Source organism: Pseudomonas sp. H3_E07 (assembly GCF_054668895.1).
The window spans coordinates 1175606-1231790 of record NZ_CP162795.1 but is presented as its reverse complement, the minus strand read 5'-3'; the positions used below and the strand labels follow the sequence as shown (position 1 = coordinate 1231790).

51 protein-coding genes and 1 tRNA gene (2 of these 52 cut by a window edge) are annotated in these 56185 nt (G+C 60.0%); 24 read left to right on the top strand and 28 right to left on the bottom strand.

Annotated features, from left to right (window positions below; all coding sequences use genetic code 11):
* Positions 1-776 carry the 3' portion of a class I SAM-dependent methyltransferase gene (locus AB4O08_RS05605; RefSeq protein WP_010212281.1) on the top strand. 442 nt of this gene lie to the left of the window's left edge, so only the last 776 of its 1218 coding nucleotides appear in the window; its start codon lies off the left edge, out of view; the stop codon is at positions 774-776.
* A 13-nt stretch (positions 777-789) separates the two neighbouring features.
* Here AB4O08_RS05605 and AB4O08_RS05600 read toward each other — a convergent pair whose 3' ends face one another.
* The 6 genes from AB4O08_RS05600 to AB4O08_RS05575 all read right to left on the bottom strand — a co-directional run bounded on the left by AB4O08_RS05600 (position 790) and on the right by AB4O08_RS05575 (position 7988).
* On the bottom strand, positions 790-1689 hold the full coding sequence (locus AB4O08_RS05600) for a DMT family transporter (RefSeq protein WP_042570696.1): 900 nt from the start codon (positions 1687-1689) through the stop codon (positions 790-792).
* Positions 1690-1909: 220 nt separating this feature from the next.
* Positions 1910-4468 carry a TonB-dependent receptor gene (locus AB4O08_RS05595; protein WP_010212279.1) on the bottom strand — a complete coding sequence of 853 codons (2559 nt, stop codon included), beginning with the start codon at positions 4466-4468 and terminating at the stop codon, positions 1910-1912.
* 128 nt (positions 4469-4596) lie between these two features.
* Entirely contained in the window at positions 4597-5568 is a 972-nt protein-coding gene (locus AB4O08_RS05590; RefSeq protein WP_010212278.1) for a FecR family protein, read from the bottom strand.
* Positions 5565-6104, bottom strand: a complete 540-nt coding sequence (locus AB4O08_RS05585) for an RNA polymerase sigma factor (protein WP_021492365.1) — start codon at positions 6102-6104, stop codon at positions 5565-5567. Before AB4O08_RS05585 ends, AB4O08_RS05590 begins: the two co-directional genes overlap by 4 nt.
* Positions 6105-6304: 200 nt before the next feature.
* Positions 6305-7177, bottom strand: coding sequence for a dihydrodipicolinate synthase family protein (locus AB4O08_RS05580; protein ID WP_460114749.1), 873 nt, complete (start codon positions 7175-7177; stop codon positions 6305-6307).
* A 28-nt stretch (positions 7178-7205) separates the two neighbouring features.
* Positions 7206-7988: an aldolase gene (locus tag AB4O08_RS05575; protein ID WP_010212275.1), complete on the bottom strand. Its 783-nt coding sequence runs from the start codon at positions 7986-7988 to the stop codon at positions 7206-7208.
* Positions 7989-8093: 105 nt separating this feature from the next.
* On the opposite strand from AB4O08_RS05575, the gene AB4O08_RS05570 reads away from it, so the two are divergent.
* Entirely contained in the window at positions 8094-8621 is a 528-nt protein-coding gene (locus AB4O08_RS05570; RefSeq protein WP_010212274.1) for a helix-turn-helix domain-containing protein, read from the top strand.
* Positions 8622-8760: 139 nt separating this feature from the next.
* On the opposite strand, the gene AB4O08_RS05565 is transcribed toward AB4O08_RS05570, so the two are convergent.
* On the bottom strand, positions 8761-9777 hold the full coding sequence (locus AB4O08_RS05565) for a DUF4917 family protein (RefSeq protein ID WP_010212273.1): 1017 nt from the start codon (positions 9775-9777) through the stop codon (positions 8761-8763).
* Between the two features lie 123 nt (positions 9778-9900).
* On the opposite strand from AB4O08_RS05565, the gene yiaY reads away from it, so the two are divergent.
* The 6 genes from yiaY (at position 9901) to AB4O08_RS05535 (ending at position 16335) form a co-directional block, all read left to right on the top strand.
* Complete coding sequence (gene yiaY / locus AB4O08_RS05560) at positions 9901-11049, top strand: L-threonine dehydrogenase (RefSeq protein ID WP_010212271.1); 1149 nt, start codon at positions 9901-9903, stop codon at positions 11047-11049.
* A 91-nt stretch (positions 11050-11140) separates the two neighbouring features.
* A complete protein-coding gene (locus AB4O08_RS05555) occupies positions 11141-11815 on the top strand; it encodes an NAD(P)H-binding protein (RefSeq protein WP_137206110.1) in 675 nt (224 codons plus the stop codon).
* Positions 11815-12723: a LysR family transcriptional regulator gene (locus tag AB4O08_RS05550; protein WP_010212267.1), complete on the top strand. Its 909-nt coding sequence runs from the start codon at positions 11815-11817 to the stop codon at positions 12721-12723. The genes AB4O08_RS05555 and AB4O08_RS05550 overlap by 1 nt, the downstream gene beginning before the upstream one ends.
* Positions 12724-12812: 89 nt before the next feature.
* On the top strand, positions 12813-14006 hold the full coding sequence (locus tag AB4O08_RS05545) for a CaiB/BaiF CoA transferase family protein (RefSeq protein ID WP_010212266.1): 1194 nt from the start codon (positions 12813-12815) through the stop codon (positions 14004-14006).
* Positions 14003-14944, top strand: coding sequence for a hydroxymethylglutaryl-CoA lyase (locus AB4O08_RS05540; RefSeq protein WP_021492358.1), 942 nt, complete (start codon positions 14003-14005; stop codon positions 14942-14944). Before AB4O08_RS05545 ends, AB4O08_RS05540 begins: the two co-directional genes overlap by 4 nt.
* A 59-nt stretch (positions 14945-15003) precedes the next feature.
* Complete coding sequence (locus tag AB4O08_RS05535; RefSeq protein ID WP_010212262.1) at positions 15004-16335, top strand: MFS transporter; 1332 nt, start codon at positions 15004-15006, stop codon at positions 16333-16335.
* On the opposite strand, the gene AB4O08_RS05530 is transcribed toward AB4O08_RS05535, so the two are convergent.
* Positions 16336-16824 carry a DMT family transporter gene (locus tag AB4O08_RS05530; RefSeq protein ID WP_038842331.1) on the bottom strand — a complete coding sequence of 163 codons (489 nt, stop codon included), beginning with the start codon at positions 16822-16824 and terminating at the stop codon, positions 16336-16338.
* Positions 16825-16901: 77 nt separating this feature from the next.
* On the opposite strand from AB4O08_RS05530, the gene AB4O08_RS05525 reads away from it, so the two are divergent.
* Together AB4O08_RS05525 and AB4O08_RS05520 are read left to right on the top strand one after the other, a co-directional pair.
* Positions 16902-17819: a LysR substrate-binding domain-containing protein gene (locus tag AB4O08_RS05525; RefSeq protein WP_460114748.1), complete on the top strand. Its 918-nt coding sequence runs from the start codon at positions 16902-16904 to the stop codon at positions 17817-17819.
* Between the two features lie 204 nt (positions 17820-18023).
* Positions 18024-18551 (top strand): DUF4142 domain-containing protein, encoded by a 528-nt coding sequence (locus AB4O08_RS05520; protein ID WP_005785958.1) that lies wholly within the window; start codon positions 18024-18026, stop codon positions 18549-18551.
* 56 nt (positions 18552-18607) lie between these two features.
* Here AB4O08_RS05520 and AB4O08_RS05515 read toward each other — a convergent pair whose 3' ends face one another.
* The 3 genes from AB4O08_RS05515 to AB4O08_RS05505 all read right to left on the bottom strand — a co-directional run bounded on the left by AB4O08_RS05515 (position 18608) and on the right by AB4O08_RS05505 (position 20719).
* Complete coding sequence (locus tag AB4O08_RS05515; protein ID WP_010212258.1) at positions 18608-19033, bottom strand: low affinity iron permease family protein; 426 nt, start codon at positions 19031-19033, stop codon at positions 18608-18610.
* 84 nt (positions 19034-19117) lie between these two features.
* Complete coding sequence (locus AB4O08_RS05510; protein ID WP_010212257.1) at positions 19118-19618, bottom strand: methylated-DNA--[protein]-cysteine S-methyltransferase; 501 nt, start codon at positions 19616-19618, stop codon at positions 19118-19120.
* 207 nt (positions 19619-19825) lie between these two features.
* Positions 19826-20719 (bottom strand): LysR family transcriptional regulator, encoded by an 894-nt coding sequence (locus tag AB4O08_RS05505; protein ID WP_010212255.1) that lies wholly within the window; start codon positions 20717-20719, stop codon positions 19826-19828.
* Between the two features lie 95 nt (positions 20720-20814).
* Here AB4O08_RS05505 and AB4O08_RS05500 point away from each other — a divergent pair, with 95 nt between their 5' ends.
* Together AB4O08_RS05500 and AB4O08_RS05495 are read left to right on the top strand one after the other, a co-directional pair.
* Positions 20815-21978 carry an MFS transporter gene (locus tag AB4O08_RS05500; RefSeq protein WP_042570703.1) on the top strand — a complete coding sequence of 388 codons (1164 nt, stop codon included), beginning with the start codon at positions 20815-20817 and terminating at the stop codon, positions 21976-21978.
* Positions 21975-23159, top strand: a complete 1185-nt coding sequence (locus AB4O08_RS05495; RefSeq protein WP_460114747.1) for an MFS transporter — start codon at positions 21975-21977, stop codon at positions 23157-23159. The genes AB4O08_RS05500 and AB4O08_RS05495 overlap by 4 nt, the downstream gene beginning before the upstream one ends.
* 75 nt (positions 23160-23234) lie before the next feature.
* Here the strand turns inward: AB4O08_RS05495 and AB4O08_RS05490 are convergent, their stop codons facing one another.
* The 7 genes from AB4O08_RS05490 to AB4O08_RS05460 form a co-directional block, all read right to left on the bottom strand.
* On the bottom strand, positions 23235-23540 hold the full coding sequence (locus AB4O08_RS05490; protein WP_021491044.1) for a DUF6482 family protein: 306 nt from the start codon (positions 23538-23540) through the stop codon (positions 23235-23237).
* 23 nt (positions 23541-23563) lie between these two features.
* Entirely contained in the window at positions 23564-24088 is a 525-nt protein-coding gene (locus tag AB4O08_RS05485) for a DUF3833 domain-containing protein (RefSeq protein ID WP_198832130.1), read from the bottom strand.
* Positions 24089-24276: 188 nt separating this feature from the next.
* Positions 24277-24350: transfer RNA gene (locus AB4O08_RS05480), tRNA-Gly, on the bottom strand.
* Positions 24351-24559: 209 nt separating this feature from the next.
* A complete protein-coding gene (locus AB4O08_RS05475) occupies positions 24560-25444 on the bottom strand; it encodes an alpha/beta fold hydrolase (RefSeq protein WP_021491042.1) in 885 nt (294 codons plus the stop codon).
* A 304-nt stretch (positions 25445-25748) separates the two neighbouring features.
* Entirely contained in the window at positions 25749-26441 is a 693-nt protein-coding gene (locus AB4O08_RS05470; protein WP_460114746.1) for a pseudouridine synthase, read from the bottom strand.
* Complete coding sequence (locus AB4O08_RS05465) at positions 26441-26653, bottom strand: cysteine-rich CWC family protein (protein ID WP_045791214.1); 213 nt, start codon at positions 26651-26653, stop codon at positions 26441-26443. Before AB4O08_RS05465 ends, AB4O08_RS05470 begins: the two co-directional genes overlap by 1 nt.
* A gap of 84 nt (positions 26654-26737) precedes the next feature.
* Positions 26738-28360 carry a methyl-accepting chemotaxis protein gene (locus AB4O08_RS05460; protein WP_010212243.1) on the bottom strand — a complete coding sequence of 541 codons (1623 nt, stop codon included), beginning with the start codon at positions 28358-28360 and terminating at the stop codon, positions 26738-26740.
* A gap of 262 nt (positions 28361-28622) precedes the next feature.
* Here AB4O08_RS05460 and AB4O08_RS05455 point away from each other — a divergent pair, with 262 nt between their 5' ends.
* Positions 28623-28988, top strand: coding sequence for a hypothetical protein (locus tag AB4O08_RS05455; RefSeq protein WP_010212242.1), 366 nt, complete (start codon positions 28623-28625; stop codon positions 28986-28988).
* A 52-nt stretch (positions 28989-29040) separates the two neighbouring features.
* On the opposite strand, the gene AB4O08_RS05450 is transcribed toward AB4O08_RS05455, so the two are convergent.
* The gene (locus tag AB4O08_RS05450) at positions 29041-30153 is read right to left on the bottom strand and encodes an enoyl-CoA hydratase/isomerase family protein (RefSeq protein ID WP_460114745.1); all 1113 of its coding nucleotides are present in this window, start codon (positions 30151-30153) and stop codon (positions 29041-29043) included.
* A gap of 136 nt (positions 30154-30289) precedes the next feature.
* On the opposite strand from AB4O08_RS05450, the gene ung reads away from it, so the two are divergent.
* From ung to AB4O08_RS05430, 4 genes are all read left to right on the top strand, one after another.
* Positions 30290-30982 carry a uracil-DNA glycosylase gene (gene ung / locus AB4O08_RS05445; protein ID WP_010212240.1) on the top strand — a complete coding sequence of 231 codons (693 nt, stop codon included), beginning with the start codon at positions 30290-30292 and terminating at the stop codon, positions 30980-30982.
* Between the two features lie 212 nt (positions 30983-31194).
* Positions 31195-33216 (top strand): hypothetical protein, encoded by a 2022-nt coding sequence (locus tag AB4O08_RS05440; RefSeq protein ID WP_460114744.1) that lies wholly within the window; start codon positions 31195-31197, stop codon positions 33214-33216.
* Between the two features lie 193 nt (positions 33217-33409).
* Positions 33410-35371 carry a hypothetical protein gene (locus AB4O08_RS05435; protein ID WP_010212238.1) on the top strand — a complete coding sequence of 654 codons (1962 nt, stop codon included), beginning with the start codon at positions 33410-33412 and terminating at the stop codon, positions 35369-35371.
* Between the two features lie 198 nt (positions 35372-35569).
* Positions 35570-37861 (top strand): autotransporter outer membrane beta-barrel domain-containing protein, encoded by a 2292-nt coding sequence (locus AB4O08_RS05430; protein ID WP_460114743.1) that lies wholly within the window; start codon positions 35570-35572, stop codon positions 37859-37861.
* 525 nt (positions 37862-38386) lie between these two features.
* Here AB4O08_RS05430 and AB4O08_RS05425 read toward each other — a convergent pair.
* From AB4O08_RS05425 to AB4O08_RS05400, 6 genes are all read right to left on the bottom strand, one after another.
* Positions 38387-41548: a hypothetical protein gene (locus AB4O08_RS05425; protein WP_044286762.1), complete on the bottom strand. Its 3162-nt coding sequence runs from the start codon at positions 41546-41548 to the stop codon at positions 38387-38389.
* 169 nt (positions 41549-41717) lie between these two features.
* Positions 41718-42746, bottom strand: a complete 1029-nt coding sequence (locus tag AB4O08_RS05420) for an AbrB family transcriptional regulator (protein WP_010212230.1) — start codon at positions 42744-42746, stop codon at positions 41718-41720.
* On the bottom strand, positions 42739-44253 hold the full coding sequence (locus tag AB4O08_RS05415) for a tripartite tricarboxylate transporter permease (RefSeq protein ID WP_010212228.1): 1515 nt from the start codon (positions 44251-44253) through the stop codon (positions 42739-42741). Before AB4O08_RS05415 ends, AB4O08_RS05420 begins: the two co-directional genes overlap by 8 nt.
* Position 44254: 1 nt before the next feature.
* Positions 44255-44713 (bottom strand): tripartite tricarboxylate transporter TctB family protein, encoded by a 459-nt coding sequence (locus tag AB4O08_RS05410; RefSeq protein ID WP_010212226.1) that lies wholly within the window; start codon positions 44711-44713, stop codon positions 44255-44257.
* Between the two features lie 164 nt (positions 44714-44877).
* A complete protein-coding gene (locus tag AB4O08_RS05405) occupies positions 44878-45861 on the bottom strand; it encodes a Bug family tripartite tricarboxylate transporter substrate binding protein (protein WP_010212225.1) in 984 nt (327 codons plus the stop codon).
* A gap of 33 nt (positions 45862-45894) precedes the next feature.
* Entirely contained in the window at positions 45895-47187 is a 1293-nt protein-coding gene (locus AB4O08_RS05400) for an OprD family porin (protein WP_045791212.1), read from the bottom strand.
* Positions 47188-47421: 234 nt separating this feature from the next.
* On the opposite strand from AB4O08_RS05400, the gene AB4O08_RS05395 reads away from it, so the two are divergent.
* Positions 47422-48093, top strand: coding sequence for a response regulator (locus AB4O08_RS05395; RefSeq protein ID WP_010212220.1), 672 nt, complete (start codon positions 47422-47424; stop codon positions 48091-48093).
* Positions 48086-49471: a sensor histidine kinase gene (locus tag AB4O08_RS05390; protein WP_010212218.1), complete on the top strand. Its 1386-nt coding sequence runs from the start codon at positions 48086-48088 to the stop codon at positions 49469-49471. The genes AB4O08_RS05395 and AB4O08_RS05390 overlap by 8 nt, the downstream gene beginning before the upstream one ends.
* On the opposite strand, the gene AB4O08_RS05385 is transcribed toward AB4O08_RS05390, so the two are convergent.
* Together AB4O08_RS05385 and ygfZ are read right to left on the bottom strand one after the other, a co-directional pair.
* A complete protein-coding gene (locus AB4O08_RS05385; protein WP_021491036.1) occupies positions 49472-50293 on the bottom strand; it encodes an HDOD domain-containing protein in 822 nt (273 codons plus the stop codon).
* A gap of 36 nt (positions 50294-50329) precedes the next feature.
* On the bottom strand, positions 50330-51271 hold the full coding sequence (gene ygfZ, locus AB4O08_RS05380) for a CAF17-like 4Fe-4S cluster assembly/insertion protein YgfZ (protein WP_042570709.1): 942 nt from the start codon (positions 51269-51271) through the stop codon (positions 50330-50332).
* Between the two features lie 140 nt (positions 51272-51411).
* Here ygfZ and AB4O08_RS05375 point away from each other — a divergent pair, with 140 nt between their 5' ends.
* Both AB4O08_RS05375 and AB4O08_RS05370 read left to right on the top strand, forming a co-directional pair.
* Positions 51412-51666 (top strand): FAD assembly factor SdhE, encoded by a 255-nt coding sequence (locus AB4O08_RS05375; RefSeq protein WP_010212215.1) that lies wholly within the window; start codon positions 51412-51414, stop codon positions 51664-51666.
* On the top strand, positions 51650-52096 hold the full coding sequence (locus AB4O08_RS05370; RefSeq protein WP_042570710.1) for a protein YgfX: 447 nt from the start codon (positions 51650-51652) through the stop codon (positions 52094-52096). The genes AB4O08_RS05375 and AB4O08_RS05370 overlap by 17 nt, the downstream gene beginning before the upstream one ends.
* On the opposite strand, the gene nadB is transcribed toward AB4O08_RS05370, so the two are convergent.
* Positions 52065-53681 carry an L-aspartate oxidase gene (gene nadB / locus AB4O08_RS05365; protein ID WP_460114741.1) on the bottom strand — a complete coding sequence of 539 codons (1617 nt, stop codon included), beginning with the start codon at positions 53679-53681 and terminating at the stop codon, positions 52065-52067. The genes AB4O08_RS05370 and nadB overlap by 32 nt on opposite strands.
* A 462-nt stretch (positions 53682-54143) precedes the next feature.
* Between nadB and rpoE the strand changes: the two genes are divergently transcribed.
* The 3 genes in view from rpoE to AB4O08_RS05350 are tightly spaced (at most 32 nt apart) and all read left to right on the top strand, a layout consistent with a single transcriptional unit that may run on beyond the window.
* A complete protein-coding gene (rpoE, locus tag AB4O08_RS05360) occupies positions 54144-54725 on the top strand; it encodes an RNA polymerase sigma factor RpoE (RefSeq protein WP_003172477.1) in 582 nt (193 codons plus the stop codon).
* Positions 54726-54757: 32 nt separating this feature from the next.
* Positions 54758-55345, top strand: coding sequence for a sigma-E factor negative regulatory protein (locus AB4O08_RS05355; RefSeq protein ID WP_003172479.1), 588 nt, complete (start codon positions 54758-54760; stop codon positions 55343-55345).
* Between the two features lie 15 nt (positions 55346-55360).
* Positions 55361-56185, top strand: partial view of a MucB/RseB C-terminal domain-containing protein gene (locus AB4O08_RS05350; protein WP_460114740.1) — the 5' portion only. 138 nt of this gene lie beyond the right edge of the window; only the first 825 of its 963 coding nucleotides appear in the window; its start codon is at positions 55361-55363; its stop codon lies off the right edge, out of view.

Below are 56185 nucleotides of genomic sequence, written 5' to 3'. Positions count from 1 at the left end.
TTCTCGCCGACCTGGGCGTGACCGACGCCAAGCAGGCGCTGATCCCGTCGATGTCGCGCAAGTGGAAGCAGATCAACAAGTTCATCGAAGTGTTCAGCCATGCGCTCACCTCGTCACCCTTGAAGCTGGACCAGCCGGTGCGCGTCGCCGACTTCGGCTCGGGCAAGGGCTACCTGACCTTTGCCATTCACGACTACCTGCGCAACACCCTCAAGGCCGAAGGCGAAGTGACCGGCGTCGAGCTGCGCGAAGACATGGTGACCCTCTGCAACACCGCCGCCGCCCGCCTGGAGCATCCGGGGCTGGTGTTCAAATGCGGTGATGTGCGCAGCGTGGCGCCCAGCGAGCTGGACGTGATGATCGCCCTGCATGCCTGCGACATTGCCACGGACTACGCGATCCACACCGGCATCCGTTCCGGCGCGTCGATCATCATGTGCTCGCCGTGCTGCCACAAGCAGATCCGCCTGCAGATCCAGAGCCCGGCGCTGCTCAAGCCGATGCTGCAATACGGCCTGCATCTGGGCCAGCAGGCGGAAATGGTCACCGACAGCTTGCGTGCGTTGTTCCTCGAAGCCTGTGGTTATGAGACCAAGGTGTTCGAGTTCATCTCACTGGAGCACACCAACAAGAACAAGATGATTCTTGCGGTCAAACGCGCCGAGCCTGTGGACAACGCGCAGTTGCTGGAGAAGATCCAGGAGCTGAAGGCCTTCTACCACATCACCGAACACTGCCTGGAAACCCTGCTGCGCGCGGATGGCTACCTGGCCTGAAGCACGATGCGATTTAAAGAGTGGCAGCCTTGGGGGCTGGCGCAGGCTGCACCGCCGTCTTGCGCCCCAGCATCACCGTCACGATCACCCCACACGCAAACAGCCAGGTAATCGGCTCGATGTGTTCACCAAAGAACAGCGCCGAAAACGCGATGGTGAAGAAGATCTGCAACAGCTGGATCTGGCTGACTCGCGCAATCCCGCCCATGGCCAACCCGGCGTACCAGGCGAAGAACCCGAGGAATTGCGAAAACAGCGACACGTAGCCGAATGCCCACCAGGCGCGCATGGAAATCGCGCCTTGATGCTGCGCCGCCAGGTACCACACCGGCCCGATCAGCACGGGCGTCGACAGCACCAGCGCCCAGCAGATCACCTGCCAGCCGCCCATTTCCTTGGCCAGTCGGCCGCCTTCTGCGTAACCCAGGCCACCCACGGCAATCGCGCCCAGCATCAGCAAATCACCCGCCTGGATACTGCCGGCGCCGGTGATCAACGCATAACTCAATACCAACCCACTGCCCAGTGCCGCACAGGCCCAAAAGGCTTTCGACGGTCGTTCATGGGACAGCCACGCCGCGTACAGCGCCACGCACAGCGGTTGCAGGCCGTTGACCAGTGCGCCATGGGATGCCGGCAAGGTCTGCATGGCCCAGGCTGACAGCACCGGGAAACCCAGGATCACGCCCGCGATCACCAGGCACAGCCCACGCACCTGACGCCAGGTCGGCCAGCGTTCGCGACGCCACAGCAACAGCGCCGCCGCCGGGATCGCCGCGAACAACGCACGGCCCAGGCCGTTGAGTAACGGATGGATTTCCTGCACCACGATGCGGGTGAAGGGCAGGGTCAGGCTGAAGATGATGACGCCCAGCAGGCCGAGGGCCATGCCGGTGTTTTCGCGCGAGCTCATGGAGAAGAACCGAATCTAGAGGGCTTCAAGGGAAGCCCATCTAGCCACATCCCTCACCGATCAAGGGTCTACAGCTGCGTGCGGATTTATCCGTACAGTTGCTGTCGGGTGGGAGCTGTCGAGCGTTCGCGAGGCTGCGATGGGCGCACCGCAGTTTTACGCAAAAAACGCGTCGCCTCCCTCGCGGGCACGCCCGGCTCCCACAACGGCCGTGCCCGTTTTAGAAGAAGCGCGTGACGCTGATCTTCGCGTCGCGGCCTTTGGTGTAGGCGCGGTCGCCACTCAGGGCCGGGCGGAAGTTGTTGTTGAACACGTTGTCCACGGTGAAGTTCACCTCAGTGCCTTTCAGGTAGGCCTGTTGTGGTTTCCATTTGGCGAACAGGCCCTGAGTGTTGTAGCGCTTGTTGCCGTACTGGTCGTAGAACAGGTCGCCCACGCCGCTGCCCGGGCCGCCGGAATAGTTGTCGCTGGGCAAACGGGAGGTCGCGCCGATGAACTGGCCGGTCCAGCCGACCTGGGCATCCCAGGCGGGAATATGGGTGCCAAGCACCAGTACCCATTTGGTCGGCGGGATATCCCGTGCCGCCACATCCGGACCCCAGGGGTTGGTGTAGGCGCCTTCATGATCACCCTTGGCATAGGCGAACGACACCGAGCCAAACAGGTAGGTGGAATTGTAGAAAGATTCGAGCTCGAAGCCCTTGATGGTCAGGCCACCGATGTTGCGATAGTTGGACAGGGCGCCCGGCGGGCAAGCCGTGGAGATGCTGCCGCCGTTAATGGCCTGGTTCTGGCAGCCGACGCCTGTAGCCTTGAAGATTTCGTCTTCGACTTTGTTGTGGAAGAAGGTGGTGCGCAGTTGCAGGTTGTCGTCGTGGGCGATCAGGTTGTCGAAGCTGCTGACGCTGCCCACGCTGATCGAGGTGATGCGTTCCGGGTCGAGGTCGACACTGGTGGCGGTGCGGCTGCCCAGGCCTTGGACTTCGTACTGTTCGTCGATCACTGGCGCGCGCCAGGTCTTGCTCCAGTTGGCGAACAGCCCGAGGTTCGGGTTGACGGTCCAGAACACTGCCAGGCGCGGCGACCAGCCGGTGTAGGTGCGGTCGCTGTAGTCGTGGCCAATGGACGGATCGGGGTTGCTGTAGTACGGCGCATCGTTGGCTTCGCCGCGGTTGCGGACGTGGTCGTAGCGCATCGATGGCGTGATGGTGACGTCGCCCAGGGTCACCGCATCCTGCACGAAGAAACTGTTGGTATCGACTTTGCCGTGGGGCATGAAGCCCGGCTGGAAATGCCCGTAGTTGTAACGCGGGGTGTTGTAGGTGGTACCCGGCATCCACATCTCGGTCTCGCGGATGTGCTTGCGGATCTGCCCGCCCACGGTGACGGCATGTTGCAACGGGCCGGTGTCAAACAAGCTGACGTTGCGCACGTCGAGGTTTTTGTCGGTGTAGGCGGTGTCCATTTTGCGCCCGCCGGTGGCCAGTTGAAAAAATGCCGTGGCGTCGCGTTCGTCGGTCTGGTCGGTGTTGGACTGGGAGTATTTGACGGTCAGGTCCACCAGCGGGTTATCCACGGGTGTGTATTCGTATTTGCCCGACCAAGTGGTGTCGACCGTGTCGCGATGGGCCAGAAAACGCTTCAGCGCTGCTTCGTAGCCATAGCGGTCAATGTTGGCCTGGGTGGGCGGCGTCGGGTAGCTGGCCGCTGAGAACGGCGTCCAGCGGTTGCTGTGTGACCGCGAGTAGGACAAGCCAACGGCGTGCTCTTCGGTGAAGTGGGCGTTGACCTTGAACAGCTTGCCGTCGACATTCTGGGCGGAGTTCGGCAGGCGCTGAGGGTTGATTGGGTACTGATTGTTTTCGTTGGGCAGTTTGGCGGCGACCTTCATGTCGTCGCCGTCGCGTTGGGTCAGGTAGGCCAATGCGTCGAAACGACCATCGTCGGTACGTCCGAACACGGCGCTGCTGTAGACCTGCTCATGGTCGTTGCTGGAGTAACCGTATTTGAGCATCGCGCCACTGTTGCGACCGTCCTTGAGCAGGTCGGGGGCATCCTTGGTGGTCATGTTGACCGTACCGCCAAACCCGCCGTTGCCGGTGAAGGGGGAGTTGGGGCCTTTCTCCACCTCGATGCTTTTGATCAGCTCGGGCTCGATGAAGACTGTGCCTTGCTGATAGCGCTCAAAGCCGCTCTTGGTGGCCCCATCGACGGTCAGAGGTACGTCTTCGGCATCACCGAACCCGCGAATATTGATGGTCTGGCCGCCAGGTTTCAGCGAGCCGCCCTGGCTAACGCCCGGCAGGGTCTGCAGCAGGCTGGGGATGTTATTGGACTGGTAACGGTCGATGTCTTCCTGGCTCAGGGTGGAGCGGCCGACGGTGCTGGAATTGACCTCGGTACCTGTGCCGATCACGCTCAGAGCGTCCAATTGGATCACGCCGCTCTGGGTGGTGGTGCCTTCATCGGGGCGCACGACGTAGGTGCTGCCGACCTTGATCAAGGTGAGCTCACCGTTTTTCAGCAGGGTGCGAATCGCCACTTCCGGCGTGAAGTTGCCGTTGAGTGCCGGCGCCTGCACGTTCTTGAGCAGTTCTTCATCGAACAACAGCTGGATTTTCGCCTGCTGCGCCACCTGGCTCAAGGATGTCGCCAGCGGCTGCGCCGGCAGTTGCAGCGTGAGCGACTCGGCCTGTGCATTGAGGCTGAATACCAGGCAGCTAGCGATGAGCGTCGGTCGAAAGAACAGGTGCGAAGCGTGGCAAGGCGCGCGAAACATGAAATCCCCCGGTGTGGCCAAATGGCCGAAAAGGTGTACGTATCGAACTCAGACCGGAGGAAGACGGGGCTGGCGGAAAAATCCACACCCGCGAATGCAAAATATTCTCAAATAAGAATTCTGTCGGGTTATTTGCTCGGTTCGATGCGTACGATGCCATCTGCCGACGTCACGGTTTTGACCGGCAACAGCGCAGGCAGGGCGTTGAGCAGGGCGTCGGGATCATTCACATCCAGATTGCCCGAGACCTTCAGGTGCGCCACGGCGTTGCTGACCTGCAACGGTGCCTGGGGGCGGTACAGGCTCAGCTCATCGATCAGGCTGGCGAGGTCGCGGTTGCGAAACGACAGGTGACCGCTGCGCCAGTCGGCAACCTCTCCGGCGGTGAGCGTTTGCTGCTGTACCGTGCCCTTGGCGTAACTGAAGATCGCGCGTTGCTGGGCGCCCAGCAGGGTGACCGGGATTTTTGCATCAGGCTCGAACGCGACCTGGCCATGGGCGACGCTGACCACCAGTTGCTGTTGGCTGCGCCGCACATCGAAGCCGGTGCCGACCACGCGGATATTGGCCTCGCCCGCTTGCACGAACAGCGGCCGTTCCTTGTCGGCGGCCACTTCGAGGTACAGCTGGCCCTTGTCCAGGTGCACGATGCGCTGGTGCGCGGTGAAATCCACGCGCACGCGGGTGTTGGCATTTACATACACGCTGCTGCCATCGGGCAGGTTGAGCGTGCGCATGCCTTTGGCGTGGGCTGCGACCTGGGTGTGATACAGCTCACGGGGCGCGCCGAGGTGGGTGGCCATCACCGCGCACAACAACGCGGCCGCCACGGCCAGGGCTGGGCGCCACACCGACGGTTTGCGTTTGGGCAGTGCCGTGGGCTTGTTCAGTTGCTGCAGCTGGGCCAGGTCTGACCACAGTTGCTCGAATTCGGCATAGGCGCGGGCATGGGCGGGCTCGGCTTGCCAGGCGGCAAAGGCCTTGCGGTCGGCACGCCCCACGTCATTATTGCGGTTGCGGGCAAACCAGCTGGCGGCTTGGGCATCGATGGAGTCACTGTCCTTGATGTCCAGCAAGTCGGTGTCGCTCAGGCGGTTCATTCTGGCTGCTCCGTGCCGGGTTCGTGTTGAAGGCGTCGCTTGCAATGCAGCAGGGCAAAAGCGATGTGCTTTTCCACCATGCTGGTCGATATGCCCATGCGCTCGGCGATCTGCGCCTGGCTCAAGCCTTCGAAGCGGTGCAGCATAAGGGCTTCTCGCCGGCGGGGCGAGAGTTCGGCGAGGACTTCTTTCAACTGTTCCAGGCGTTGCAGGCGTTGCACGGCGGCCATGGGATCGTTTTGCTCGTCGGTGGCAGGCTCGGCGTCCATGTCGGCCTGATCAGAGTGGACGGTGTGCCGTACCTTCTGTTTGCGCCAGTGATCACGCAGCAGGTTGCGCGCCATCTGGAACAGAAACGCCCGTGGCTGCTCGACCTTGGCGCGGTCGCGGTAGTCCAGCCACTGAGTGAAGACATCCTGGGTCATGTCCGCGGCGTCGCTGGCGTTGTCTGTGCGCTTGCGCAGGAAATACAGAATATCTGTATAGAACCCGCGAAAGGCATCGGCCGACAGCGGGTCGGGCTTGGGACGAGACATGGATATCCTTCTTGACGAAGCACGACTTGGAGAAAGTCGCGAATGGTATCGAGAACCATTGTCATTTGTCTCTATTTTACGGATGTACCCAGTAAAAAATGTGGGAGCGGGCTTGCTCGCGAAAGCGGTGTGTCAGTCGATTTATCCATTGACTGGCGCACTGCATTCGCGAGCAAGCCCGCTCCCACAGGGAGTCGTGGTTAGCGCAGTAATGTTTTCAGTTGTTCGATCCCCACTTCACCCAGCGGGAACACCGGCAACCGAGGATCACCGGCTTCCAATCCGGTCAACCGCAGCCCGGCTTTGATTGTGGCTGGCAATCCACCCTTGAGGATGAAGTCCAGCAACGGCAACTGGCGGTAAAACACTTCCCGCGCCTGGGTCAGGTCATTCGCCAATACCGCCTCATATAACGCCAGATTGAGCTCTGGGATCAGGTTCGGCGCCGCCGTGCACCAACCCTTGGCGCCCGCCGCGAAGGCTTCCAGCGCCAAGGGGTTGCAGCCGTTGTAGAACGGCACGTCGCTCTGGCGATGCAGGTGGTGCATGCGCTGGATATCCCCGGTGCTCTCCTTGACCATGGTCACGTTGGGGACCTGCTTGATGATGCGCAGGATCAGGTCCACCGACATGTCCGTGCCACTGGTGGCCGGGTTGTTGTAGAGCATGATCGGTACGCCGATGCTGTCGCCGATCGCGGCGTAGTGGGCGAGGATTTCCGCTTCGCTGAGTTTCCAGTAAGACGTCGGCAGCACCATCACCACATCGGCGCCATTGGCTTCGGCGTAGCGGGCGCGGCGTACGGCTTTGGCGGTGGTGGGGTCGGATACGCTGACGATGGTCGGCACGCGACGGGCGATTTTTGCCAGGCTGTAGGCGCTGACTTCGTCCCACTCGGCGTCGCTCAAGTACGCACCTTCACCGGTGCTGCCCAGTGGCGCAATGGCGTGCACACCCCCCTCGATCAGGCGGTCGATGGAGTGACCCAGTGTGTTGAGGTCAATGCGTTGGCCGTCGGTGCTGAACGGGGTGATGGTGTAGCCGATGATGCCGTGAATGTTAGGGCTGGACATGGAAAATCTCCGGTCGGAAAAGGGCAATTCAGTTCAGGCAATCGGCGTGTTGACGCAGGTTCTGCCGGGCGTAGTAGTTGAACGCGGCGCCATGGCGCTTGGGTCGGGAGATCCAGTCGTGGGCCTCGCGTCCCAGCTCCGGCAGGATCGGCTTGATGGTGCCGGCCGACATCGCCAGCAACTGCAATTTGGCCGCGCGCTCGATCAACTGCGCGATCACGCAGGCCTCCTCAATGCTCGCCCCGGTGGACAACTGACCGTGGTGCGAAAGCAGGATCGCGCGTTTGTCACCCAGTGCCGTGGTAATGATTTCGCCTTCTTCATTGCCCACCGGTACGCCCGGCCAAGCCTCCAGGAAGGCGCAGTCTTCGTACAGCGGGCAAAGGTCCATATGGGACACCTGCAGCGGCACTTCCAGCATCGACAGCGCGGCGATATGGGTGGGATGAGTGTGGATGATGCAGTTTACGTCCGGCCGCCCACGGTAGACCCAGCTGTGAAAACGGTTGGCGGGGTTGGGGATGCCGTGGCCTTCCAGTACTTCAAGATCCTCGTTTACCAGCAACAGGTTGCTGGCGGTGATCTCATCAAAACCCAGGCCCAATTGCTGAGTGTAATAGGTGCCCTGTTCCGGCCCGCGCGCGGTGATCTGCCCGGCGAGGCCAGAGTCGTGGCCGTTCTCGAACAGGATGCGGCAAGTGAGCGCCAGCTTTTGCCGGTCAGTCCACGTATTATCTGCCAGGGTGTTTTGCATCTGGACGAGTGCTTGCTTGACCAGTTGGTCTTTTGGGAGTGCTAATGTCTTGGCCATATCGGGTGTCCTGGGTGGCTGCTAATGACACTAATGATGCTATATGACACTTTGTGTCATTAGCAAGCACAGCTCATCGCTTACTGCATGGATAAATCGCAGCGCATGTCTATCCGTTTGAAATTATTGAGAAAAAAACTTGGTGTTACTTTGGAAGCCCTGGCTGAAAAGTCCGGGATGACCAAGAGTTACCTGTCCAAGGTGGAGCGCGGGCTCAACACGCCTTCGATTGCCGCCGCGCTGAAGCTGGCCAAGGCGCTGAACGTGAAGGTCGAAGAGCTGTTCAGCGAAGACAGCGTCAGCCTCGACAGCTACAGCCTGGTGCGCAGCCATGAACGGCCTGACACGTCACCCGGTTATGCGGTGCTGGCCCATCAGGTCAGTGAACGCAGCCTGCTGCCGTTCATCATCTATCCGCCGGCGGAGTTCACCGACAAGACCTTCAAGGAGCATCTGGGGGAAGAGTTTCTGTTTGTGCACGAAGGCCAGGTGGAGGTGGATTTCATGAACGAACGGGTGATCCTGGAGCGTGGCGATGCGCTGCACTTCAATGCGCAGAAGCCCCATCGGCTGCGTTCGGTGGGGGATGTGCAGGCGCAATTGCTGGTGGTGGTGCACAGCGCGGAAGACTGACGTCGCGCTGGCCTTGTGAACGCGGTCAATGTGGGAGTGGGCTTGCCTGCGATAGCATCACCTCGATTCAGCTGACAGACGGAGGTGCCTGTATCGCAGGCAAGCCAGCTCCCACAATGGATCGAAGTCGCACAAAAAATCAGCGTTCGACAGGCACTGACAGCGCAGGATGACCCAATGGATGCGTCCGCGCCGCAAAGAACTTCAGTGCCACGCCAGTCCCATCGAACAATTCCGAATACCGCCGCTTCTGCTGGCGGATGAACCCATCACTGCGCCCCGACACCGAGATCGCCAGCGTCGTCACGTTGGCCTGGCGAATCGCATCCACCAGGTGTTTATCCTGTGGGCCCAACTCATGCCCGAAGATGCACAGCGCCCCTTCGTGGCTCAGCAACTGCTCATAGCAGAACGACAAATAATCCGAACTGCGGATGGTCTTGAGCTTCTCTTCCACCTTGCCCTCACTGACGAACAGCGGCACATCATCAAGGGTCTTGATCGTGTTGTTGATCGCAAAACTGCTGAGCAAGGTGCTGTCGGTGGTCGGCAATTTGCGTGCGGTGCCATCGAGGTTGCGCACCAGGTGCAGGCCGCCGTGCAGGTAGAGGATGCGCGTGGTATCGGTGCGGGTATTGCGCAGGTCGAAGCTGGCGTCGGCGCTGCGAAACAGGTCGTCGATGCCTGGTGTGTGCAGGATCGCCCAATAGTTGAGCAAGTCGTAGTTGCTGGTGAACACGGTGGCGTAATGCTTCAACTCATCGTTGATCGTCGCCAGCGTCGACGGCTGCACCAGGCGCCACGGGATATGCACCGCGTGGATGGTATTGATCAAGGCTTCCTTGATCGCGTAATAACGATTGCGCGGCGCCGCTGAGCTGACGGCCAGGGCTTTGTTGACCCGGCTGGTGGTCTTCAACGCGCCCAGGGCTTGCTCGAAGCTGCGGGTTTGCAGGGCGTCGAACACGCTGAGTTCGGATTGGCTGAGGGGTTTTTCTTCGACTGTACGGGCGTTTTCGAACAGCGAGTCGTAGGCAAAGTCTTCCCAAATCGTACGGCTCGCGCCATTGCCGATCAGAATCCCGCTGAAGTCGGTGCTGCTGCGCACTGCGCTCCAGTCTTCAAGGTGGGCGTCAATATCCTGGAAATCCTTCATTGCGGCGGGTCTACTCGAAATCGGCTGAGCGGTGACTTTATCACGGGTCGACGTTGATCCTGATCAAGATGCCGCAGAGGGCGCAGGTTGATGCTGTAGGTATAAAGCCTCTGAGGATTCGCCATGAGCAGCACCTTCTTCATCCCCGCCGTCAACATCATGGGCACCGACTGCCTCGACGAAGCCATGATCGCCATCCGCAACTATGGTTTTCGCAAGGCGCTGATCGTCACTGACGCCGGCCTGGCCAAGGCGGGCGTTGCGAGCATGATCGCCGAGAAACTGGCGATGCAGGACATCGACTCGGTGATCTACGATGGCGCCAAGCCCAACCCCAACGTTGAAAACGTCGAAAAAGGCCTGACCCTGTTGCAGGAAAGCGCCTGTGATTTCGTGGTGTCCCTGGGCGGCGGCTCACCCCATGACTGCGCCAAGGGGATCGCCCTGTGCGCGACCAACGGCGGGCATATCGGCGACTACGAAGGCGTCGACCAGTCCAGCAAACCGCAACTGCCCCTGGTGGCCATCAACACCACCGCCGGCACCGCCAGCGAGATGACCCGTTTCTGCATCATTACCGACGAAACCCGCCATGTGAAAATGGCCATCGTCGACCGCAACGTCACGCCGCTGCTGTCGGTCAACGACCCAAGCCTGATGGTCGGCATGCCCAAGGGCCTCACCGCCGCCACCGGCATGGACGCGCTGACTCATGCCATCGAAGCCTACGTGTCCACCGCCGCCAATCCGATCACCGACGCTTGCGCGATCAAGGCCATCGAACTGATCAGCGCCAACCTGCGCCTGGCGGTACGCGATGGCAGCGACAAAGCCGCGCGGGAGAATATGGCCTATGCGCAATTCCTCGCCGGCATGGCCTTCAACAACGCGTCCCTGGGTTTTGTGCACGCCATGGCGCACCAGTTGGGCGGTTTCTACGACCTGCCGCACGGCGTGTGCAACGCGGTGTTGCTGCCCCACGTGCAAAGCTTCAACGCCAGCGTCAGCGCCAAACGCCTGAGCGACGTAGGCCGCGCTTTGGGCGCCGACGTCAAGGGTTTCAGCGACGAAGAGGGCGCCCAGGCCGCCATCGCCGCGATTCGTAGCCTGGCCCATGACGTTGAGATTCCCGCCGGATTGCGCGAGCTGGGTGCCAAGTTGCAGGACATTCCATTGCTGGCGACCAACGCACTGAAGGATGCCTGCGGGCTGACCAACCCTCGGCGGGCGGATCAACGTCAGATTGAGGAGATCTTCCGCAGCGCGTTTTGATAGGGGCAGCCTTAAGCTGCAGGCGTTAAGCTACAAGCCGAATGCATTCAACTTGAGCTTGATGCTTGCGGCTTGCCGCTGAGGTCCCTTTATGAGAGTTCTGTTATTCGGTGCCACCGGCATGGTCGGCCAGGGCGTGCTACGCGAGTGCCTGTTGGCCGCCGACGTGCAGGAAGTCGTCGCCGTCGCCCGCACGCCCTTGACCCAGGAGCACGGTAAGCTGCATCAGGTGTTGCACAGCGACATGCTGGATTTCCAGCCCCTGGAAAATCTGCTGCAAGGCTTTGATGCGTGTTTCTTCTGCCTCGGCGTTTCGTCGGCGGGGATGAATGAAACCCAGTACACCCAACTCACCTATGACCTCACCCTGGTCGCCGCCAGTACGCTGGCGCGGCTCAATCCGCAGATGACGTTTATCTATGTGTCCGGCGCCGGTACGGATAGCTCCGAGGCGGGCAAGTCGATGTGGGCGCGGATCAAGGGCAAGACCGAGAACGCGTTGCTGCGCCTGCCGTTCAAGGCCGTGTATCTGTTTCGGCCGGGGGTGATCCAGCCGTTGCATGGCGTGCGTTCAAAGACGCCGTTGTACCAGACCTTCTACTCAGTGCTTGGGCCGTTGTTGTCGTTGGTGCGGCGGCTGAAGCCGGGTTGGGTCGTGAGCACCGAGACGGTGGGCCGGGCGATGTTGCAGGCGGCAAGCCAAGGTGCGCCGCAGCCGGTGGTGGAGCAGGCCGAGATCAATCGGCTGGCCAGCGAGCGTCGCTGATGTTGCACAAGAGCCTGGTGCGTCGGCTGGACTTGATCACGCTGCAACTGTTCGTTGCGGTGTTTGAGGAAGGTACGCTGACCCGCGCCGCCAACCGTGAAGCCATCGCCGTGTCGGCCGCCAGCAAGCGGCTGATGGAGCTTGAGCAGGTGCTGGGCGTCAGTCTGTTCGTGCGACGGGCCAAGGGCATGGACCTGACGGCGGCCGGCGAAACGCTGTTGCACCATGCGCGGCAGATGCTGTTCAACGTCGAGAAGATGGGCCTGGAGCTGGGCGAGCACAGCCATGGCGTGCGCGGTTATGTGCGGATGCTGGCCAACCTGTCGGCAATCATTCAGTTTCTTCCGGAAGACCTGCGGGATTTTTCCGAACGGCATCCCGAAGTGAAAACCGACCTGGAGGAACGCCCCAGCAATGGCGTGGTGCAAGGCGTGCTGGATGGCGTGGCGGACCTGGGCATCTGCTCCAGTGACACCGATACCAAAGGCCTGCCCAGCGTGACCTATCGCCACGACAAACTGGTGGTGCTGATGCCGGCGGATCACCCATTGGCGGCGCGCAAAAACCTGGCATTTGCCGACACCCTGGACAGTGATTACGTGGGCCTGCACGCTGCCAGCTCGATCAATATGCGCACCCACGCCGCCGCACGCGAGGCGGGCAAGATGCTGCGCCTGCGCATACATGTGCCGGGGTTCGATGCGATGTGCCGGATGGTCCAGGCGAATATGGGCATCGGCATCCTGCCGCAGAAAGCGTACGAACTGTTTGGGCGTGCCTTGGGTTTGCATGCCGTGCCGCTGACGGACGACTGGTCGGATCGCAGCCTGATCCTGGTAGTGCGCGATGAGGCGCAGTTGTCGCCGGTCAGCCGGCTGCTGTTCGATTATCTGAGTGTTCGCGTTTAGCGAACGCTCCTTGCCAACTGACGGTTGGATTTCTCCGGCCTCTGGCCTCTAGTCTTGGCGTCACATTCCAAGAATAAGAGGTACACCCCATGACGGCTCCCCTGAGCGGTATCAAGGTGGTCGAGATCGGCACCTTGATTGCCGCGCCGTTCGCCGCCCGGATGATGGCCGAGTTTGGTGCCGAGGTGATCAAGATCGAAGCCATGGGCCAAGGCGATCCGCTTCGCAAATGGCGAAAGCTGCACGAAGGCACCTCGCTATGGTGGTACCTGCAATCGCGCAACAAGAAGTCGCTGGCGCTGGACCTCAAGTCGCCGGAAGGCCTGGACCTGATCAAGCAATTGCTCGGCGACGCCGACGTCCTCATCGAAAACCTGCGCCCCGGCGGCCTGGAGAAACTCGGCCTCGGCTGGGACGTGTTGCATGCCCTCAACCCCAAGTTGACCCTGGTGCGCATCTCCGGCTACGGCCAGACCGGCCCTTATCGTGACCGTCCGGGCTTTGGTGCGATTGGCGAGGCCATGGGCGGGATTCGCTACACCACCGGCAATCCGGATTCGCCGCCAGCGCGAGTGGGCGTGAGCCTGGGGGATTCGCTGGCTTCGTTGCACGGTGTGATTGGCGCACTGATGTCGTTGCTGCGGGTCAAGACGGGGCAGGGCGACGGGCAGATTGTCGATGTGTCGCTGGCCGAAAGTGTGTTCAACCTGATGGAAAGCCTGGTGCCGGAATACGACATGCTCGGCCATGTGCGCGAACGCAGCGGCGGCGCCTTGCCGGGCATTGCACCGTCCAACACTTACCTGACGGCCGACGGTGCCTACGTGGTAATCGCCGGCAACAGTGATCCGATCTACAAGCGGTTGATGACCACCATTGGCCGTGCCGATCTGGCCGAAGCGCCTGAATTCGTCCACAACGATGGTCGGGCCGCCAAGAGTGGGTTACTCGACGCCGCGATCACGCACTGGACCAGCAGCCGGCCCATCGAGCAAGTGCTCAGCGCTCTGGAGGCCGCTGAAGTACCGGCCGGGCGTATCTACTCCGTAGCCGATATCGTCAGCGACCCGCACTACCAGGCGCGTGACATGTTGCTCAATGCCGAGCTGCCCGGCGGTGTGTCGGTGAAGATGCCCGGCATCGTCCCCAAGCTCTCGGAAACCCCTGGCGGCGTGAATTGGCAGGGCCCGACGTTGGGCCAGCACACCGACGATATTCTCGGTAGCCTGGGCCTCACCGGCGCTGATATCCAACGCCTGAAAACCGCGGGAGTGGTGCAATGATTTCCGACTACTGCGACGCGCTGATCGTGCAGGAAGTGTCGCCGCGCGACGGCCTGCAGATCGAGCCGACCTGGGTCGAGACGGCCGACAAGATCGCCCTCATCGACCAGCTTTCCCTCGCCGGTTTTTCGCGGATCGAGGCGGGTTCGTTCGTCTCGCCCAAGGCCATTCCGGCGTTGCGCGATGGTGAGCAAGTGTTCAAGGGCATTGAGCGCAAGGCCGGTGTGATCTACGTGGCGCTGATCCCCAACCTCAAGGGCGCGCAGCGTGCCATTGAGTCTTGCGCCGATGAACTGAACCTGGTGATGTCCGCCAGCCAGACCCACAACCTGGCCAATATGCGCATGCGCTGCGAGGCGTCGTTGGCGGCGTTTGGTGACATCGTCAGTTTTGCCGGCGATTTCCCGGTGAGGCTCAACGCCAGCATCGCTACCACCTTCGGTTGCCCGTTCGAAGGCAAGATCGATGAAGACCGCGTGTTGCAGATTGTCGAGGCGTATCAAGCACTGGGTATCCGGGGCATCAGCCTCGCGGACACGACTGGCATGGCCAACCCGCGCCAAGTGGAACGCTTGGTCAAACGCGTGCTGGAGCGCGTGTCCGCCAGTGATCTGACCCTGCATTTCCACAACACCCGCGGCCTGGGCCTGTGCAATGTGCTGGCCGCCTATGAGGCCGGCGCCCGTCGTTTTGACGCGGCGCTCGGTGGCTTGGGTGGCTGCCCGTTTGCGCCGGGGGCGTCGGGCAATATCTGCACCGAAGACCTGGTGAACCTGTGTGATGAAGTCGGGATTCACACCGGTATCGACCTGCCGCACCTGCTGAATATGTCCCGCCGTCTACCCGCTTTGCTTGGACACGAGTTGCCCGGCCAGGTAGCCAAGGCCGGACGCAATTGCGACCTGCATCCACCCCCGGCGTACATCGCCACGCTGTAACGCCGCACCAGACAACAAAAACAATCGGGCGCCTGTGAGCAGCCCGCTGGAGAGAAACCATGAGCACTAATACGTTGGAGGCCGGCGCGCGCCCGGCCGCTGAAATCGATGCCGAAAAAGCCCTGGTCAGCAAGGTCGCCTGGCGCCTGATGCCGCTGATCATGGTGTGCTACCTGTTCGCGTTTTTTGACCGGATCAACATCAGCTTTGCCAAGTTCCAACTGCAGGCGGACCTGAGCCTGAGCGACACCGCCTATGGCCTGGGGGCCGGGCTGTTCGTGGTGGGGTATGTGATCTTTGAAGTGCCGAGCAACATGATGCTGTACAAGGTCGGCGCCCGGCGCTGGATTGCACGGATCATGATGTCGTGGGGCCTGGCGACGGCGGCCATGGTGTTTGTCACGGCCGAGTGGCAGTTCTATGCGCTGCGCTTTCTGATCGGCGCGATGGAGGCGGGGTTCGCGCCGGGTGTGCTGTATTACCTGACCCTGTGGTTCCCGCAGCATTTCCGAGGACGCATCACCTCGATGCTGTTCCTGGCGTCGGCGTTTGCGGGCCTGGTGGGCGCACCGTTCTCCGGCCTGGTGCTGGAACACCTCGACGGTGTGTTGCAGATGCGCGGCTGGCACTGGTTGTTCCTGCTCGGCGGCTTGCCATGCATCGGCCTGGGGTTTCTGGTGCTGACGCTGCTCAAGGATCGCATCGAAGACGCCCACTGGTTGACGGCGGCGGAGAAGACCCTGCTGTCGAGCCGCATCGCCAAGCATGAGCCGAACCAGCACGGTGGCTCGCTGTTGTCGGCAATCCGTATTCCAGGGTTCCTGATGCTCGGCTTCATCTACTTCCTGATCCAGGTGGCATCCTACGGCCTCAACTTCTGGGCGCCGCAGTTGATCCGCAGCGCGGGCACCCAGAGCCCGGTGATGATCGGCCTGCTCACGGCGATTCCTTATGTGTGTGGCGCCATCAGCATGGTAGTGATCGGGCGGCTGTCGGATGCTACGGGTGAGCGCCGCAAGTTCGTCTGCGGCCTGGTGGTGCTCGGGGCAGTGGGCTTCTTCAGTGCTGGCATTTTTGCCGACCACACCACCTTCCTGATCATTGCCCTGGGCATGCTGGGCGCGGGCATCATCGCCTCGATCCCGACCTTCTGGACGCTGCCGCCCAAGTTGCTGGCCGGTGCCGGTGCAGGCGCGGCGGGCGGTATTGCGGTGATCAACACCCTCGGGCAATTCGGTGGCATTGTCAGCCCGGTGATGGTGGGGCGCATCAAGGACCTCACCGGCAGTACCACACCCGCTCTGTACGTGATTGGCGTGTGTGCGCTGTTGGCGGCAGCATTGCTGCTGTGGGGCCTGCCGCAGAAACTGCGCACCCTCGATAAGGGTTGATCAGCCTGCGGTTGCCAACGCCCGGGCAGGTGTGGCACTGAACTGAATCAACACCACGCCGCCGATCAACAACAACGCCCCCAGTACGCGGGGCGTTGTCAGTTGGCGTTCCACCAGGCCGAACAGACCGAAGTGATCCAGCACCAGCGACGCCAGAATCTGCCCGGCCATGGCCAGTGCGATAAACCCCGAGGCGCCAAGCTTGGGCAACAGCATCAACGCCAGGGAAATAAAACACACGCCAAACGCGCCACCGGCCCACATCCACAGCGGTGCCTTGCTGATAAACGCCAGGCTCGGCAGCGGGAGGCGCAGCGCCAGAATCACCGGCAGCAACACGATGATGCTCACCAGCAACGACGCCAGCGTGGCCCACAGCGGGTGACCAAGCCCGCGCCCGAGGTTGGCGTTTATCGCACTCTGAAACGGCACCACCGCCCCCGCGATGACCGCCAGCGCCAATAAACCCACCCAATGCAACGTTGTCATGTCGAATCTCCCAGAGGTTTTGCTGGACTCTAGGCTATTCGTCGCGCAAATTTAAATTCCAGTTTCTTATGCCGAGCATGCAGCTGATGAATGACCTGCGCCGCATTGACCTCAACCTGCTGGTGATCCTCGACGCCTTGCTCAGCGAGCAACACGTCACCCGTGCGGCTGAGCGCTTGCACCTGAGCCAACCGGCGGTCAGTCACGCGTTGGCACGCTTGCGTGACCTGCTGGGTGACCCGCTGCTGGTACGCCAAGGTGGCAGTCTGGTGCCGACTGCTCGCGCGCTGGAGTTGGCCCCGCCGCTGACAGAAGCGCTCGGCCAGGTACAGGCGTTGCTGGCGCCGAACCGCTTTGACCCGGCGTCGGCCAAGCGCAGGTTTCGGGTGGCGATGTCCGATTACAGTGCGGCGATTTTCCTACCCGACCTGGTGCGAACGCTGCGCCGCGAAGCGCCGGGTATCGATCTGCAAATCATCCAGGCCAGTCGTGAGGGCATGGTGGACGGGGTGCTCAATGGCGACCTCGACTTGGCGGCGGGTGTTTTTCCCGATATGCCTGCCGAACTGCGGACTACGCCGTTGTTTGAAGAGCACTACACGTGCCTTGTGGACCGCGATAGCCTGCCGGCAAGCGGCACACTGGATCTGCCGACCTACCTGTCACGCCCCCATGTATTGCTGGAAATGCGCGGCAGTGGCACTCCGGAAATCGAGCGGGCACTGACAACGATTCGGGAACGTCGGCATGTGGCGATCAGCCTGCCGCACTGGGGTGTAGCGCCGCAACTGATTCAAGGCTCCGACCTGATCCTTACCGTATCGTCCCGTGGCCTGCTGAATATTGATCACCAGCACTTGCTGGCGGTGCCCGCGCCGTTTCATATCCCTTCGTTTGCATTTGAGCTGGCGTGGCATGCACGGCGGGGTGGGGATTCGGGGTTGCAGTGGTTGATTGGGCAGGTGCAGGGTGTATTGTCCGAAGGCCACTGCTGACAGGACAACAACACCCTGCGCTGCGGCTTCACCCACCTCGCCTACCTCTCACTGCCGGGGCTCTTTTGGCAACAAGCCCGCTGGATTTGACGATGACCGTTCGTCGCACTGGCGAGTTTTTTCTAAACCTTTGCCGCCCTGAAAATTCGAATTGAGGGCGGGGTGTGTTCCCCCGCCCTTATTTTTAGCCTGGAGGAACCCATCATGAGCCGCATGGCTATCCGGTTACGCACCGCCAGTTTCGCGATGCTGCTGGGCCTCGGCGCCAGCAATGCCTTCGCCCAGTCGCCTGCTGAATTCATCGAGCAGGCTTCGGCCAAAGGGATGGCCGATATCGAAACCAGTCGCATGGCTCACGCCAAGACCTCGTCCCAGGAGATCAAGGATTACACCATCGAGGTGATCAACGAACGCACCCTGGCCAACCAGCACCTGGCGGCTATCGCGAAGAAGCTTGACCTGCCGGTGGCGCCTCGGGAAAAGATCGTCGACAAAGCCGAAACCTTGATGCCCGAACTCAAGGACGGCGACTCCTTTGATGCGGCCTATACGGCGCAACAGGTCAAGGAAAACGAAGACGCCATTGCCCTGTTCAAGAAGGAAGGTGCAGCGTCGGATGTGCCGGAAATAAAAGCCCTGGTGGATGAGACGCTGCCCAAGTTGGAAGAGCGTCTGCAAAAGGCTCGCGCCTTGGCATCGACTTACGGTAAAGGTCATCAAGGCGACGGTTGAAGCCATGACCTGAAGTAAAAAAAACGGCGGTTGGACCTGTTCCAACCGCCGTTTTTTCATGCCTGGTTCAAATCGGTTTTGATCGGTGCCGCATCGTCGGCAGCATGACCGCAACTGCTGTTCAGACTCACCGTGCCCGCGTTGCCGATGCTGCGGTATTCCTGGCGCAGTTTTTCCAGTTCCTTGCGATCCAGTCCATCCAGGCTGAGTACGGCGTTCTGCGCATCCTTGGACACACGTAGCAGTTCATCGATCTTGATATGCAGGATGTCGTTGTCGCGGTTCTGCGTGTTCTGGATCAGGAACACCATCAGGAACGTGATGATGGTGGTTGAGGTATTGATGATCAGTTGCCACGTGTCGTTGTAGTGGAAATACGGCCCGCTCAGACTCCATGCCAGGATCAACGCCACTGCCGCGTAAAACGTGCGCGGGCTGCCGGCCCAACGGGACAGGGATTGAGAGACTGCGGAGAATTTCATGACCGTTTTTCCTTTGTAAGGGGGTGATGAAATAATGGACCGCACGGTGGCTTTGAAATTTCTTTTTACATTTGATCCGCGTTTTTAGAACACCAGTTCGGCCTGGCCTGTCCCTTCCAGCGTCAGTAAATACTGCTTGGCTTCCAACCCGCCCGCAAAGCCGGTCAACCCGCCCGATGCGCCAATGACCCGATGGCACGGCGCAATGATCGAGATGGGGTTACGCCCATTGGCCGCCCCCACTGCGCGTACGGCTTTGGGGTTGCCGATCTGCTGGGCGATCTGGCTGTAGCTGCGGGTTTCGCCGAAGGGAATGGTCAGCAACGCCTGCCAGACCTGTTTCTGGAAGTCGGTGCCGGCGAAGTCCAGTTCCAGCTCGAAGTGTGTGCGGGTACCCGCGAAGTATTCCTGCAACTGGCATTCGGTTTCCAACAGCACCGGGCTTTCAGGCGCTTCGTACAAGTCGCCCAGACGCACACGGTTGGCGCGCTCGGTAGCCCACAGGATGGCGCCGAGTTTATCGTTGCGCGCCACCAGGGTGAGCTGGCCCACAGGGGAGGGCATGAGCTTGTATTCGTAGGCCATGATCAGGGCTCCTGAAGGTGGGTGTAGGGGGAGTCTAGACCGGCGGCCCTATGGGCAAACTACGTTTCTTGCGGTCAAATTCAGCGCCGCCAGTCGAGCCATTCCGAGAACGCTGGATAAGGGTCGATGACCGGTCTTTTTGGGGCGGCGGTAGTTGGCATGTGTGAGCGCATAGGAATGGCGTCCGGGAGAGGTGTTGCGATCGAGTTACCGCATGTGCAGGGGCTGCGCAATGACGGCGAGGAACGCATCAACCAGCACACTTTTTGTTGCAGTCCGGGTCAACACCAACAACTGGGCACAGGCGTCCACTTCCACCAACGGCCTGTACGTCACGCCCTTATTCATCAGGCTCTGGGTACATTCCGGCACCAACGCCACACCTTGTCCGGCAGCCACCAGCGCAATGATCGACGTGATCTGCCGCCCGGTCGGTCCAAGGCGTAAAGGCTGGCCGTGATGCCGATAAAGCTGTTCGATGGACTGGTTGAGCCCCGATCCATAATCTGCAGGAAACAGAATCAACGGGTAGGCACTGAGCTGTGCCAGGTTGACGCTTGGCTGGCGCGCCAACGGGCTTTCACTGGACACGGCGGCCACCAACCGTTCTTCGCCCAGCGACAGCGCTTGCACCGCTTCGTCTTGCGGCAACAAGCGACTCAAACCGAGATCCAGCCGCCCATCCGCCACTTGCGCGCCCAGGCTGCCGGAGGCGCATTCCACCAGGGTCAACTGCACATCGGGAAAGCGCTGGGCAAACGCCTGGATCGCCTGGCTGAACAAGTCCGACAGGGCAATCGAACTCACATAACCCAACGCCAGCTGCCCTGCGGTGCCCGCCGCCAGTTTGCCCGCGATCACTTGCGCCAATTCCACCTGCTCCAGCACGCCGCGGGCGTAGGGCAGGAACGACCGGCCTTGCGCGGTAAGGCTGACCGTACGGCTGGTGCGATCGAATAGCTTGAAGCCCAACTCGGTCTCCAGCGCCGATATCTGCCGTGTCAGCGGCGGCTGCGCCAGGTGCAGGCGAATGGCGGCGCGGCCGAAGTGCAACTCTTCGGCGACCGTCAGAAAGTAACGCAGCTTGCGTAGGTCGAGCATCCTGGTCCTTGGGTATTGATCGGTCCGAAATCGGTATTGGTTTCAGACCTGCCGGCCATTCTATAAAGACCTCACAAAATAAAACGAGAGGTTTCATGAAACCGCGCCTGCATTGTGCCCGCCTTGCCCTGTTCCTGTGTGGCTGCGCGGCATTTCTCAACCTGTATGCCACCCAGAGCATTCTGCAGACCTTTGCCACGCAGTTTCACATCAGCGCCAAGATGGCGGGGTGGAGCATCACCGTGACGACGCTGGCCGTGGCGATCACCGCGCCGTTTGTCAGCCGGCTGACCGGACGCTTCGAGCAGCGCACGGTGATCAGCGTGGCGGCCTTGCTGCTGGCGGTGCCGGCGCTGATGACAGCCTATGCCGACAGCTTTGCCGAGGTGCTGGTGTGGCGGTTTGTCGAAGGGATGCTGATCCCGGTGGTGTTTGCCACCAGCGTGGCGTATATCGGCGACCGCTGGAGAGGTGGCACGGTGACCGAAGTCACCAGCCTGTACGTGGCGGGCACCGTGTTGGGTGGGTTTGCCGGACGCTTTGTCACGGGGGTGATGACCGAATACGCAGGCTGGCGCGAAGCGTTTGAACTGCTGGCGGTGCTGAGTTTGACGGTGGGCGGGTTTATCCAGTTCCTGTTGCCTGCCAGCCATGGGCGACCGTTGAGGGGGGAAACCGCTTTCTCGGCGGTTTTTCGTAAGCCGTTGTTGGCGGCCTACGCTGTAGGTTTTTGCGTGTTGTTTTCCCAAGTGGCGGCGTTTACCTACGCAGGTTTGTACCTCGGATTACCGCCTTTCGGCCTGGGGCCTGCAGCGTTGGGGACGCTATATACGGTGTTTCTGCTGGCACTGATCGTGATCCCCGTCGCCGGCCGCCTCAGCAAGTCCCGGCCTCACGCTGAACTGCTCAGCGTCGCTGCCGGGCTGGGCATCAGCGGTTCAGCGCTGACGCTGGTGCCCTCGTTGTGGTGCATCGTGGTGGGCCTGGCCCTCAGTTCTACCGGGGTGTTTCTCGCCCAGGCGGCGGCCAACGCCTTCACCGCCGCTACCGCCGGCGACAACAAAGCCGGCGCCGTGGGCATGTACCTCACGTGTTACTACCTGGGCGGCAGTTGTGGTGCGATTGTCCCGGCGTTGATCTGGGAGCGTTGGGGCTGGGCCGGGTGCGTGACGCTGATTATTGCCTTCCAGATACTGACCTTGCTGATCGCCCTGACCGGCTGGAAGCCCGTTAAACCTGAACTGATCCCGACACCATGAATCACGCCGTCGCCATGCCTGTTTCCACACGCCGCCGCACGCTGATCGCCGGCTGCAGCGCCCATGCCGTGCATGATGGTCTGACCGATGTCATCTACGTGCTGCTGCCGATCTGGCAGGCGCAGTTTGCGTTGTCCTACGCTCAGATCGGACTTTTACGCGGTGCCTATTCCGGGATGATGGCGGTGTTCCAGCTCATGGCCAGCCGTGCTGCGAAACGCTGGGGACGTGTGCCGATGCTGGTGGGCGGCACCGCGCTCGCCGGTGCGGCGTACGTGTTGGCAGGCCAAGCGACCGGGCTGACGATGCTGTTAATGGCACTGATGTTAGGTGGCTTGGGCGCCAGCACTCAACACCCGCTGGCTTCTTCGATGATCAGCGATGCCTACGAGGATGGTGGTGGAATCAAGCAGGCACTGTCCCAGTACAATTTTTCCGGCGATATCGGCAAAACCCTGGTTCCCGGGCTGGTCGGTCTGTTGCTCACGGTCATCGGTTGGCGCGCCAGTGCCACGTTCCTGGGATGGCTGGGGTTGGCTGCGGCGGGCCTGTTGTGGTGGTTGATTCCCAGCCAGTCGCGCCCCTCGGCCGCGCCCCAAAAAACCAAGTCGCCCATCGGAACCGGCTCCACCACGGGCCTGCGCGCGCTGATCCTCACCGGCACCCTCGACAGCGCCGTGCGCATGGGGTTTCTCACCTTCCTGCCGTTTCTGCTGGCCGCCAAGGGCGCCGGCACTGCTGGTATTGGCCTGGCCTTGACCCTGCTGTTTATCGGCGGCGCGTTCGGCAAATTATTCTGCGGCTACCTGGGGGCGTGCATCGGCATGATGAGGACCGTATGGCTGACGGAGAGCAGCACGGCCTTGCTGATCGTCGCTGCGGTGTATTTGCCGCTGACTGCGCTGATGGTGATGTTACCGCTGTTGGGGCTGGTGCTCAATGGCACGTCTTCAGTGCTTTACGGGGCTGTGCCGGACCTGGCCGGAGCCGAGAAGCGCGAGCAGGCATTTGCCGTGTTCTACACCGGCACGATTGGTGGCGGAGCGTTGGCGCCCGTGGTGTTTGGTGGCGTGGGGGATGCGTTGGGCGTGCCGGTGGCGGTGATGGTGCTGGCGGGGGTGTTGTTGGTGACGTTGCCGTTGGCGTGGGGGGGGCAGCGAGGGATGGCTGAGCCGGATTGACGCTCGCGATTACACAGTGCGAAATCGATCCATTCGAACCTGGAGGATAGGAACGACCTCAATACCTGCACCGCCTTAAAAGGACGCATCCAGCGTAAACGGAATCCGCAATGCGCCAATGGGGCCTTCCCGAACTCCGCACATTTCATCGTGCACGCACTGTTGCACCAGCACACAGGGAAACGGCGGAACCCGTTGCAACAAGTCGCGCAGGTGCGTGGTGGAGCGGATGCGCAGCGGCTGGTTATCATCGCCCAGCAACGTCATTTCGACATCATCCAGCCTGACACGCGCGATATAGAAGCCACCCTCCAGCGACTGCAACTGCAGCTCGCGAACTTTTCCGTTTACCGCCCATTCAGTCAGTTTCTGCAGATGCATGATTCACCTCCGTTGCAGGTCATTCACTGGCGACGAAAGAACAACGTGACCTGGCCCCATTCGACGCCGAACTTGGTCATGCTGGAGCGATTGATCAGGGTGTCTTCGTCCATCAGGTACATCCAGTCATCAAAGCTCACCTCGTAGACAGAACCGTCTACCGGCAGGTTGAGTCGGTAGCGCCAACGCAGCGCGTTCCCCGCGACCTCGCCGATGGCCTCGCCGACCACATCACCCGCCCGACCGCGCCAACGCCCCGGACCGTCGGGTGTCAGCGTCCACACCCGCCGCTGACGCGTGCCGTCGCTGTACAGGAAGCGTTCGTCGAGAATCAAGGCGTTACCTTCGCGCCGGCTGGCTATATCTACTTCAAAACGCTTGGCCACCTCGCCCGAGCGCTTCTGGAAAATCCCCCAGGCCTTGACGGGCTTGCTGAAGAACCGCGCCAGGTCCAATTGCGGTTGCTGGTCAGCGTAGTGCTCGACGCCTACGTTGGCGCAACTGCTCAAGCTCAACATCAGCAACAATGAAACCAATAGACGTGTCATTGCTTGGCTCCTTGATCGTGCCTCGGCGCGTTGCAGTGATAGTTGTACAAAAATATTAATTTGTACAGGTATGTCCGACAGGCATGACTGCTACCGTAAATCGCAGCCACAAAAAAACCGGTCTCAAAGGACCGGTTTCTTTAGGCATCCCCCGTCAAAAACAACCTGACGTGGAACGCGAATTTGAGTGGAGCGGGTAGAGGGAATCGAACCCTCGTCGGAAGCTTGGGAAGCTACTGTTCTACCATTAAACTATACCCGCTCAGAGCGGCTGACTTTGTACCAGATGTTCGCCGGGATTTGAAGTTTTTCTTCAAAAATGTGTGGGTTACAGGTGTCACACAGGCGGACTGACCCAGTGTAGGAGCGAGCTTGCTCGCGAAAGACTCAAGCGCGCCGCGTTCCTCCAGGAAGCGAGCGTTATCCTTGACGTTCTTCGCGAGCAAGTTCGCTCCTGCAAGGGAGCGTATTTCAGAGTGCGAAGGCATGCTGTGTCTGGCCCTGTTGATAGCGCAACCGGCTGACCTGCCGCTCCGGTTTCAAGAAGCCCACGACTGCGTCCCGACTATCTCGGCACGCCGCCTTGTGCTCCATATCCAGGAAATGCCCCGTCGCCTGAATGGTGCTGAAGCTGCTGTTCGCCACGTGCTGGCCAAACAGCTTGGCGTCCTGGGCGCTGGTGTATTCGTCCCATTCACCATTCAGAAACAACACCGGAATGTCGATCTGCCTGGCCGCCTTGAGGTAGCACAGGCGATCACTGTTCAGCACATGGCTGATGTGAAAGTGCATCTGCCCATATTCATGTTCGGCCAGACTGCTCACGTGCCGGTAGTTGAAACGCTTGAACAATGACGGCAGGTGTTTGCCGATGGTGCTGTTGACCAAATGGCCGACGCGGTCGCGGTCGAGGTTGCCGAGGTAGTCGACGCCGCGTTCCAGGTAGTCGCGCATCGGTGCGTTGATCACCGGCGAGAATGAGCTGATCACCGCCTTTTCCACGCGACGAGGGCGGTGGGCAAGGGCGACCAGGGCAGCGGCACCGCCCCAGGAAAAGGACAGTACGTGTTCGGCGGCGAAGTGGTCGATGAGCTCAAGCAAGATCTGGCCTTCGATTTCCTTGGTCAGCATCTGCTCATGACGGTTGTGGATTTTGGAGCGGCCAGCGTAGGGCTGGTCGTACAAAACCACATTGAATTGCGGGTACAGGCTTTTCACGGTTTGGGCGAAGGATGCCGTGGTGGCCATGGAGCCGTTGACCAGGATGATGGTCTTTTCAGCAGCGTCCGCGCGATAGAACTCCGTGTAAACCCGATACTGACCCTGTATATCCAACACAGCGATTTCTGGCCTCATGTCGTAAGACTCCTGGCAAGCGGGTAGGGCGCGCAGATCACTCTGCACGAGCTTTGTGACAGGTAGGCATACGCCTGGAAAAGGAGGCCCATGTCGATCCAATGACGGCTGGCCGACGGGTGTTGTTAGGGCGGGCTGTTTGCCGGGAAGGCCCGTGGATCAAGCGCGGGCGGGGCAAGGTGTTTCTTGGAGGTTATAGGCGACTCTCCAGTCATATTTGAACTGGTGATCCTGATTCAAGCAGCAGAGCGGGCACCTCGCAAGGCGGTGAAGCGGTTTTTTGCCATCACCGGCTGAACGGTCATCAGACCATTCGGATTTCGTCGTCGGTAAGTGCTCGATACTCACCCGGTGCAAGGGCGGCATCCAGCACCAAGGGCCCCATGCGCTCGCGATGCAGGCCGACGACCTTGTTATCAAAGTGCCCGAACATGCGCTTCACCTGGTGATAGCGCCCTTCGATGATGCTCAGCCGCGCAGTTCTCGGTCCCAGCAACACCAGTGCGGCGGGTTGGGTAGTCAAATCTTCGAAGGCGAAATACAGGCCGCGGGCAAACGTTGCGGCGTAGTCCGACCCGATGTCCTGCTCGGTCTCCACAAGGTAGACCTTGGGCAGTTTGGTCTGCGGCTGCGTCAGGCGACGCGACCATTGGCCGTCGTTGGTGATCAGCATCAGACCGGTGGTGTTGAAGTCCAGGCGACCGGCAATGTGCAATTCATCTTTGTCCGGCTCATCGAGTAAATCCAGCACCGTCGGGTGTTGCGGATCCGCCGTGGCGCTCACGCAACCCTGGGGCTTGTGCAGCATGAAATAGCGTGCCGGTTTGCCCGCCTGCAGCACCTCATCGTCAACGCATACGCGGCTGAATGCGCGCACCTCATGATGGGGATCGCTGACCGCCACGCCATCGACCGACACCCGCTGCTCAACCAGCAGCAGGCGCACTTGCTTGCGATTGAAACGCGGCAGGTTACTGAGGAAACGATCGACCCGCATTACGTCGGCTCAACGCCACGCAATTGTTCATCGACCTGGGCGCAACGCGGGCACAGGCAAGCCTTGTTGCGCAATTCGTCGGGCAAGGCCCGGAGGACTGCCGGGTCGATGGTGACGCTGTAGCACCAGCACGGCTGGTCGACCGTACGTGGGTCAGCCAGGGAGCAGTCGTTGCGGGCGCCGCAGGCGGGGCAAAGGGTTGGCGTGGTCATGGGCAGGTTCAGGCTGGATCGGGCAAGGTTCCGGAGAATCCCGGTATGCCTTGTACGATACAGGGCCGCCCCTGCCCAGGCTACTTAGAGCTGGAACTTGCTGACCAGTACGTTGAACGAAGTGGCCAGGCGCGACAGGTCCTGGCTGGACGCGTTGGTCTGATGGGCACCGGCCGCGGTCTGAGTGGACAAGTCCTGGATGTTCAGCAAGTTGCGGTCCACTTCGCGGGCCACCTGGGCCTGCTCCTCCGAGGCCGAGGCGATCACCAGGTTACGCTCATTGATCTTCGCCACACTGGCGGTGATTCGTTGCAGCGCTTCGCCGGCGTTCTGCGCCAGGGTCTGGGTGTTGTTGGCCCACGTCAGGCTCTTGTTCATTGCCGCGACTGCATCGTCGGCGCCGGTCTGCACATCACCAATCATCTTTTCGATATCGACCGTGGATATCTGGGTGCGGTGGGCCAGCGCCCGCACTTCATCGGCGACCACCGCGAAACCACGTCCTTGCTCACCCGCGCGGGCGGCTTCAATGGCCGCGTTGAGGGCCAGCAGGTTGGTCTGGTCGGCGATGCCGCGGATCACATCGATGACCTTGCCGATTTCTCGCACTTGGCCGGCGAGGTCTGCAACCGATTGTGTGGAGTCGTTGATCTCGACCACCATCGAACTCATGCCGGACACTGCCTGCTCCACTTGCTGGCGGCCATCTTCGGCCTCGGTGGTGGCCTGGCGCGAGGCTTCGGAGGTGGAGACGGCGTTGCTGGCCACTTCGTCCACGGCGGCGGTCATCTGGTTGACGGCGGTGGCTGCTTGTTGGATTTCATCGTTCTGGCGGGTCAGGCCGCGGCTGCTTTCATCAGTGACCGCACTCAGTTCCTCAGCCGCCGATGCAAGTTGGTCGGACGCGTTGGCGATTTCCACGAGGGTGCTTTTCAGGCCGCCTTGCATGTCCGACAGCGCCATCAGCAGTTGCCCGGCTTCGTCGGTGCGCTCGGTGATGATGGCCTGGGTCAGGTCGCCCTGGGCAATGCGTTGTGCGCTCTGCACGGCTTGAGCGATGGGACGGGTGATCAGGCGGGTGATCAACACACCGATGATGATCGCAATGAGGAAGGCCAGCACAATGCCGCTGATCATCCACGTCAACGCGCTGTTGCGCAGCTCATCGGCGGCGACCGCGCCTTCCTTGATCTGGCGGTTATTGGACTCGATCATCACGCGGATCAGCTCACGCGCCTGGCGGAACAGTTCATTGTTGCTGGTGTTGAGCTGGGCACGGGCCTGGTCGACTTGGCCGCCATCGAGCAGTGCCATGATGCGTTCGGAACTGCTGATGTAGGTGGGCCAGATCTGGTCGAGTTTGTCGCCCGCCGCCCGTTCGTCATCTTCCAGCGGGGTTGCGCGGTAGGTGGCGTAGGACGCCTGACTGCGCTTGAGTTCCTGGGCTATATCCTGGCGCACGCGGTCGCGATCCTGCGGGGAGACGTCACCCTTGCTGGCATCCATCAAGCGGTACAGGCCGCGGTTGTGGGCCACCAGGCCGTTGAGGGTGGCGGCCGTGTTGCTCACCGAAACCAGGTTGTTGGAAAACGTCAGTTCCAATGCCGTGGAGAGGCGAACCACCCCTTTGATTCCCAGCAGGCCTACCGCTAGGGTGACCAGCGCACACAGTAGAAACGAGAGCAGCAGTTTGGTTGAAATCTTCATGGGTCAGGTCCGAACAGGGTAGCGAAGGGCGCACGCTAGAGCCTCCCTGGCTTTGTGCGATGTCATAGTGACATCATCGCAATTGAGAAAGTTGCGAGCCAGACAAATTTACTGAACCGATAAAGCTGGCGCAGATGTATCAAGCTGTTGCGAAAACGCACCAGATTCCGTTTTTGATGTCAGATGTCTCGTCATTCAGTGAAAGCTGAATGCCGCCCTCCCGCGTCGCTGGAGGCGCTCTTCCGCGGTCCAGGAGGCCGCCATGTATCGACGACTGCTGCTCAGCGCTTTACTCGGTCTGACCCTTTCCGCTTGTGTGCCTTATTACGATGGAGGCCAGAGCTACTATCGGTCCGAGGTCTACACATCACCGGCGCCGGTGTATTACTACGGTGGTGGTACGGCGTACCCGTATCGGCGTGACTACTACCCTGCACCGCGCTATTACGCGCCACAACCGCGCTACTACTCAGCGCCGCGTTATTACCAGCCGGCCCCGCGTTATTACGGACCGCGCGCCGGTTACCGGCCTTACCCGAACCAAGGCTGGGGCGGCGGTAACCGTTGGGGGAATGGCGGGCACGGCCGCGGTTCCGACCATGGAGGTGGTCGCGGCGGTCACCGTTGACACGTCTGCCTTGCAAGCGGCGCACGAAGCGCCGCTTTTTTATGGGCAACTGCTAGTAATCGGACAGGTCGGCCAGGGGGTGGCGACCTTCCCAGGCCTTATTGAAATGCGCCTGCACCACCGCATCCGGAATCGCGTTGATATCCGGCCAGTGCCAATGGGGCGTCTGGTCCTTGTCGATCAACCGCGCACGCACGCCTTCGCTGAATTCCGGGTGACGGCAGCAATTGAGGCTTATGGAGTATTCCATCTGGAACACTTGGGCCAGGGACAAATGCCGGCCGCGCTGGATCTGTTCCCACACCAGGTGCGCGGTCAACGGGCAGCCTTCGCTGAGCGTCTTGCCGGCCCGGCTGAACAGCGGGTCAGCATGTTCGCGCAGTTGGCTCAAGGCCCGCCAGGCACAGCGCACATCGCCTACGTCCAGCCATTCGTCGATCTGTGCCCGGCGTGGCAGCCATTGTGCCTGCGGTTGTTGCTCGACGGCTTCCTGGGCCAGCGCCTTGAGCAGGCTGTTGAGCTGCATTGAAGTCTGCTCCTGCCAGTTCAGTTGCAGCAGGCCGTCGAGCAGTTCGTCTTGCTGGTCGTCGCGCAAGAAGCGGTCGGCCAGTCCCAGGTCCAGCGCGTCACGCCCGTTGATATGGGCACCCGTGAGGCCCAGGAACAACCCGAGCTTGCCTGGCAGGCGCGACAGGAACCAACTGGCGCCGACGTCCGGGTACAGCCCGATGCTGATCTCTGGCATGGCCAACCGACTGCTCGGCGTGACGATGCGCACCGCCGCACTTTGCAGCAGGCCCATCCCACCCCCCAGTACGTAGCCATGGCCCCAGCAAATCAGCGGTTTCGGGTAGGTGTGCAGGCGATAATCAAGGCGGTATTCCGCCGCAAAGAACTGCGCAGCCAGGGCCGGGACAGCGCCTGGCTGTTCCCTGCAAGCCTGAACCAGGCTGCGCACTTCACCACCGGCGCAAAATGCCTTGGGGCCGTTGCCGCGCAGCAGCACGCAGACAATGTTCGGATCCTTGGCCCAAGTGTCCAGGCGTTCGCCCAGGGCGAGGATCATCGGCAAGGAGAGCGCATTGAGGGACGTTTCAGCATCGAGGCTGGCGATACCGATGCGGGCACCGTCGCTGCCGGTCAGTTCTTCGAAGTGCAGGTTCATCGTGACCTCAATCGATACGTTGAAGGATGAGTATGATCGCTTCGTAGGAAAGTGTCGGTGGTGTGTCAGATCAATTGACAAGCGGGGTCGGCTTTCCTAGGGTTCGCCTCATTCTTTTTGACAAGACCATTCAACCATGACCGAAGACGACCGTATCAAACTCGAACCCAGCTGGAAACACGCCCTGCGGGATCAGTTCGAGCAGCCGTACATGGCCCAGCTGCGCGAGTTCCTGCGCCAGGAACATGCCGCCGGCAAAGAGATCTACCCGCCCGGCCCGCTGATTTTCAACGCGCTCAATTCCACGCCGTTGGATAAGGTCAAAGTCGTGATCCTCGGCCAGGACCCGTACCACGGCCCCGGCCAGGCCCACGGCCTGTGCTTCTCGGTGCAACCGGGTGTGCCGGCGCCGCCGTCACTGGTCAATATCTATAAAGAGCTCAAGCGCGACCTGAACATCGACATCCCCAATCACGGCTACCTGCAAAGCTGGGCCGACCAGGGCGTGCTGATGCTCAACACCACCATGACCGTCGAGCGCGCCAACGCCAACGCCCATGCGGGCAAGGGCTGGCAGTTCTTTACCGATCGGATTATCGAGGTGGTCAGCGAACATCAGCCGCATCTGGTGTTTTTGCTCTGGGGCGCTCATGCCCAAGGCAAGCAGAAGCTGATCGATGCCACCAAGCACCTGGTGCTGACCTCGGTGCACCCGTCGCCACTGTCGGCGTATCGCGGGTTTTTGGGTTGCGGGCATTTCAGTCGCACCAACAAGTTTCTTGAGCAGAATGGCGAGACGCCGATTGAGTGGCGGTTGCCGCCTGTCTGATGGTTGTGCGGGGGCAAGTTTCCTCCGCTCTCGCAAGTCATTGTTTGACAGTGCTTTGGTCGTGCGTTCCACGCAAGCCAAGCACTTTCGGCCCGACCGTACCTGTTAGTTCTGACAGTATCCGTTTCGGCTTCAATCGCATTAACTCCTCTCTCTGGTCTCTGTAACCGATGGCCAATAACCCTCACTGAGGCTTGCCGAGGAGAGTAGACATGCCAAAACCTGAACCCATTGGAGTGACAAACGCCGGCATTCTGGAGTTGCACGCACCGTTGGCGCCTGACTCACTGGATTTGATGCCTGACGATGACGGCCGGAAAATACCTGTGTCGTTTCAAAGCACGGGACTGCGCGTTGAGGTGCCTGAACTTCCGCCCGGCAGTGATAGTCTCGATCCGGGCGATATAACGGTATTCAAGTGGTATTGGGATGACGCTCTGTTTGAGACCAAAAAGCTGGAGGCGCCCTATGACGAATCCGACCTGCCTGATGTCGATGCCGTGGTGCCTTCGTATCTTATGGATGTCGGCGGGCTGCATCGTCTGAAATACGAAGTGGTCTTGAGAGAAAGCAGCGGCAACCCTGGCGTTGCCTCATTCATAACCCTGTTGGACAGCGACAGGGTCGGCCCGAACCAGGGGCAGCGCGGACCGCGGTTGCGGTTTTCTGCGCAGATCGATGCCGAAGGCGTCACCGACGCATACCTGGATGATCCAGCCAATGGAAATCAGGTGGTCGGCACTATCGCTCCTCTGTGGTTGGACGCCCGTTTAGGTGATGTTGTCGAGGGTTATCTGACCCTATTGCCCTTCCACAAACCTGCGCGCAAACGTAGCCGCCGTCTGGACATTGTTGCCACGACAGAGATCACACAAGAGCACAAAAACGGGACTCGACCTGTTGAATTACATTTTCCCGGCGACTATCTGCGCGGGTTGAAAAATGCCGAGTACAACGGCCTCTATTATCTGCGCGACCGCTCGGGCCGCGAGTCTGGCCCTTCCCTTACTTCCCCTCTATTGATCAATTTGACGCCGACGCCCGTCGAGCTGCGTCCTGTTCAGATACCTCAATTGGCGGACGGCCTGATAAACCTCGATGACGCCCGCCAAAAACCGGATGGCGTGTACATGCAAATCCTCGAAGTATACGGCGCCGCGCCGGGGGATTTTTTGCATCCTTCCTGGGACCGTATACCCCTGGCTTCTATCCAGATTACCGAGATTCAGGCGTGGCCTATCACCGTCCGCATTCCGTATTCAGTGTTGGCCAGTGGCGGTTATGAGTACACACCAGGGGTGATCCGAGCAGAATACAACTGGCAGCGGGGGACTGCGCCCGCGAGGCCTTCGGCCACCCGGTTTGTTCCGGTTAACCTGACCGTGGCAGGGGATGTGGGCCCTGAGAGTCCGAAACCGACTAACCACTTGCTGCCGGTGGTGACCGTCAAAGGTAAAGATGGTGACAACCAGTTGAGCGTGAATGATGAAGGGCTGCGCGTACGTGTGGTGGCCCCTCTATACAACAATCCGAAACCAGGTGAATTGCTGGAGTTGATGGCGGGCACCCATCCAGGACCGATTGCGACGTATGAAGTGAAACTGGGGGACACGGCCGGGAAGGAAGTCGAATGGTTTGTCGACTGGGCCTTCATCGAGATTCTGGCGGGCGGGCTGGTTCCGTTCTTTTATTGGACCTTCAACGGCGTTAACAGGCAGCGAGCACGGGATACGCCGGTATTAATCAACATCATCCCGATTGTGGGGTTGAAAGACCTCGAGTATGTCGGGGTGACCTACGACACAGGCCCGGATTCCGGGTTTATCAGTTGCTCTTTGCGGCCGTGGGTTAACGGCGTGGGCGTCAAGATTCCTGGGGATGAGAGCCGGTTGGCCCCAGGCGATGAGCTGAAATTACACTGGGCCAGTTATGCGCATCCCGCCGGCTTTTCCGGTGCGGTCATCCCTGAAACCATCCAGACCTTTAAGCATACGCTGACCGGGAATGAACACCGTGACGGATATACCTTTCAGGTGCCGTTCGTTCCGTACATCAAGGCACCCGGTCTGGTAGAGCCTGCGCCGGGCCAGACTGAGCCTCGCCATGGCTCGGCTGTCGCACGCTACCAGGTCATCAGGCCCTTTGGCGCAGGCATGGGCTATTCCGGTCGCAAGTTGGTGTACATCAAGTTGACTCGCCTGGCTGGCCAGCCGCCTTGTCTTTCGGATGATTAAAACGTTGCATAACTGTCAGATTTGACAGTTATGCAACCTTCTCAAAGTCTATTCAATGAACGAGACATCATCAGGTTTGTGAAGCCATACCAGTTGAACGTCAGTTGTTTCCTTGAGTAATGACAGCCGGGTGTGTGGTCAAGCATGCCTTGTATACCCGGACAGATACCTATCCTTATCAGGAGTTAGAGTTATGTCCAGTAATACACAGAAACCCATCAACAAAAGCAGCGTTCAAGAGCTAGGGCCTTTGGAGGACTGGGAGGACCCCATCGAGAACCCTTCTTTTTCGCCGCCGCCAATTATCGAGGGTCTGTTACAGGCTATCGTGGGTGATACGCACCGTGATGTAGTGCCGCGGGCGCTGCAACAGACGGGTTTGGTGCTGCAAATACGGCCTTGGGAGCGCGGGCTTTTCAATGCGTTCGAGCCGCTCACCGTATTGGTTAATGACCGGCCTGAATTCATCACGAGCTTTGAAACCAGCGTCAATCTACCTGATCCTGTGGTTATCAACTTGGGGCCTCGAGATGCGCTTAAAGAAAATGGGCTCAAGGACATCAGAGTCGTTGTGGTTAACGCAAGCGAAAACGTCATCAACTACAACGTCAGGCGAGTGTATGTGGATGCACGGGATCCTAATGGTAATAAACAGCCTGCCCCGCTTGAATTTGAAAACTATGGCGCGGAACTCACCCCCACATACCTAGAGGGTAAGCTGGGTCTGGAATGCACCATTCCCGAGCCTGCAGAGCGGCGGGGCGGGGACAAGTACAGTATTCATGTGGGCACCTCCACGACGCACATTGAAGGTGACGTCCCCTTGACTGGCGCCATTACGGCGATCATCCCCACTGCAGTGATCCTGGAAAGAGCCGGTACAATCGAGAATACCTACCGGCTAATTGATCGTTCAGGAAACCAGACGAACCTCTCTGATCCGGCCTATGTGCGCGTAAGGCTCAACAATCCGCCGGTGTTCGGCGCTATCAGAGTTTTGGAGGCGCCGCTGGTCGACAAAGAAGAAGCCCGCAATGGTGCAACAGTACGGCTGGAAAGCATTACAGGCCACTTGCCCACGGATTTCCTGAGAGTGACGTGGGGAACGGTAGAGATCTACAACCAATCCATCGGCTCGATCAGTGGGCCGATTGATATTCCCGCCCGTTATGCTGCCATTGCGACGGGTGGTAGTTTTTACACTGCTGATATTCAGCTTTTTGTGGATCGCGCTGACAGCCCCACCTTCCCGTCAGTCGTCGTTCAAGTGGATGTCGACCTGCGTGAGCCAGGTGACAGCCAAAACCCCGGCCCAGGTCCTGTGGATCCGACGCTCGCCATGCCCGTACTGTTGGGCGGCGGGCCTCTGCCGCGTCCAGACAACCGTATCTCTGAAAAGGATCGTGGCTTTGATGCAACGGCTACTCTAGCGTTGCCTGCGGGATTGACAACGGGCGACTTCATCGACCTGATCTATGGCCCCAATGGAGATGTCGCGTCCACCTATGCCGCCACAGGCTCGGAGCCAGCAGGTTTTCAGGTACCTTTTACCGTTGACTGGACGCTCATCGAATCGTTTGGCAATAGCTCTGCCCTCCCGATTTATTGCAAGATCCGCGATGCGATCAACTACAAACACACCCCGACTCAAAATGTGGTGGTTGAAATTTTCAATCTGGCGGGGTTGGCCGATCCTAGTTTCAACAACGCAGCAGTCTTGCCATCTCACCCACATGCCGGTTACTTCATCAATTGTTCACGGAGTCCATGGCTGGGTGTTCCAATCAAAGTCCTGGACCCGGCGATACTCCAAGTGGGGGATAAGGTCAAGATCGAGGCCTACCGATACGCCTATGTCCCCGCTGGAACGCCTCTCGGCGCACCTATCGGGTCCCCGGTGATAAGTGCTGATTTCGATATCGACAGTAGCCATGTAAACCTGGGCTTGATCGTGCCTTTGGATTTGAGCGCCTGGTTCAGGGACTATACGGGTACCTCAGGTCGGGGCTATGTCGGTGTGCGTTGGACACTCTTCCGGCCGTCCACAGGGGATCGTGGGAATTCCATGGAGGTCAGGGCGCTTTGGGACCTGGTTGCTTCTGGCACACCTCCTACCTGTGTGCCAGGCGCAACACGCCGTAGCGGGACACTCTGATTGCCTTGGCCCCACTCGCCTTTGTGAGGCGGTGGGGCCTTTTACTGCAACAACCTATAGCCGTTAAGCAGGGGATATTAAGAAAAGTCCTACGTGTTCGGGGGATTCAGCTCTTTAGTCTCAGCGCCGTGGAAAACGGAGACCTATTCGATACGGGTTCCGGGTTCGAACTGGTATTTACTTCTGAGGCTACAAAGCATGAAATCTATTAATCCCCATCATTTTCGTTATTCGCGTTTATTCACAACTATAAAACTCATGGCTGTCGGGCCACTGTATCTTTTGAGTGAACATGCGCTATCGGCTGTCACCGTGGACGGCAATGTTGGCACCGGCCAACTTGACGTCTATCCCGGGTCAGGTGCGCTGGCCTATATCGCGCAGAATAATGCGGCCCTCAACATCCACGACAATGCCATCGTTCAAGAAATACAGGCGACCAACGGCTCTACACTGACCATTAAGTCGGCTACGGTGACCTCGACGCACAGATTCCAGGCAGCTGTCGCACTGAGTGAATCGAACGCCACGATCACCGACGCGAGTGTGACCAGCTACACCAGTGGCGGCTTGAACGTTGCTCACCAACCAGGCACCACCATCGGCTCTCACGCTCAAGTCAGCAGGAGTGAAATTACCGGTGCGACTTACGGCGCCAACGTTACTTCCCATAGTCTGTTGGAGTTGAATGACTCCAAGGTGACCGGCAGCAGCCAGCAGGGTCTGAGGCTGTTGGGGGGCGCAGCCATTGCCAGGAACAGTGAAATCACGGGGGCGACAACCGGTGTCGTCATGGCACGTGAGAGTTCGACGGCCATTGAGTCTCCTCACTTGACCCTGGACGGTTCACGCGTCGAGGGGCTTGGCGGCCCGGCAATCTCAGTGTTGAGCCCGATCATGGCCGAAATTGATGTAACCAATGGTTCATCCTTGAGCGGCAAGAACGGCAATATGCTGGAACTGAGCGGTGGTGGCTCGGCCAACATGCGCGTGAATAACAGTGCGCTCGACGGCAATATCCAGGTGGGCAAAGACAGCGCTCTGGACCTGAACCTGGATGTCGCCTTCATGAACGGCGACATCGTCAACAGCGGCGGCAGCGCCAACGTGGGTCTGAACAATGGCTCGGTACTGACCGGGCGCCTGGACAATGTCGACAAACTGTCGGTCAACAGCGACGCCACCTGGGTGATGGTGGATGGCCAACAGGCCCTCAACGCATTGTCGATGAATGGCGGTAACGTCAAGTTCGGCGAGTCCGGAGCCTTCTATAAGCTGGACGTGGCCAACCTGTCCGGCACCGGCGGTACGTTCATCATGAAGGCGGATTTCGGCTCGCTGACCGGCGACTTCCTGAATGTAACGGGCACGTCTGCCGGTCACCATCAGTTGCTGCTCGCGGCCACGGGGGCCGACCCGTTGAACGAGCGCCTGCACATGGTGCACACCGCCGACGGTGTGGCGAATTTCAGCCTGGTGGGTGGTCGGGTCGACCGCGGTACCTATTCTTACGACCTGACGGCGGATAACCAGAATCACGATTGGTACCTGGACCCGGATAGCAAGGTCATCAGCCCGAGCACCAACTCAGTGTTGGCGTTGTTCAATGCGGCGCCGAGTGTGCTGTTGGGGGAAATGACCAACCTGCGGACGCGCATGGGCGAACTGCGTTTCAACGGCGGCCAGACCGCGGGTTTGTGGACTCGTGCCTATGGCAACAAGTATGAAGTGTCCAACGACAAGACTGGTCTGGGTTACAACCAGAGTCAGCGCGGTTTCACCCTGGGTGCGGATGCACCGCTGGAGGCCGGCGATGGGCAGTGGCTGATCGGTGCAATGGCCGGCCACAGCCAATCGGACCTGGACCTGAACCTGGGCAGCAAGGCCACCATCAACAGTTACTATGTGGGCGGCTATGCAACGTGGCTGGACAGCGAAAGCGGCTTTTACTTCGACGGCGTGCTCAAGTTCAACCGCCTCCACAATGAGTCCAACGTGGCCATGAGCGACGGCAAGAAGAGCAAGGGCAACTACACGCAAAATGCCATGGGCGCTTCGGCCGAATTTGGTCGTCACATCACGCTGGATGACGGCTATTTCGTCGAGCCCTACGGCCAATTGGCGGCGGTGATCACCCAGGCCCAGAGTTACACACTGGACAACGGCCTGGAAGCCAAGGGGGACCGTTCGAGTTCGGTGATCGGTGAGTTGGGCGTCACTGCCGGCAATAACATCCAACTCGACAGCGGCGGCGTGCTGCAGCCCTACTTGAAAGCTGCGGTCGCCCATGAGTTCGACCAGAGCAACAAATTGTTCGTCAACGATAACTCGTTCAACAACGACCTGTCGGGCTCACGCTTGAAGCTGGGAGCGGGTGTAGCGATGTCGGTGTCGCAGAACCTGAGCATGCATGCGGACCTGGAGCGGAGCGTGGGCAAGAACATCAAGCAACCCCTGGGGGTGAATGTGGGGCTGCGCTACGCGTTCTAAACGTTGCCGGTGCAGGACTCTCCGTTCGTCGGGCAAACCGCCAACCTGTCAAATCTGACAGTAGGCGGTTTGTTTTTTTGGGGGCTAACTGGATGGGCATTCCTTATCAGGAGATTCCCATGCAGCGTCTTACAAGTAAAAAAGTTATGCGTACCGTCCCCAAGGTATTACTGGCGGCAGGTGTTGCTGTACTGCTCGCCGCTTGTTCCAGCGGCCCTACCGAGACGATTTCGAGTGAGTACCCGGGGGGGGATCCAGCTTGCACTAGCGCCGGCTATTTCAAAAGCGTATCGCCCGGTTGGTATTATCGGTGTATATACCACGTCAATATCAATCGATGGATAAAATACCCGATGCAGTGCCCGGCTGGACAAGATTTTGATGACACTCTGAAAAAGTGTGTACCCAGAAAATAACAAATCAGCGAGCCTCTCTTCCTGACGGTAGAGAGGCTTTTTTATTGCATCAAAAGTGGTGGTGTCGGGTAGCAATGTCACCACCCGGCACCGGTCTTGAACAATGAGTCTATGGCCGCTCCACAACCAAAATATCATCCAGTGAAAACTCGGCCCCTGAGAAACCACTCTTGAAATAGATGCGTATAGGCAAGAACTGAGACGGAACCCCGGCAGGCAATGCAAAGGTCCGGGAGTGTGAGGTCCATACTCCGGGATTGTTATGCAGGAAATGTTCTGACTGAGTGCCGAACTCCATGTAAACAAAGGGTTGATAGGGGTTCAAATCCACCTTCATTTTGAAACTCAAGTCGTAGGTTTTACCGCTTTTGATAAAAAAGGATTTAATGACGCCGGGAGTGATAGGGCTGCCATTGTTGAGTTTTACAAACCAGAAATTGTTGTTGTTGACGTTTCTGATCAGGCCCAGACTGCTGACGATGTTGACCCACTGATTCCAGCTTAATAACTCAAAGTCCGTCAAATCATAGAACCGAAGCGCTTGGATGAAGTAGTTGCTCGACGGAAAGGGTTTGGCGTTCAGTTCATTAGTATCGCCATTGAAAGTGACGGCTGCACTTACCGTCACCTTGCTTTCATCCGTCAGTGCGGTAAACCAGCTGCGCATTGCCTTTTCATTCACTATCCCGTTGTCGGCTTGGGTCTGGTCGATCAGATGGCCGTTCAACAGTGTCAAGGGGGTTGCGCCAACACTATGGAGCTTGAGCCAGATCCGTTGGTCCTTGCGGCTTAACGTCCAGGGCGCCAGGCTCACCCAGCAATCGGTGTTGAACGCATTCAAGTCTATTTTTGAGCCGGGTGGCAGGCCATTGAGCCTTGGCTGCGGCAGTGGATTGCCGCCGGGTACTTCATCGAAGTCCAGTACGCGCAGGTTCAGTACCCTTGAGTCATCGGTGATGCCATTGGTTGTGACGTGATACTGAAGACGCAGGACGCTCCCAATGTGGTCGCCGATCACGCTGTTAGAGAATTTGAAATCGACAAAACCCGCAGTTGGGTTGCCGTATTGAGGTGCTATGGACGGTAGCGTCGCACCGGGGTTGCCCTGCAGTTCGAGTTTGATGAGATCGTTCGAAGACATCGGTGCAAATTGCACGCGAACCGTCACCTGCGCAGTGTTATCAGCAATGACCGGGTTGATAGTCGCGTTTTCGTCGTCCACGGGTGTGCTGTTATAAACGAAAGGCGCGGGCAAATGGCGCGCAGCGAGGACTCTCATGTGCACGGTGTTCGAGATGCGTGGTGCAACGCCTGGACGCGAGCGCTCGTAGAAAATATTCATATTTTGATTGAGCAGGATGTACTGGCGCTTAAGCGTGAAAGGCAGTGGCCGGTCTTTCCAAGTGTCTGAGACAAAGAAGGGTTGGGGCGGCGCGCTGCCACCTGGCACATAGCCTTCAGCATGCAGGATGACCGTATCCCCCTCGATGATGTCGCTGTGGGGGTCGACCTCAATGGTGGCATCACCGGTGGACTGGTTCGAATCAAACACGTAATCAGGCGGTGGCGCCTCATGCACTCGCGGTTCTGGCAGTACAGCCGTAGAGGCACTGATACTAACTGTTGTGTCCGGGGATGGTAGTGGTCCCTCGCTATTCTGACGGGTATAAGAGGCAGTCAGGCTGCCACCTGCCAATTTGGCAATGTCACCCTCGGGGCCATTGATAATCGAGAACACCACATTGCCTACGCCTGCATTTTTGGATTCTTCGTGGTAGTAAAACTTGCCGTTAGGGTAGCGACCCAACAGCTTCAGCGTGATGCGGTCAAAGTAGTCCTGGTCGTCATATTTAAGGATGTCGATGTTGATGATGGTGGTATCGGCAGGCAGTATTCCATCGACAGCCTCGCGAAAGATCGGGGCGCGAAGTCCGCCGGGAATGGCGGTGCCGATAATAGTGACCGGCGTGAGGTGTGAGCCTCTATTCTGCGCGCCAAAGCGAATTCGCTCATAGCTAAGTCGAGCCTCACCTTTGATCAACGGTATCAGGTCGCTTACCGGGCATGGAATTTTGAGCTGGCGCGTCGTGGTGGATGTCAGTGGATCAGAGCTGTAGGTTTTCCTCACCGTTTGCCCACGCAACGTCTTGCCGATGAGGGTCACCTTGATCACGTCGCCCAATTGGTAGCCGTTATTCGCGATTAGAACGACGATGTTCACGAAATCGCCAACGACGTGGTCGAGATCGAGGATGTCTTCCGGAGCCTCACTGAAGAAACAATGGGGCAACAATGGCTCTGAACCATCGTTCAGGTAGACCAGGAGGAATTCGGCGACTGACCAGCCGTCGGAATAGTTTCCGCATTCATCAATCACGCTCCACTCAGCGACGTGATGGCCGCTGCCGATCTGGCGCCAATGTTCAATGCACAGCTTGAAAACAATGTCGTCATGGTTACCCTGTTCCTCCTGCGACACTGAGTGTTCGAATAATGCATCGCCGATTTTCAGGCGAACAACATCCCGCACCGCCCGGTAAGTGCGGGGTGACAGTGAGGTATCGGCAGGGTAGTAGGGGACGCGAATCTCTATGCAGTTTTGGGCGTCGTCTTCTGTAACGCCAAAGTCGAGAAATTCTTGGGGAATGATCGGCTTGAGCAGGTTCGTGTTTACAAATCTGTCCCCGTCCGGATTGTCCCCGCCGGGTTTCACCTTATCGACCTTCAGTGCGAATTTTCTTGTTTCTCCTACCGCCTGGCCGAGGCGTGTCACCCTGAAGAACACTGGATAGGTATTACCGTCGGTGATCGAACTTGACGGTACGAACAGGGGAATCACCTCAGCGTTATCCACTTCATGCTGTTGGATGGTGGTGGAGGCGACGGGGTCGGTCAGAGAGCCCCAGAACAGCTCCACGAAATCCAGGGCTGCCGCCTCCAGAAATGGCAGCAAGCCGATCAGTAGTCCCTCCTCATGCGTGGTGATTGCGACGAGGTTGATACCTGCATCGTAGCCTTGCACCGGCCGGGTACTTGCAGGGATGTACAGTACCAAATCTTCGAGGTGAACCTTTTTGAAGGCTTGCGTCGAGTTGAGCGACAGGTCGGACGGGGGCGGCACCAAGTAACGACGGTCGATGAACGTACGCTGCACCGATGGCGTCTTTTTGAGGGGGCGCGTGCTTGAGTAAGGCGTAAGCAGTGAGCGCCCCTCTGAGAGCTTGATCAAACGCTGGTCTGGATTTTTGGAAAGCTCTTCGTCGTTACCCATGGTGGAAGCCTCTGCAGTTATTGAGGAACTCAATGTCTACGGCCCATTTACTGAGTGGGAGTAGTTGCGAAGAGGTGTAACGCGGAAGCTGGGGAGCAACCAGCTGTGAGAATTGACAGTGCCGACAAACGGCAGCGGCCCGCACGCGAGCCGCTCACGTTACCGAGGGTCAGGGTTGACGGTTCCAGTGCCGGAACAGAGGTTCGGCGAGGAACAGGACGAACAACAAACGCATCACCTGCATGGCCGTCACCAGGGGAACGGACAACTGCAGCGTCTCGGCGGTCAGGCTCATCTCGGCAATCCCCCCCGGCATCATGCCCAACGTCAGCGAGCGCAGGTCCAGGTGGGTCAAGGCACTCAAGCCCACCGCTGCCAATGTCGCCAGCGCCATGGTCAGGGCTGTGCCGATCAGGGTGCGACCCATGAATGACGGTGCCCGACGGAAGAACTGCCGGTTGAAGTGGCAACCCAGACCGCTGCCGATCAACCATTGGCCGATTTGGCTGCCGCCGTCGGGCAGGCCGATATGCAGGTCCCAGATCACACTGGCAGTGGCGCTCACCAGCAAGGGGCCGAACAACCACGGGTTCGGCTGACGCAAACGCTGCCAACCCCAGGCGACCAGTGCGCCCATCGGAAACAGCGCTAACAGCCACGGCCAGCTCACGGGCGCCGGATGAAACTGCGGTGTACCGCCTTCCAGCAGATACTTGAAGATCGCCGGTACACACAGCACCACCACCAACACGCGCAGACTCTGCCCCGCCGCGACACGGCTGAGCACGGCGCCATTGCGTGCGCCGAGGTTGACCATCTCACCGGAACCGCCCGGCATGCTGGAGAAAAACGCCGTGGCGCGGTCTTCACCGCTGCGGCGCATCAACCACACGCCAACCACGCTCGACATACTGGTGACCAGTGCGCCGAAAAAGATCAGCCCGAAGTGGCTCATCACCTGTTCGATCACCACCGGCGTGAAGTGCAGGCCGATGCCGATGCCCACCACCCATTGGCCGCATTTGCGCCCGCCGGGAATCTCCGCCAACTGCCACGGCGTGAGGCAGCGCACCAGGATGATCGCCAGCAATGAGCCGACCATGTACGGCAAAGGCCAGCCGACGAGGCTGGCCAGGTAACCGCCGGCCAGGCCGACCAGCGGTGTTCCCCACCAATGTTTAAAGGTGACCTCAGACATCGGCCACGGCACGACGCTGCAAGGCACGTTTGCGGTAGATGCGGATCAGCGGGAAGGCCAGCATCAGCGCGGTCAGTACCCACACACCAAAGGTGATCGGGCTCGACCAGAGGATCTGCAGGTCACCGTTGGAAATCGACAGCGCACGACGCAGGTTCTGCTCCATCAAGCCACCGAGGATAAAGCCCAGCAGCACCGGCGACAGCGGGAAATCGAGCTTGCGCAGGATGTAGCCGAAGATGCCGATACCGACCATCAGGAACAGGTCGAAGGTGGTGGCGTGAACCGCGTACACGCCAATCGCCGTGATGATGGCGATCACCGGTACCAGCGCCCAGTTCGGCACGGCAAGGATGCGGGTGAAGATGCGGATCATCGGGATGTTGAGGATCACCAGCATGATGTTGGCGACGAACAACGAGGCGATCAGGCCCCAGACGATGTCCGGTTGCTGTTGGAACAGCAGCGGGCCAGGGGTGATGTTGTACAGCGACAGTGCGCCGATCATCACGGCCGTGGTGCCCGAACCTGGTACGCCGAGGGTCAGCATTGGCACCAGGGCACCGCAGGCGGACGCGCCGATGGCGGTTTCCGGAGCGGCGAGGCCGCGCATGTCGCCCTGACCGAATTTACCGCTGGCACCGGCCAGGCGTTTTTCGGTCATGTAGGCAACGGCTGACGCCAGCGTCGCACCGGCACCTGGCAATACGCCCATGATGAAACCAAGCAACCCACAGCGGATGTTGACGACGAACACCGCGCCAGCTTCCTTCAAGTTAAACATCATGCGCCCGGTGGCTTTGACCGCTTCCTGGCCACGGTGGGTTTTTTCCAGCAGCAACAGGATCTCGCTGATGGAGAACAGGCCCAGCACCAGCACCACAAATTGGATGCCGTCAGTCAGGTGGATGTTATCCCCGGTAAAGCGATACACGCCGCTGTTGGCGTCGATGCCGACCGCCGACAGGAACAGGCCGATCAGCGCCGCCACGAACGTCTTCAAGGGTTTGTCACCGGCCATGCCGCCGAGACAGACAATCGCAAACACCATCAGTACGAAATATTCCGCCGGACCGAAGGCAATCGCCCATTGGGCCAGCAACGGCGCAAACAGCACCATGCCGCAGGTGGCGATAAACGCGCCGATGAACGAACTCCACGCCGACAACGACAGCGCCACGCCAGCCAAGCCTTTGCGGGCCATTGGGTAGCCGTCAAGGGTGGTCATCACGGTGGACGCTTCGCCCGGGATGTTCAGCAGGATCGAGCTGATACGGCCGCCGTATTCACAGCCCAGGTACACGGCTGCCAGTAGGATCAGCGCCGATTCGGGTGGCAGGCCCAGGGCGAAGGCGATGGGGATCAACAGCGCCACGCCGTTGATCGGGCCCAGGCCTGGCAATAGGCCGACCACGGTGCCGATCAGGGTGCCGCACAGCGCGGTCACCAGGTTGTAAGGGGACAGTGCAACGCCGAAGCCCTGGCCCAAGTAGCCGAAAGTATCCATATCAATTCTCCAGAACGTCGAGCAGGCCGAGGGGCAGCGGCACATCCATGGCTTTATCGAACAGCAGGTAAAGACCAATCGCCATCAGGCCGACGATCACTGCACTGGGCAACCAGCGGCCGCCATACAGGCGCGCCATCGGGATGCCGATCAGCATGCTGCTGAGGATGAAACCCAGGGGTTCGAAGGTGCCGGCAAACACGATCAACAGCGCGACGCACACGCCGATCTTGATCAGGGTTTCGCGGTCCAGCGCGGGTTCTTCTTCCGTGTGCTTGGTCGGCTGGGGGCGGAACAGCATGTAGATCAGTGCCAGGCTCATCAGCCCGAGCATCAGCAGCGGGTAGGCGCGAGGTCCTACCGGCTCGTAGGAAAACGACGCTTGATACGGCCAGGCCATCAGCGCGAGGCCGGCACAAGCCAGCAGCAACACGGCGGCGAAAATGCGTTGTAAGAGCATAGGGAACTCCTGGATCGCGCCCCGAACGGGGCGCGGCTACGGAATATGGCGACGCTATAGGAGCGAGCTTGCTTACGAAGAACGTCAACGAGGCTGCGTGCTGCCTGGATAAGCGCGGTGTCGTTGCGTTTTTCGCGAGCAAGCTCGCTCCTACAGAGGGGCAATTACTGGATCAGGCCGAACTCTTTGGCCAGCACTTTGTAGTCAGCCACCTGTTTCTTCACGTAGGTGTCCAGCTCCGGGCCGGTCATGGCGAACGGGAACAGCTCGCGCTGGTCACGCAGCTTGGCGAACTCGTCGGAGGCCAGCAGCTTGTCGAACGCGTCTTTCCACCAGGCGTAGTCGGCATCGCTGACTTTTGGCCCGAGGTAGAAACCGCGCACCACTGGCCAGACGATGTCGTAGCCTTGTTCCTTGGCAGTCGGAATGTCTTTCATTTCCGGCTCGTCCAGGCGCTGTTCGGAGAACACCGCCAGCAGGCGCATGTCGCCGCTCAGGATGTGCGGCATGGAGTCGGAGATGTCGGTACTGCCCACCTGGATATGGCCACCGAGCAGGGCCGTGGCAATTTCGCCGCCGCCTTCGAGTGCCACGTAACGCAGTTCACGCGGGTTGATCCCGGCCGCCTTGGCGATCAGCGCGGTTTGCATCCAGTCCTGGCTGCCGACGGTGCCGCCGGAACCGATCACGACGCTACCCGGATCTTTCTTCAAGGCTTTGACTAGATCGTCGAGGGTCTTGTAGGGCGAGTCGGCTTTCACGGCGATAGCCCCGTAGCTGGTGCCCACCGCCGCCAACCAGCGCACGGCACTTTCATCGAAGCGACCGAACTTGCCCTGGGCCAGGTTCAACAGCGAACCGCTGGACCAGGCCACCAGCGTACCGGCATCGGCAGGGCGCTGGGCGACTACGGCGTTGTAGGCCACTGCGCCCACGCCACCTGGCATGTAGGTCACGCGCATCGGCTTGCTCAGCAGCTTCTCGTTGACCAGCGCGCTTTGCGCCAGTTTGCAGGTCAGGTCAAAACCACCGCCAGGCGAGGCCGGGGCGATGCATTCCGGGCGCTTGGGTTCGTCGGCGGCCAACAGTTGGCCGGCGAACAGCATGCAGCCGGCGGCGAGGGCTAATTTACGCAGTGAAGGGGTCATGGTTATCTCCGTCTTTGTTGTTATGAGGGGTTACTACCAGAGCGCAACGCTATAGCTGACCAGCAAGCGCATTTCATCCGCATCACGGGCGGAGTAGTTGGAACGGTAGGTGGCGTTGCGCAGGCGCACCGCCACATCCTTGAACGTGCCGGTTTGCACCACGTACTTGATCTCGCTGTTGCGTTCCCACTCCTTGCCAGTCTCGCCGTTCTTGAGCTTGATGTTGTCACCCGAGAGGTAACGGCTCATGAAGCTCAGGCCGGGGATGCCCAGCTTGGCGAAGTCGAAGTCGTAGCGCGCCTGCCAGGAACGCTCTTCGGCGCCGGCAAAGTCGTTGATCTGCACGAAGTTGACCAGGTACGGGTCGCTGCCATCCACATACGGGAAGGCGCTGTCGCCGGACATGTGCTGGTAACCGGCACTGAGCTTATGGCCATTGAGGGCATAGCTGAACAGACCGTTGAGGGAGGTGTTGTCGATCTTGCCGCCGCGTGCTGCGCCGGTATCATCGCTGATGGCCAGGCGCAGGTCGGTGCCGAAGGTGCCAGGCCCCATCGGGCGCGAGGCCACCAGGCCGAGGAAGTGCTGGCGGTACACGTCATCCAGCTGGGCGAAGTGGTAGCTGCCGGTGATCTTGTCAGCGAACTTGTAGTCCGCGCCGCCGAAGTTGAAGTGCTTGCCGGTGGCGCCGCTGACGAAGCGGCTGTTCTTGTTGTTGAGGGCGATGTCTTCGTAATTGGTGTCGTCACGGTCCTTGGCTTTGTCCAGGCGCCCACCGGTGAATACCAGGTTCTTGAATTCTTTCGAGGTGATCAGGCCGCCATTGAAGGTCTGCGGCAGGATGCGCCCGTCGTTGGGCTTGAGGATCGGCAATTCGGGAATCAGCGAGCCGATTTTCAGCTCGGTGGCCGAGATCTTCACTTTGCCGGTCAGGCCCAGCTTGGAGTACTCGTCGGCGGCACGGCCGTCGTCATGGGTGGGCAATAGGCCGGTGCCGGTGCGGTCGGGGCTGGAGTCGAGCTTGACCCCGAGCATGCCCAGCGCGTCCACACCAAAGCCGACGGTGCCGTCGGTGTAGCCCGATTGCAGATTGAGCATGAAGCCCTGGGCCCATTCGTCGCGCTTGGATTGCTGCGCACTGGTGCCGTCGCGGAAATCGCGGTTGAAGTACATGTTGCGGGTTTCCAGGGTCGCGCTACTGTCTTCGAAGAAGGCAGCCTGGCTAAGCGGCGAAAAGCCGGCAAGCGTAGCAGCACTGGCGAGGGCGGTCTGGGTCAGACGAGAAAAACGAACAGGCGAGGAGGCCTGGGGCTGTGTCGACAGCATCGTTGTGTACTCCGTTATTGTTCTTATTTTGGCGAAAACGCTTCGAGGCGTTTTTCGGGCGCGACGTTGAGGTCGCTCGGCGGGCATAGACCACCGTAGCTGGATGCTAAAGGGCGAAGCTTTCACTAACCTTTCAACGGCCTTTCAATGTTTTCGGGCTTCACAGGGCAGGCGGCGCCTGTAAACTGCCCGCCAAAGCGTGGCGCCGACCACCCCTGAACGAGGTAGAAATCCATGCGTGTCTTGCTGGTTGAAGACCATCTGCAACTTGCCGAAAGCGTCGCGCAAGCGCTCAAGAGCACGGGTTTGACCGTTGACGTGCTGCACGATGGAGTGGCGGCGGACCTGGCCCTGAGCAGCGAGGAGTACGCGGCGGCGATCCTCGATGTGGGGTTGCCACGCATGGACGGTTTCGAGGTGCTCGCACGTTTGCGCGCCCGTGGAAAAAATCTTCCGGTGTTGATGCTGACCGCGCGCAGTGATGTGAAGGACCGTGTGCACGGCCTCAATCTTGGCGCCGACGATTACCTCGCCAAACCTTTCGAACTCACGGAGTTGGAGGCGCGGGTCAAGGCACTGTTGCGGCGCAGTGTGTTGGGCGGCGAGCGCCAGCAGGCCTGCGGCGTGTTGGTCTATGACCTCGACACCCGGCGTTTCACCGTGGGCGGCGAGCTGATGACGCTGACCTCCCGTGAGCAAGCAGTGCTTGAGGCGCTGATTGCACGACCGGGCCGGGTGATGAGCAAGGAGCAGCTGGCTTCCCAAGTGTTCGGCCTGGACGAAGAAGCCAGCCCCGATGCCATCGAAATCTACGTGCACCGCCTGCGCAAGAAACTCGATGGCCAGCCCATCGCCATCGTGACCTTCCGCGGCCTCGGCTACTTGCTGGAAGCCCGCGATGCATAAGCCCAGCAGCCTGCGTTGGCGCCTGCTGTGGAACCTGGCGCTGTTGCTGGTGCTGTTGATGCTCGCCAGCGGCATGAGCGCCTACTGGAACGGCCGCGAGGCCGCCGACACCGCGTACGACCGCACGCTGCTGGCCTCGGCGCGCACCATTGCCGCCGGCTTGACCCAGGTGGATGGCACCTTGAGTGCGAACGTTCCGTATGTGGCCCTGGATACGTTCGCCTACGACAGCGCCGGGCGCATTTATTACCAGGTCAATGACATCCACCAGAAGCTGATCTCCGGCTACGAAAACCTCCCCGGCCCGCCGCCTGGCACGCCGCGTACCGATGACTATCCGGCGCTGGCACGCTTCTATGACGCCATGTACCAGGGCCAGCAGGTGCGGGTGGTGAGCCTGCTCAAGGCGGTCTCCGAACCGAATATGAACGGCATGGCGGAGATCCGTGTCGCTGAAACCGATGAAGCGCGGGTGAGCATGGCCCGCAGTCTGATGGCGGACACGTTGCTGCGCCTGGGGATGCTTGCGGTCGGCGCATTGTTGTTGGTGTGGTTTGCCGTCAGTGCCGCGTTGCGCCCGCTGGAGCGCCTGCGCACGGCGGTAGAAGAACGTCAGCCAGACGACTTGCGGCCATTGCCCTTGGTGGAAGTGCAGCATGAGTTTGGGCCGCTGGTGCGCTCCCTCAACCATTTCACCGAGCGCCTGCGCGGCCAATTCGAACGTCAAGCGCAGTTCATCGCCGATGCAGCCCATGAACTGCGTACCCCGCTGGCGGCCCTCAAGGCCCGGCTGGAGCTGGGGTTGCGCGCCGAGGATCCCGCTACTTGGCGCAGCACCCTGGAAACCGCAGCCCAGGGCACTGACCGCCTGACGCATCTGGCCAATCAGTTGTTGTCGCTGGCACGCATTGAAAACGGTGCCCGCGCGATTGCCGAAGGCGGCGCGCAATTGCTGGACCTCAGCCAGTTGGCGCGGGAGCTGGGTATGGCCATGGCCCCGTTGGCCCACGCGCGCGGCGTGGCGCTGGCGTTGGAGGCCGACGAGCCCGTGTGGCTGCGCGGTGAGCCAACCTTATTGAATGAGTTGCTGAGCAACCTGGTGGATAACGCACTGGCTCACACGTCTCCGGGGGGCAATGTGATCCTGCGGGTGACGGCGCCCGCCGTGTTGGAAGTGGAGGACGATGGCCCTGGGATCCCGCTGGATGAGCGGGACCGCGTTTTCGAGCGCTTCTACCGTCGCAGCCAGCAGGGGATGGGGTCTGGCCTGGGGTTGGCGATTGTCGGTGAGATTTGTCGGGCGCACTTGGCCCAGATCAGCCTGCACGATGGCGAGCAGGCCGGCTTGAAGGTGCGGGTGAGTTTTATCGCGGGTTGATCAGTAGAACATCGAGCGGGCTTCATCCAGCTCGGCGCGCAACGCATCGCTGTAGGGGTCGACCCGCAGTTTCTTGAGCGCCGGCAAGGTCGAGACCGGTACGCTGGCCAAGGGATGATCGGTGCCGCGATGGCAATACAACACGGCGATCTGCACCAGGTCGATGTAGTCGAGCTTGGGCGAGTCGCGTTCCAGGTCCAGGTATTGGCCGGGCAGTTTCGCCAGCATTTCCGGGAAGTCCCAGACTCCCAACAGTTTGTCGCCCAGTAACGGGTGGATGCTCTCGATGACATGGTTGAGGCTGACCGGGTCTGCGAGCAACTCGTAGTGGTCCTCGGCGTACGTCAGGATCGGCAATACGCCGATCTGATGCACCAGGCCGCCGAGTGCCGCCTGGTCTGGCTTGAGCTGGCTGTGGCTGCGGCACAGGGCGTAACTGACGCCCGCCACTTCCAGGCTGCGGCGCCATACATCACGCATCTTTTGTTCGACCACGTCGGAGCGGGCGTGGAAAATTTGCTCCATCACCAGGCCGATTGCCAGGTTGCTGCTGTAGTTGGTGCCCAGCCGGGTGATGGCGGTGTGCAGGTCGGTGACTTCCTGGGTGGCGCGCAACAACGGGCTGTTGACCACTTTGATCAGGCGCGCCGACAGCGCGGTGTCGCGACCGATCACTTTGCTCAAGTGGCTGATGCTGATCTCCGGGTCCTCGGCGGCCTGGCGAATATTCAGGGCCACTTCCGGCAATGTCGGCAGAACCAGCTCATCGTTGTCGATGGCCCTCACTAAAGCCTGTTGGACTTTTTCCGCCAGCGTGTTCATTCATGCTCTCTAGGGTGTTGCAAAAAGGTACGGCGATCAGCGCTGGATCTCTCGATCACGGTCGAGCGTGTAAGGCAGGTCGAGCAGGTGCAAACGGGGGCCTTCCGGCGTACCTACATGCACATCGCCACTATCGGCAGCTTCGGCTTGCAACACGGCCAGAAGTTCAACGGTTTGGTCAGTTTTTGCCGCAATGACCACTTCGCCGATCGCGCTGGTGTGGCTGGGCGAAAACAGCGGAGTGCCTGGCTCGGGCATTTCAGGAGCATTGAAGCTCAAGCGGTACAGGCGACGTTTGAGTTTGCCCAGGTACTGCATGCGCGCGACGATTTCCTGGCCGGTGTAGCAGCCTTTCTTGAAGCTCACGCCGCCCACGGCCTGCAGGTTGAGCATCTGCGGGATGAACAGTTCGCGGGTTTGCGGCATGACCTGGCCGATGCCGGCGCGGATCTGCCCCAGCAGCCATTCATTCAGATCGGTTTGTTCAAGGGTTGCAGCCAATTGATTGCGTACGGCGTCGCCTTGCTCGGCAGGCACCCAAAGTTCAGCGCGGTCAGGGGAGACGCGGATGGCGATCAAGGTATCGTTGCGAACGACGCTGTTGGTCTCGGCGGGCAGTTCAAGGCCAAGGCTGGCCAGGGCCGGCTCCGCATTCATCAGGCCGAAGCGCACCCAGGCGGCGCTTTCGTCGGTCAGTTTGGATTTGGAGAACACGGCGTACTTCTTCAGGTCGGCCAGCTGGGGTTCCAGCAGCTCGGTGGCCATGGCCAGCACCACGCCGTCACCTTGCAGCAGGATGCGGAAGCTCGACTGCATACGCCCTTTTTGCGTGCAGCGCGCGCCGAGGCTGGCCTGGGTATCGCTCAAGTAATTGAGGTTGCAGGTCAGTTGGCCCTGAAGGAATTTGGCGGCGTCGGCACCGCGGACGGCGAGAACGCCTTCGTGGGACAGGGGGCAGAAGAAAGCAGAGTCGGCCATGGGTCATCGCAGGTCAAAAAGTCATGGGTGCATCATAGAGGGGCGCCCGGCAAATGGATAGTTTCCGTATGGGGCGACCAAAGCCGACTGTTCCGGTGCCGTCGGCCCTGTATACTTGCCGCCTATTTGAGGAGCGCTCCATGGTCGAAGATGTAGAAATCAATCGTCTCTACTGGCACAGCCGTCGTGGCATGCTTGAGCTTGATGTGTTGCTGGTGCCTTTCACCAAAGAGGTCTACGCAACGCTCAATAAGGTGGATCGCGACCTCTACGTCAGGCTGCTGACTTGTGAAGACCAGGACATGTTCGGCTGGTTCATGGAGCGCGCCGAATCCGAAGACCCAGAGTTGCAGCGCATGGTCAGGATGATCCTGGACCGTGTCCAGCCCAAGTAATACCTTTGAATGCCGCTGGCAGGCCTCACGGCTGTTGCTGGCGGCGTATCTCCTCGCCCAGCTGTTCGCGCTGGGTGCGTTTTTGTTTCTTGATCTGTCCTATTCAAGCCTTGGCCTGCTGGTGTGTCTGTTGCACGCCGCTTGGGTTTTGCCGCGCTTTATTCTGCTGACCCACCGTTCGTCGATTCGTGGTCTGCGCCGTGACACTGATGGTTGGCAGTTGCTCAGTGCGGAGCGGGGCTGGCACAGCGTGCAGTTGCGTCCGGACAGCCTCGCCTTGCCATTGATCGTCGTTCTGCGTTACCGGGTGCAGGGCGAATGGCGGGTCCGTTCGGTGTGTGTACCCAGGGATTCGCAGGACGCCGATGTGCATCGGCGCCTGCGGGTACGCCTGAAGTTCAGCCGCCGTAGGTGGTTGGCACCAGGATAGTGTCGCGAGCCTCGGGCAGCATCTGCGGGTAGTCGAGGGTGTAATGCAGGCCGCGGCTTTCCTTGCGTTCCATGGCCGAGCGGATCATCAGCTCCGCCACCTGGGCCAGGTTGCGCAGTTCGATCAAGTCGCGGCTGACCTTGTAGTTACTGTAGAACTCGTCGATTTCATCCAACAGCAATCGCACTCGGTGCTGCGCGCGCTGCAGGCGCTTGTTGGTGCGTACGATCCCCACGTAGTCCCACATGAAGCGGCGCAGCTCGTCCCAGTTATGGGCGATGATCACGTCTTCGTCCGAATCGGTAACCTGGCTGGCGTCCCAGCGGGGCAGGGCTGCCGGCACCGGAACGCGTGGCAGTTGTTTGAGAATGTCCGCCGCCGCTGAGCGCGCATAGACGAAACATTCGAGCAGCGAGTTGCTGGCCATGCGGTTGGCGCCATGCAGGCCGGTGAAGCTGGTTTCGCCAATGGCATACAAGCCCGGTACGTCGGCGCGCCCGTGCTGGTCGACCATCACGCCGCCGCAGGTGTAGTGCGCGGCGGGCACCACGGGGATCGGGCCTTTGGTGATGTCGATGTTGAACGTCAGGCAGCGCTCGTACACGGTAGGGAAGTGCGCCTTGATAAAAGCTTCGGGTTTGTGGCTGATGTCCAGGTAGACGCAGTCGATGCCCAGGCGCTTCATTTCATGGTCGATGGCGCGGGCGACGATGTCGCGCGGGGCCAGTTCGGCGCGTGGGTCGAAGCGCTGCATGAAGCGTTCGCCGTTGGGCAGTTTCAAGTGGGCACCTTCGCCGCGCAGGGCTTCGGTGATCAGGAAACTCTTCGCCTGAGGGTGATACAGGCAAGTAGGGTGGAACTGGTTGAATTCCAGGTTGGCCACCCGGCAGCCCGAGCGCCAGGCCATGGCAATGCCATCGCCACAGGCTCCGTCGGGGTTGCTGGTATAGAGGTAGACCTTGGCTGCACCCCCCGAAGCGAGGAGGGTGAAGCGCGCGCCGTAGGTGTCGACTTCGCCGCTGGCGCGGTTGAGCACATAGGCGCCGAGGCAGCGCTCGCCGTCCAGGCCTAGGCGTTTTTCGGTGATCAGGTCGACGGCGACGCGTTGTTCCAGCAATTCGATGTTGGGGCGTTGGCGGGCTTGTTCGAGAAGCGTCTTGAAGATGGCGGCGCCGGTGGCGTCGGCAGCATGGATGATGCGGCGGTGGCTGTGGCCACCCTCGCGGGTCAGGTGGAACTCGAAGCCGCCGTCGTCGCTCCCCGCGTGTTCATCACGGGTAAAAGGGACGCCTTGATCGATCAGCCATTGGATGGCCTCGCGGCTGTGCTCGACGGTGAAACGCACGGCCTCTTCATTGCATAGGCCACCCCCGGCATTGAGGGTGTCTTCGACGTGGGATTGCACGGTGTCGGTGTCGTCCAGCACCGCGGCGACACCGCCCTGGGCCCAGAAAGTCGAGCCGTTGGCCAGGTCGCCCTTGCTCAGTACCGCAATGCGCAGGTGGCTGGGAAGGGTCAGCGCAAGGCTCAGGCCGGCCGCGCCGCTGCCGATCACCAGGACATCGTGTTGAAACTGTTGGCTCATTTGAGGGATTCCGCAAAAGCGATCCGAAGAGGTGGCGCAAACAGGACGCCTGGGTCGGCGAATCAAAGGGTCACACGGGCTACTAGTATATAGAGGGGTGGAGCGGCACAATAGCCGGGCATTCGTGGCAATGTGAGATTACGGTGCGCGGCTTGGGTAAAATCGGCAGGTTATTGAAACGGGAACTTTTTGCATGAGCCCCGACTCAATAGCAGGTTGCCCGAAAGCTGGGAAAACGTTGAGTTTATTGGCCCGTCGGGAGCATTGGACGCGTCAGAAAACCGGCGACAAGATTATTCGCGCAGTCGGCTATGCCCGTACTGCGTTTTTCGTGTGTGCCAAATCAGTGCGTGCCGGAAACTTGCTTGAAGGGGGAGAACTTTTGCGAAAAGACCGAGTCTATGTTTGCAAGCCTGATCGTTTAGTTATGCAAGCCTCCTTAAAGTACAACGAGGAGTGTTCATGCTAACCCAGGAAGAGGATCAGCAGCTGGTCGAGCGCGTCCAACGCGGCGACAAGCGAGCTTTTGATCTGCTAGTGCTGAAATACCAGCACAAAATTCTCGGGTTGATCGTGCGGTTTGTGCACGACACCCATGAAGCGCAGGACGTTGCACAGGAAGCCTTTATCAAGGCTTACCGTGCACTTGGTAACTTTCGCGGTGATAGCGCGTTTTACACGTGGCTATACCGGATCGCCATCAACACGGCGAAGAACTATCTGGTGTCTCGCGGACGCCGCCCACCGGATAGCGATGTAAGTTCAGAAGATGCAGAATTTTACGATGGTGATCACGGCCTCAAGGATCTCGAGTCGCCGGAGCGTGCATTGCTGCGCGACGAGATCGAAGGCACCGTTCATCGCACAATTCAGCAACTGCCAGAAGATTTGCGTACGGCGTTAACTTTACGTGAATTCGATGGTCTGAGTTACGAAGACATTGCGAGCGTCATGCAGTGTCCGGTGGGGACTGTAAGGTCACGGATTTTCCGGGCCCGGGAAGCCATCGATAAAGCCTTGCAACCGTTGTTGCAAGAGAACTAAAGACAGCGGCGACAGCCAAGAGAGGAACCGCCATGAGTCGTGATGCCCTGCAGGAATCGCTGTCCGCAGTGATGGATAACGAAGCGGATGAACTGGAACTTCGTCGAGTGCTCAACGCATTTGATGACGCCGAAACCCGTGATACCTGGTCTCGTTACCAAGTCGCTCGGGCGGTGATGCACAAGGATCTTCTAATCCCTCGTCTGGATATTGCTGCGGCCGTTTCTGCCGCGCTGGCTGATGAAGCCGTTCCGGCAAAAGCTGCTCGTGGACCATGGCGTAGCCTGGGTCGCCTGGCAGTTGCTGCTTCGGTGACTGTTGCGGTGTTGGCCGGTGTTCGCCTGTACAACCAGGACGAGATCGCCGGTGCCGAACTGGCCCAGCAGACTCAACAGCCGGTGATGGCAGGCCCTCAGGTCAAAGGCCCAGCGGTACTGGCCGGCTACAAGGAAAGCTCTGACACCACAGGCCCGATGGCCAACGGTGTATTGCAAGGGCAATCCGGCTGGCAGGACCAGCGTCTTCCAGGCTACCTGCGCCAACATGCACAGGAATCGGCTCTGAAGGGCACTGAAAGCGCTCTGCCTTATGCGCGTGCAGCCAGTTTGGAAAACCGCTAATCCGTAAGGAGCTCTATGCGAGCCATACTGCTCCTTACGCTTTTGCTCAGTGGTTGTTTTGCACTCCCCGCCCACGCCGACGAAGCCCAAGACTGGCTGACTCGACTTGGGCGTGCAGAGCAGCAGCAAAGCTTTCAAGGTACGTTCGTCTATGAACGTAACGGCAGTTTTTCTACCCATGACATCTGGCATCGTGTCCAGGAAGGTCAGGTCCGTGAGCGGCTCTTGCAGCTCGATGGTTCTGCCCAGGAAGTCGTGCGGCTGGATGGCCGTACCCAATGTGTCAGCGGCACTCTCGTCGCAGGCCTGGGCAACTCGCGCGATGCGCCATCCCGTGCGCTGGATCCGCAAAAACTCAAGCAATTCTACGAACTGGCCGTCATTGGCAAATCCCGCGTGGCCGGGCGTAATGCGGTGATCGTGTCGATCACGCCGCGTGACCAGTATCGCTACGGTTTTGAACTGCACCTGGATCGCGAAACCGCGCTGCCGCTCAAATCCCTTTTGCTGAATGATCAGGGGCAGTTGCTTGAGCGCTTCCAGTTCACGCGATTGAACACTTCGGTCGTGCCGGATGATCGCGATCTGCAGCCCAGCAGCGAGTGCGCACCTCTCTCCGTCGCCAATGAAAAAGCCCCCGTCGTGCAGCCTACTGAGGCGTGGCATCTGGAATGGTTGCCGCCGGGCTTTCAGCTGACCAGCACCAGCTCGCGTAAAGACACCCAGACCAAGGCGACAGTCGACAGCCTGATGTATGAGGACGGGTTGGCGCGTTTCTCAGTGTTCCTTGAGCCAATCAGCGATGCGAGTGTCACCGAAACGCGCACGCAACTGGGCCCT

Excerpts from the sequence above, each read along its gene's own strand:
- AB4O08_RS05600 (WP_042570696.1), bottom strand. The coding sequence starts at position 1,689 with ATGAGCTCGCGCGAAAACACCGGCATGGCCCTCGGCCTGCTGGGCGTC.
- AB4O08_RS05595 (WP_010212279.1), bottom strand. The coding sequence starts at position 4,468 with ATGTTTCGCGCGCCTTGCCACGCTTCGCACCTGTTCTTTCGACCGACG.
- AB4O08_RS05590 (WP_010212278.1), bottom strand. The coding sequence starts at position 5,568 with ATGAACCGCCTGAGCGACACCGACTTGCTGGACATCAAGGACAGTGAC.
- AB4O08_RS05585 (WP_021492365.1), bottom strand. The coding sequence starts at position 6,104 with ATGTCTCGTCCCAAGCCCGACCCGCTGTCGGCCGATGCCTTTCGCGGG.
- AB4O08_RS05580 (WP_460114749.1), bottom strand. The coding sequence starts at position 7,177 with ATGTCCAGCCCTAACATTCACGGCATCATCGGCTACACCATCACCCCG.
- AB4O08_RS05575 (WP_010212275.1), bottom strand. The coding sequence starts at position 7,988 with ATGGCCAAGACATTAGCACTCCCAAAAGACCAACTGGTCAAGCAAGCA.
- AB4O08_RS05570 (WP_010212274.1), top strand. The coding sequence starts at position 8,094 with ATGTCTATCCGTTTGAAATTATTGAGAAAAAAACTTGGTGTTACTTTG.
- AB4O08_RS05565 (WP_010212273.1), bottom strand. The coding sequence starts at position 9,777 with ATGAAGGATTTCCAGGATATTGACGCCCACCTTGAAGACTGGAGCGCA.
- yiaY (WP_010212271.1), top strand. The coding sequence starts at position 9,901 with ATGAGCAGCACCTTCTTCATCCCCGCCGTCAACATCATGGGCACCGAC.
- AB4O08_RS05555 (WP_137206110.1), top strand. The coding sequence starts at position 11,141 with ATGAGAGTTCTGTTATTCGGTGCCACCGGCATGGTCGGCCAGGGCGTG.
- AB4O08_RS05550 (WP_010212267.1), top strand. The coding sequence starts at position 11,815 with ATGTTGCACAAGAGCCTGGTGCGTCGGCTGGACTTGATCACGCTGCAA.
- AB4O08_RS05545 (WP_010212266.1), top strand. The coding sequence starts at position 12,813 with ATGACGGCTCCCCTGAGCGGTATCAAGGTGGTCGAGATCGGCACCTTG.
- AB4O08_RS05540 (WP_021492358.1), top strand. The coding sequence starts at position 14,003 with ATGATTTCCGACTACTGCGACGCGCTGATCGTGCAGGAAGTGTCGCCG.
- AB4O08_RS05535 (WP_010212262.1), top strand. The coding sequence starts at position 15,004 with ATGAGCACTAATACGTTGGAGGCCGGCGCGCGCCCGGCCGCTGAAATC.
- AB4O08_RS05530 (WP_038842331.1), bottom strand. The coding sequence starts at position 16,824 with ATGACAACGTTGCATTGGGTGGGTTTATTGGCGCTGGCGGTCATCGCG.
- AB4O08_RS05525 (WP_460114748.1), top strand. The coding sequence starts at position 16,902 with ATGCAGCTGATGAATGACCTGCGCCGCATTGACCTCAACCTGCTGGTG.
- AB4O08_RS05520 (WP_005785958.1), top strand. The coding sequence starts at position 18,024 with ATGAGCCGCATGGCTATCCGGTTACGCACCGCCAGTTTCGCGATGCTG.
- AB4O08_RS05515 (WP_010212258.1), bottom strand. The coding sequence starts at position 19,033 with ATGAAATTCTCCGCAGTCTCTCAATCCCTGTCCCGTTGGGCCGGCAGC.
- AB4O08_RS05510 (WP_010212257.1), bottom strand. The coding sequence starts at position 19,618 with ATGGCCTACGAATACAAGCTCATGCCCTCCCCTGTGGGCCAGCTCACC.
- AB4O08_RS05505 (WP_010212255.1), bottom strand. The coding sequence starts at position 20,719 with ATGCTCGACCTACGCAAGCTGCGTTACTTTCTGACGGTCGCCGAAGAG.
- AB4O08_RS05500 (WP_042570703.1), top strand. The coding sequence starts at position 20,815 with ATGAAACCGCGCCTGCATTGTGCCCGCCTTGCCCTGTTCCTGTGTGGC.
- AB4O08_RS05495 (WP_460114747.1), top strand. The coding sequence starts at position 21,975 with ATGAATCACGCCGTCGCCATGCCTGTTTCCACACGCCGCCGCACGCTG.
- AB4O08_RS05490 (WP_021491044.1), bottom strand. The coding sequence starts at position 23,540 with ATGCATCTGCAGAAACTGACTGAATGGGCGGTAAACGGAAAAGTTCGC.
- AB4O08_RS05485 (WP_198832130.1), bottom strand. The coding sequence starts at position 24,088 with ATGACACGTCTATTGGTTTCATTGTTGCTGATGTTGAGCTTGAGCAGT.
- AB4O08_RS05475 (WP_021491042.1), bottom strand. The coding sequence starts at position 25,444 with ATGAGGCCAGAAATCGCTGTGTTGGATATACAGGGTCAGTATCGGGTT.
- AB4O08_RS05470 (WP_460114746.1), bottom strand. The coding sequence starts at position 26,441 with ATGCGGGTCGATCGTTTCCTCAGTAACCTGCCGCGTTTCAATCGCAAG.
- AB4O08_RS05465 (WP_045791214.1), bottom strand. The coding sequence starts at position 26,653 with ATGACCACGCCAACCCTTTGCCCCGCCTGCGGCGCCCGCAACGACTGC.
- AB4O08_RS05460 (WP_010212243.1), bottom strand. The coding sequence starts at position 28,360 with ATGAAGATTTCAACCAAACTGCTGCTCTCGTTTCTACTGTGTGCGCTG.
- AB4O08_RS05455 (WP_010212242.1), top strand. The coding sequence starts at position 28,623 with ATGTATCGACGACTGCTGCTCAGCGCTTTACTCGGTCTGACCCTTTCC.
- AB4O08_RS05450 (WP_460114745.1), bottom strand. The coding sequence starts at position 30,153 with ATGAACCTGCACTTCGAAGAACTGACCGGCAGCGACGGTGCCCGCATC.
- ung (WP_010212240.1), top strand. The coding sequence starts at position 30,290 with ATGACCGAAGACGACCGTATCAAACTCGAACCCAGCTGGAAACACGCC.
- AB4O08_RS05440 (WP_460114744.1), top strand. The coding sequence starts at position 31,195 with ATGCCAAAACCTGAACCCATTGGAGTGACAAACGCCGGCATTCTGGAG.
- AB4O08_RS05435 (WP_010212238.1), top strand. The coding sequence starts at position 33,410 with ATGTCCAGTAATACACAGAAACCCATCAACAAAAGCAGCGTTCAAGAG.
- AB4O08_RS05430 (WP_460114743.1), top strand. The coding sequence starts at position 35,570 with ATGAAATCTATTAATCCCCATCATTTTCGTTATTCGCGTTTATTCACA.
- AB4O08_RS05425 (WP_044286762.1), bottom strand. The coding sequence starts at position 41,548 with ATGGGTAACGACGAAGAGCTTTCCAAAAATCCAGACCAGCGTTTGATC.
- AB4O08_RS05420 (WP_010212230.1), bottom strand. The coding sequence starts at position 42,746 with ATGTCTGAGGTCACCTTTAAACATTGGTGGGGAACACCGCTGGTCGGC.
- AB4O08_RS05415 (WP_010212228.1), bottom strand. The coding sequence starts at position 44,253 with ATGGATACTTTCGGCTACTTGGGCCAGGGCTTCGGCGTTGCACTGTCC.
- AB4O08_RS05410 (WP_010212226.1), bottom strand. The coding sequence starts at position 44,713 with ATGCTCTTACAACGCATTTTCGCCGCCGTGTTGCTGCTGGCTTGTGCC.
- AB4O08_RS05405 (WP_010212225.1), bottom strand. The coding sequence starts at position 45,861 with ATGACCCCTTCACTGCGTAAATTAGCCCTCGCCGCCGGCTGCATGCTG.
- AB4O08_RS05400 (WP_045791212.1), bottom strand. The coding sequence starts at position 47,187 with ATGCTGTCGACACAGCCCCAGGCCTCCTCGCCTGTTCGTTTTTCTCGT.
- AB4O08_RS05395 (WP_010212220.1), top strand. The coding sequence starts at position 47,422 with ATGCGTGTCTTGCTGGTTGAAGACCATCTGCAACTTGCCGAAAGCGTC.
- AB4O08_RS05390 (WP_010212218.1), top strand. The coding sequence starts at position 48,086 with ATGCATAAGCCCAGCAGCCTGCGTTGGCGCCTGCTGTGGAACCTGGCG.
- AB4O08_RS05385 (WP_021491036.1), bottom strand. The coding sequence starts at position 50,293 with ATGAACACGCTGGCGGAAAAAGTCCAACAGGCTTTAGTGAGGGCCATC.
- ygfZ (WP_042570709.1), bottom strand. The coding sequence starts at position 51,271 with ATGGCCGACTCTGCTTTCTTCTGCCCCCTGTCCCACGAAGGCGTTCTC.
- AB4O08_RS05375 (WP_010212215.1), top strand. The coding sequence starts at position 51,412 with ATGGTCGAAGATGTAGAAATCAATCGTCTCTACTGGCACAGCCGTCGT.
- nadB (WP_460114741.1), bottom strand. The coding sequence starts at position 53,681 with ATGAGCCAACAGTTTCAACACGATGTCCTGGTGATCGGCAGCGGCGCG.
- rpoE (WP_003172477.1), top strand. The coding sequence starts at position 54,144 with ATGCTAACCCAGGAAGAGGATCAGCAGCTGGTCGAGCGCGTCCAACGC.
- AB4O08_RS05355 (WP_003172479.1), top strand. The coding sequence starts at position 54,758 with ATGAGTCGTGATGCCCTGCAGGAATCGCTGTCCGCAGTGATGGATAAC.